47 protein-coding genes, 1 pseudogene and 1 riboswitch (2 of these 49 only partly in view) are annotated in these 57,671 nt (G+C 69.8%); of the genes and pseudogenes, 22 read left to right on the top strand and 26 right to left on the bottom strand.

All coding sequences use genetic code 11. The features are described 5' to 3' along the window. A protein-coding gene (locus H074_RS31015; RefSeq protein WP_007034034.1) for an AraC family transcriptional regulator crosses the window boundary here: on the top strand, positions 1-853 show its 3' portion. 176 nt of this gene lie to the left of the window's left edge; 853 of the gene's 1,029 nt are visible here — the last part of the coding sequence; the start codon falls outside the window, past its left edge; the stop codon is at positions 851-853. Here H074_RS31015 and H074_RS31010 read toward each other — a convergent pair. Further along, positions 780-1,445 carry a TetR/AcrR family transcriptional regulator gene (locus tag H074_RS31010; protein WP_007034033.1) on the bottom strand — a complete coding sequence of 222 codons (666 nt, stop codon included), beginning with the start codon at positions 1,443-1,445 and terminating at the stop codon, positions 780-782. The genes H074_RS31015 and H074_RS31010 overlap by 74 nt on opposite strands. 125 nt (positions 1,446-1,570) lie before the next feature. On the opposite strand from H074_RS31010, the gene H074_RS31005 reads away from it, so the two are divergent. Then, positions 1,571-1,840 (top strand): hypothetical protein, encoded by a 270-nt coding sequence (locus tag H074_RS31005; RefSeq protein ID WP_007034032.1) that lies wholly within the window; start codon positions 1,571-1,573, stop codon positions 1,838-1,840. Positions 1,841-1,872: 32 nt separating this feature from the next. On the opposite strand, the gene H074_RS31000 is transcribed toward H074_RS31005, so the two are convergent. Genes H074_RS31000 through paaI form a run of 3 tightly spaced genes read right to left on the bottom strand, consistent with a single transcriptional unit; the run spans position 1,873 to position 4,144 of the window. Continuing rightward, entirely contained in the window at positions 1,873-2,475 is a 603-nt protein-coding gene (locus tag H074_RS31000; protein ID WP_007034031.1) for a TetR/AcrR family transcriptional regulator, read from the bottom strand. Next, positions 2,472-3,758, bottom strand: coding sequence for a phenylacetate--CoA ligase PaaK (gene paaK / locus H074_RS30995; protein WP_007034030.1), 1,287 nt, complete (start codon positions 3,756-3,758; stop codon positions 2,472-2,474). The genes H074_RS31000 and paaK overlap by 4 nt, the downstream gene beginning before the upstream one ends. Beyond that, on the bottom strand, positions 3,755-4,144 hold the full coding sequence (gene paaI, locus H074_RS30990) for a hydroxyphenylacetyl-CoA thioesterase PaaI (protein WP_039923720.1): 390 nt from the start codon (positions 4,142-4,144) through the stop codon (positions 3,755-3,757). The genes paaK and paaI overlap by 4 nt, the downstream gene beginning before the upstream one ends. Before the next feature lie 202 nt (positions 4,145-4,346). Here paaI and paaZ point away from each other — a divergent pair, with 202 nt between their 5' ends. From paaZ to H074_RS30955, 7 genes are all read left to right on the top strand, one after another. Further along, positions 4,347-6,377 (top strand): phenylacetic acid degradation bifunctional protein PaaZ, encoded by a 2,031-nt coding sequence (gene paaZ, locus H074_RS30985; protein ID WP_007034028.1) that lies wholly within the window; start codon positions 4,347-4,349, stop codon positions 6,375-6,377. Beyond that, positions 6,374-7,333 (top strand): 1,2-phenylacetyl-CoA epoxidase subunit PaaA, encoded by a 960-nt coding sequence (paaA, locus tag H074_RS30980; protein WP_007034027.1) that lies wholly within the window; start codon positions 6,374-6,376, stop codon positions 7,331-7,333. The genes paaZ and paaA overlap by 4 nt, the downstream gene beginning before the upstream one ends. After that, positions 7,330-7,614, top strand: a complete 285-nt coding sequence (gene paaB / locus H074_RS30975) for a 1,2-phenylacetyl-CoA epoxidase subunit PaaB (protein ID WP_007034026.1) — start codon at positions 7,330-7,332, stop codon at positions 7,612-7,614. Before paaA ends, paaB begins: the two co-directional genes overlap by 4 nt. Position 7,615: 1 nt before the next feature. Continuing rightward, positions 7,616-8,473, top strand: a complete 858-nt coding sequence (gene paaC, locus H074_RS30970) for a 1,2-phenylacetyl-CoA epoxidase subunit PaaC (protein WP_007034025.1) — start codon at positions 7,616-7,618, stop codon at positions 8,471-8,473. Continuing rightward, entirely contained in the window at positions 8,467-8,955 is a 489-nt protein-coding gene (gene paaD / locus H074_RS30965; protein ID WP_007034024.1) for a 1,2-phenylacetyl-CoA epoxidase subunit PaaD, read from the top strand. The genes paaC and paaD overlap by 7 nt, the downstream gene beginning before the upstream one ends. After that, positions 8,955-10,025 (top strand): 1,2-phenylacetyl-CoA epoxidase subunit PaaE, encoded by a 1,071-nt coding sequence (paaE, locus tag H074_RS30960; RefSeq protein ID WP_007034023.1) that lies wholly within the window; start codon positions 8,955-8,957, stop codon positions 10,023-10,025. Before paaD ends, paaE begins: the two co-directional genes overlap by 1 nt. A 326-nt stretch (positions 10,026-10,351) precedes the next feature. Beyond that, a complete protein-coding gene (locus H074_RS30955; protein ID WP_007034022.1) occupies positions 10,352-11,440 on the top strand; it encodes a dihydrofolate reductase family protein in 1,089 nt (362 codons plus the stop codon). Between the two features lie 204 nt (positions 11,441-11,644). On the opposite strand, the gene cobN is transcribed toward H074_RS30955, so the two are convergent. The 4 genes from cobN to H074_RS30935 form a co-directional block, all read right to left on the bottom strand. Next, on the bottom strand, positions 11,645-15,226 hold the full coding sequence (gene cobN, locus H074_RS30950) for a cobaltochelatase subunit CobN (RefSeq protein ID WP_039923719.1): 3,582 nt from the start codon (positions 15,224-15,226) through the stop codon (positions 11,645-11,647). A 53-nt stretch (positions 15,227-15,279) separates the two neighbouring features. After that, a riboswitch (cobalamin riboswitch) is annotated at positions 15,280-15,352 on the bottom strand. 165 nt (positions 15,353-15,517) lie between these two features. Next, complete coding sequence (locus H074_RS30945) at positions 15,518-15,763, bottom strand: helix-turn-helix transcriptional regulator (protein ID WP_005162705.1); 246 nt, start codon at positions 15,761-15,763, stop codon at positions 15,518-15,520. A 3-nt stretch (positions 15,764-15,766) separates the two neighbouring features. Beyond that, positions 15,767-16,618: an ABC transporter permease gene (locus tag H074_RS30940; RefSeq protein WP_007034020.1), complete on the bottom strand. Its 852-nt coding sequence runs from the start codon at positions 16,616-16,618 to the stop codon at positions 15,767-15,769. Continuing rightward, positions 16,615-17,520 carry an ABC transporter ATP-binding protein gene (locus H074_RS30935; protein ID WP_039923718.1) on the bottom strand — a complete coding sequence of 302 codons (906 nt, stop codon included), beginning with the start codon at positions 17,518-17,520 and terminating at the stop codon, positions 16,615-16,617. Before H074_RS30935 ends, H074_RS30940 begins: the two co-directional genes overlap by 4 nt. A gap of 99 nt (positions 17,521-17,619) precedes the next feature. On the opposite strand from H074_RS30935, the gene H074_RS30930 reads away from it, so the two are divergent. The 4 genes from H074_RS30930 (at position 17,620) to helR (ending at position 23,315) form a co-directional block, all read left to right on the top strand. Then, entirely contained in the window at positions 17,620-18,699 is a 1,080-nt protein-coding gene (locus tag H074_RS30930; RefSeq protein ID WP_007034018.1) for a precorrin-3B synthase, read from the top strand. Then, positions 18,696-19,319, top strand: a complete 624-nt coding sequence (locus H074_RS30925; protein WP_007034017.1) for a precorrin-8X methylmutase — start codon at positions 18,696-18,698, stop codon at positions 19,317-19,319. Before H074_RS30930 ends, H074_RS30925 begins: the two co-directional genes overlap by 4 nt. Then, the gene (locus H074_RS30920; RefSeq protein ID WP_007034016.1) at positions 19,316-20,821 is read left to right on the top strand and encodes a precorrin-2 C(20)-methyltransferase; all 1,506 of its coding nucleotides are present in this window, start codon (positions 19,316-19,318) and stop codon (positions 20,819-20,821) included. Before H074_RS30925 ends, H074_RS30920 begins: the two co-directional genes overlap by 4 nt. A gap of 319 nt (positions 20,822-21,140) precedes the next feature. After that, complete coding sequence (helR, locus tag H074_RS30915) at positions 21,141-23,315, top strand: RNA polymerase recycling motor ATPase HelR (protein ID WP_007034015.1); 2,175 nt, start codon at positions 21,141-21,143, stop codon at positions 23,313-23,315. Positions 23,316-23,420: 105 nt separating this feature from the next. Here the strand turns inward: helR and H074_RS30910 are convergent, their stop codons facing one another. From H074_RS30910 to H074_RS30890, 5 genes are read right to left on the bottom strand one after another with little or no spacing between them, the layout of a single operon-like run. Then, positions 23,421-26,537, bottom strand: coding sequence for an arabinosyltransferase domain-containing protein (locus H074_RS30910; RefSeq protein ID WP_007034014.1), 3,117 nt, complete (start codon positions 26,535-26,537; stop codon positions 23,421-23,423). A gap of 33 nt (positions 26,538-26,570) precedes the next feature. After that, positions 26,571-27,314, bottom strand: coding sequence for a cobalt-precorrin-6A reductase (locus H074_RS30905; RefSeq protein WP_039923810.1), 744 nt, complete (start codon positions 27,312-27,314; stop codon positions 26,571-26,573). Then, positions 27,311-28,306 (bottom strand): Gfo/Idh/MocA family protein, encoded by a 996-nt coding sequence (locus H074_RS30900; RefSeq protein WP_007034012.1) that lies wholly within the window; start codon positions 28,304-28,306, stop codon positions 27,311-27,313. Before H074_RS30900 ends, H074_RS30905 begins: the two co-directional genes overlap by 4 nt. Beyond that, on the bottom strand, positions 28,303-29,064 hold the full coding sequence (gene cobM, locus H074_RS30895; protein ID WP_039923716.1) for a precorrin-4 C(11)-methyltransferase: 762 nt from the start codon (positions 29,062-29,064) through the stop codon (positions 28,303-28,305). The genes H074_RS30900 and cobM overlap by 4 nt, the downstream gene beginning before the upstream one ends. Beyond that, positions 29,061-30,200, bottom strand: a complete 1,140-nt coding sequence (locus H074_RS30890) for a bifunctional cobalt-precorrin-7 (C(5))-methyltransferase/cobalt-precorrin-6B (C(15))-methyltransferase (RefSeq protein ID WP_007034010.1) — start codon at positions 30,198-30,200, stop codon at positions 29,061-29,063. Before H074_RS30890 ends, cobM begins: the two co-directional genes overlap by 4 nt. 61 nt (positions 30,201-30,261) lie before the next feature. Here H074_RS30890 and H074_RS30885 point away from each other — a divergent pair, with 61 nt between their 5' ends. From H074_RS30885 to cobC, 4 genes are read left to right on the top strand one after another with little or no spacing between them, the layout of a single operon-like run. Further along, positions 30,262-32,223, top strand: coding sequence for a putative cobaltochelatase (locus H074_RS30885; protein ID WP_007034009.1), 1,962 nt, complete (start codon positions 30,262-30,264; stop codon positions 32,221-32,223). After that, positions 32,223-32,837, top strand: a complete 615-nt coding sequence (cobO, locus tag H074_RS30880) for a cob(I)yrinic acid a,c-diamide adenosyltransferase (RefSeq protein WP_007034008.1) — start codon at positions 32,223-32,225, stop codon at positions 32,835-32,837. Before H074_RS30885 ends, cobO begins: the two co-directional genes overlap by 1 nt. Beyond that, positions 32,831-34,165: a cobyrinic acid a,c-diamide synthase CobB gene (locus H074_RS30875; protein ID WP_007034007.1), complete on the top strand. Its 1,335-nt coding sequence runs from the start codon at positions 32,831-32,833 to the stop codon at positions 34,163-34,165. The genes cobO and H074_RS30875 overlap by 7 nt, the downstream gene beginning before the upstream one ends. Beyond that, positions 34,158-35,174, top strand: coding sequence for an Rv2231c family histidinol phosphate aminotransferase CobC (cobC, locus tag H074_RS30870; RefSeq protein WP_007034006.1), 1,017 nt, complete (start codon positions 34,158-34,160; stop codon positions 35,172-35,174). The genes H074_RS30875 and cobC overlap by 8 nt, the downstream gene beginning before the upstream one ends. Positions 35,175-35,357: 183 nt before the next feature. Here the strand turns inward: cobC and H074_RS30865 are convergent, their stop codons facing one another. From H074_RS30865 to H074_RS30855, 3 genes are read right to left on the bottom strand one after another with little or no spacing between them, the layout of a single operon-like run. Then, on the bottom strand, positions 35,358-36,104 hold the full coding sequence (locus tag H074_RS30865; protein ID WP_007034005.1) for an adenosylcobinamide-GDP ribazoletransferase: 747 nt from the start codon (positions 36,102-36,104) through the stop codon (positions 35,358-35,360). Then, positions 36,101-37,120 (bottom strand): nicotinate-nucleotide--dimethylbenzimidazole phosphoribosyltransferase, encoded by a 1,020-nt coding sequence (cobT, locus tag H074_RS30860; protein WP_007034004.1) that lies wholly within the window; start codon positions 37,118-37,120, stop codon positions 36,101-36,103. The genes H074_RS30865 and cobT overlap by 4 nt, the downstream gene beginning before the upstream one ends. A gap of 11 nt (positions 37,121-37,131) precedes the next feature. Continuing rightward, positions 37,132-37,737, bottom strand: coding sequence for a bifunctional adenosylcobinamide kinase/adenosylcobinamide-phosphate guanylyltransferase (locus H074_RS30855; RefSeq protein ID WP_007034003.1), 606 nt, complete (start codon positions 37,735-37,737; stop codon positions 37,132-37,134). Between the two features lie 36 nt (positions 37,738-37,773). Between H074_RS30855 and H074_RS30850 the strand changes: the two genes are divergently transcribed. Together H074_RS30850 and H074_RS30845 are read left to right on the top strand one after the other, a co-directional pair. Beyond that, a complete protein-coding gene (locus tag H074_RS30850; RefSeq protein WP_007034002.1) occupies positions 37,774-38,706 on the top strand; it encodes a cobalamin biosynthesis protein in 933 nt (310 codons plus the stop codon). Next, positions 38,703-40,163, top strand: a complete 1,461-nt coding sequence (locus H074_RS30845) for a cobyric acid synthase (protein ID WP_007034001.1) — start codon at positions 38,703-38,705, stop codon at positions 40,161-40,163. The genes H074_RS30850 and H074_RS30845 overlap by 4 nt, the downstream gene beginning before the upstream one ends. Positions 40,164-40,204: 41 nt before the next feature. Here the strand turns inward: H074_RS30845 and H074_RS30840 are convergent, their stop codons facing one another. Together H074_RS30840 and H074_RS30835 are read right to left on the bottom strand one after the other, a co-directional pair. After that, positions 40,205-40,972, bottom strand: a complete 768-nt coding sequence (locus H074_RS30840) for a CbtA family protein (protein WP_007034000.1) — start codon at positions 40,970-40,972, stop codon at positions 40,205-40,207. A 14-nt stretch (positions 40,973-40,986) separates the two neighbouring features. Then, a complete protein-coding gene (locus H074_RS30835; protein ID WP_005162643.1) occupies positions 40,987-41,193 on the bottom strand; it encodes a CbtB domain-containing protein in 207 nt (68 codons plus the stop codon). A gap of 293 nt (positions 41,194-41,486) precedes the next feature. On the opposite strand from H074_RS30835, the gene H074_RS30830 reads away from it, so the two are divergent. Beyond that, positions 41,487-42,383 (top strand): ROK family protein, encoded by an 897-nt coding sequence (locus H074_RS30830; RefSeq protein WP_007033999.1) that lies wholly within the window; start codon positions 41,487-41,489, stop codon positions 42,381-42,383. A gap of 162 nt (positions 42,384-42,545) precedes the next feature. Here H074_RS30830 and H074_RS30825 read toward each other — a convergent pair whose 3' ends face one another. The 4 genes and pseudogenes from H074_RS30825 to gltB all read right to left on the bottom strand — a co-directional run bounded on the left by H074_RS30825 (position 42,546) and on the right by gltB (position 51,305). Next, positions 42,546-43,331 carry a DeoR/GlpR family DNA-binding transcription regulator gene (locus tag H074_RS30825; RefSeq protein WP_007033998.1) on the bottom strand — a complete coding sequence of 262 codons (786 nt, stop codon included), beginning with the start codon at positions 43,329-43,331 and terminating at the stop codon, positions 42,546-42,548. A 266-nt stretch (positions 43,332-43,597) separates the two neighbouring features. Continuing rightward, positions 43,598-45,000, bottom strand: a pseudogene (locus H074_RS30820) (Dyp-type peroxidase). A 319-nt stretch (positions 45,001-45,319) separates the two neighbouring features. Continuing rightward, positions 45,320-46,771 carry a glutamate synthase subunit beta gene (locus H074_RS30815; RefSeq protein WP_007033997.1) on the bottom strand — a complete coding sequence of 484 codons (1,452 nt, stop codon included), beginning with the start codon at positions 46,769-46,771 and terminating at the stop codon, positions 45,320-45,322. Continuing rightward, on the bottom strand, positions 46,764-51,305 hold the full coding sequence (gene gltB / locus H074_RS30810; protein ID WP_007033996.1) for a glutamate synthase large subunit: 4,542 nt from the start codon (positions 51,303-51,305) through the stop codon (positions 46,764-46,766). The genes H074_RS30815 and gltB overlap by 8 nt, the downstream gene beginning before the upstream one ends. A gap of 550 nt (positions 51,306-51,855) precedes the next feature. Here gltB and H074_RS30805 point away from each other — a divergent pair. Then, positions 51,856-52,491 (top strand): YigZ family protein, encoded by a 636-nt coding sequence (locus H074_RS30805; RefSeq protein ID WP_007033995.1) that lies wholly within the window; start codon positions 51,856-51,858, stop codon positions 52,489-52,491. Here the strand turns inward: H074_RS30805 and H074_RS30800 are convergent, their stop codons facing one another. The 4 genes from H074_RS30800 to H074_RS30785 all read right to left on the bottom strand — a co-directional run bounded on the left by H074_RS30800 (position 52,492) and on the right by H074_RS30785 (position 55,481). Further along, entirely contained in the window at positions 52,492-53,067 is a 576-nt protein-coding gene (locus H074_RS30800; RefSeq protein WP_007033994.1) for a GNAT family N-acetyltransferase, read from the bottom strand. 41 nt (positions 53,068-53,108) lie between these two features. Next, on the bottom strand, positions 53,109-53,378 hold the full coding sequence (locus H074_RS30795) for a hypothetical protein (RefSeq protein ID WP_007033993.1): 270 nt from the start codon (positions 53,376-53,378) through the stop codon (positions 53,109-53,111). Between the two features lie 313 nt (positions 53,379-53,691). After that, positions 53,692-54,333, bottom strand: a complete 642-nt coding sequence (locus H074_RS30790) for a response regulator (RefSeq protein ID WP_007033992.1) — start codon at positions 54,331-54,333, stop codon at positions 53,692-53,694. Next, positions 54,303-55,481: a GAF domain-containing sensor histidine kinase gene (locus H074_RS30785; protein WP_039923808.1), complete on the bottom strand. Its 1,179-nt coding sequence runs from the start codon at positions 55,479-55,481 to the stop codon at positions 54,303-54,305. The genes H074_RS30790 and H074_RS30785 overlap by 31 nt, the downstream gene beginning before the upstream one ends. Positions 55,482-55,575: 94 nt before the next feature. Between H074_RS30785 and H074_RS30780 the strand changes: the two genes are divergently transcribed. Continuing rightward, positions 55,576-57,671 carry the 5' portion of an FAD-binding and (Fe-S)-binding domain-containing protein gene (locus tag H074_RS30780; protein WP_007033990.1) on the top strand. The gene runs 676 nt beyond the window's last position, so only the first 2,096 of its 2,772 coding nucleotides appear in the window; the start codon lies at positions 55,576-55,578; its stop codon lies beyond the right edge, outside the window.

Genomic DNA, 57,671 nt, shown 5'->3' with positions numbered 1-57,671 from the left:
GATCCGCGGGCTCGGTGGCGGGGACGACGTCGCGCTGCGGCTGAGCAGGCGATACCGCGTCAGCGCGTTCGGCATCTTCGGCTTCGCGTGCATCAGCAGCCCGACACTGGGGGACGCCATGCGCTTCGCCCTGCGGTACCTGGACCTGAGCTTCACCTTCTGCATCCCGCACGTGACCGTCGAGGCCGGACGGCTCACGCTGGCCATGGACGACAGCCGCGTGCCCGGCGACGTGGCCCACTTCCTGGTGCTGCGCGACCTCGGCGCCATCCACACCGTCATGCGCGACATCCTGCCGGGCATCTCCCTGCGCTCCTTGGCTTTCCGGCACAAGAAACCCTCCACTGTGGACGAATACGTGCGGACCTTCGGCGTGGCGCCGTCGTTCTCCGCGCCGTCGCACGTCGCCACCCTGGATCCGCTCTTCCTCGACAAACCGCTGCCGCAGGCCAACGATCAGACCGTCGCGGTCTGTGCCGCGCAATGCGAGTCGCTGGTGTCGCGGAAACGGGAACGGTCCGGGATCGCCCAGCAGGTCCGGGAAAGACTGGTGCGGCTCGGCGGGGTCGACGCGGGAATGGAGGAGGTCGCGCGGCAGCTCGCCCTCAGCCCTCGCACACTGCGAAGGAGGCTGTTCGAGGCCGGGACCGGCTACCGGGCCCTGCTCGACGAGGTCCGCCAGGCCTTGGCGGAGGAGATGCTCGACACCGGCGCGCTCAGCGTGGAGGACGTCGCACTGCGGCTGGGCTATGCCGAGGCGTCGAGTTTCATCTACGCCTTCAAGCGCTGGAAGGGGATGACGCCGGCGGCCTACGCCCGGCGGAACGCTTTGCGAGCACGGCCGGGTAGGTGACCCGCAGCAGGTGCAGGATCGAGTCGGTGAGGAAGATCCGCAGCTCCTCCCGGCCGAGCGTGCCGCGGATCAACCATTCGCGTGATGCGGCGCGCAGCATCCCGCCGTACGAACGGATCATCGCGCGGAGTTCCTCGCGACCCTCGGTGACCTCGCTCATCAACGCGGCCGCGAGCACACGGTCGGCGGCGATCTCGTCACCCTCCAGCATGATCCGCTCGATGTCCGGGTCGCGGCCCACCGCCTCCGGGCCGATCGCCGTCAGCCACGCCTGTTCGTTGCGTTCGACGACCTCGATCCAGTGCTGGACACTGATCGCGAGCCGCTCTTCGGGGGTCGTGTCGGGCAGGTTCTCGATCACCGGCGCCGGGACGATCATCATCTGCCGGACGACTTCCAGGTACAGCTCCCGCTTGCCACCGAAGTAGTGGTTGATCAGCGGCCTGGCCACCCCGGCGGCCTTCGCGATGTCCGAGGTCGAAACCGAGGCGTAAGTGCCCGCGCCGAACAGCCGCCGGGCCGCGGCCAGGATCTCGGCACGCCGGGCGGCCGGTTCGAGGCGGCGCCGCCGGATTTCCGGATCGGTGCTCATGGGCCGAGCGTAACCGTTTCACGTGACCGGCTGCCGTTACTCATTCGGAACAACCCACCGGTAACCCCTGGGGCCTTCACGGCGACGTTCGGGGCGGGGGGATCGGGTGTCATGGGTAGGGACGAATGGCGAGTGCTGAACGCGATCCGGTTCGCCGTGCCGGGCGGTGGGTCAGTGTGCGGCTGCAGCATCGTGACGTCCGGATCCAAGACGACACCGAGGAGGAAAGCGTCTCCTACGCGGGGATCGTGATCACGAGTTTCGAGAACGGTGCCGAGGTCTGCGAACGCTGGATCCCGCTCGGGGTGGATCCGTCGGAGGCCGACGACGAACAGCTCATCCAGCAGCTGCGCGACGCGCTGATCTGGCAGGCGCGGCCGCCTCGGGCCTCGTGAGTGGTAAGGACGGTTAGAACCGTCCTTACCACTCACGAGCCCTGCTGAGTCCGGAGGCCGTCGAAGGCGATCTTGCACACCGCGTCCGCCAGTTCCGTCCCGGCCGACCCACGGCGCGGCCGGTACCACTCGATCAGCGAGTTCACCATGCCGTACAGGAGCCGCGCGGTGACCGCGGGATCGATGTCGGGCCGCACGTCGCCTTCGGCTTCGGCCTGTTTCACCAGTTCCGTCACGAGCCGGTCGAACTCGCGCCGCCGCGCCAGTGCCGCGCGCTCGACCTTCGTGTTGCCGCGCACCCGCAGCAGCAGCGTCACGAACGGCAACTGGTCGACCAGCACGAGGACGCTGCCCCGCACCAGGTGTTCCAGCTTCTCGATCGCCCTGCCCTCGAAGGATTCCGTCTCGGCGGCGACGGCGAACAGGCCGTTCAGCGCGCGGTCGACGGCAAGCCGCAGCAGCTCCTCCTTGCTCGGCACGTGGTGATAGATCGCGGATTTCGTGATGCCGAGTTTGCGGGAGAGGTCCTCCATGCTGGTGCCGTCGTAGCCGCGTTCGTTGAACAGTTTGACCGCGACCTGCAGCAGCGACTCGAGGTCGTAACCGGGGCGCCCCCGGCGGGCGGGGGTGCTCAAGCGCGGTCCCGTTCGTCGAGGACGCGGCGCATCTTGCCCAGCGAACGTTCCAGCGTGTCCGGGTCGACGACCTCGACGCCGACGCTCACGCCGACCCCGTCCTTGACCCCGGCGATCAGCCGGGCGGCGGCCTCGGCGCGCTGCTCGACGGTCGCGTCCGGACGTGCCTCGACCCGGACGGTCAGGTGATCCATCCGGCCCTTCGTGGACCGGATCAGCTGGAAATGCGGCGCGAGCGCGGGGGTCACCAGCACGACTTCCTCGATCTGCGTGGGGAAGACGTTGACGCCACGCAGGATGATCATGTCATCGCTGCGGCCGGTCACCTTCTCCATCCGCCGGAACGCCGGCCGCGCTGTGCCCGGCAGCAGCCGGGTGAGGTCGCGCGTGCGGTACCGGATGATCGGCAGCGCCTGCTTGGTGAGCGAGGTGAACAGCAGTTCGCCCTCGGCGTCGGTGGGCTTTTCGGTGAACGGGTCGATCACCTCGGGGAAGAAGTGGTCCTCCCAGATGTGCAGCCCGTCCTTGGTCTCGACGCACTCCTGCGCGACGCCGGGACCCATCACCTCGGACAGGCCGTAGATGTCGACGGCGTCGATGCCGACGCGCTCCTCGATCTCCGTGCGCATCTGCTCGGTCCACGGCTCGGCGCCGAAGATGCCGACCTTGAGCGAACTGGACTGTGGGTCGATGCCCTGCCGTTCGAATTCGTCGAGCAGCGTGAGCATGTACGACGGGGTGACCATGATGATCTCGGGCTTGAAATCGGTGATGATCTGCACCTGGCGCGCGGTCATGCCGCCCGACGCCGGGATCACCGTGCAGCCGAGCTTTTCGGCGCCGTAGTGCGCGCCGAGGCCGCCGGTGAACAGGCCGTACCCATAGGCAACGTGGACCTTGTCGCCCGGCCGCCCGCCCGCGGCGCGGATCGAGCGCGCCATCACCGTCGCCCACGTGTCGATGTCTTCGGCGGTGTAGCCGACGACGGTCGGTTTCCCGGTGGTCCCGCTGGAGGCGTGGATGCGGCTGACCTGCGCCTGGGGCACGGCGAACATGCCGAACGGGTAGTTGTCGCGCAGGTCCTGTTTGGTGGTGAAGGGGAACTTCGCCAGGTCTTCCAGCGCCTTGCAGTCGTCCGGGTGGACGCCCACCTCGTCGAACTTCCGGGTGTAGAACGGCACGTTGTCGTAGGCGTGCCGTAGCGTCCACTGGAGACGCTTCAGTTGCAGCGCCTGGAGTTCGTCGATGGTCAGGTTCTCGGCTTCGTCGCTGAAGGCGCTCATCGTGATGCTTTCTGGATGGTGCGGCTGCGGCCGCGGAATTCGGCGACGACCTCCGGCCCGTCGGGGGTCTCCCGGTGCACGGTGACGTCGTAGATGCCGTTGCGGCCGTAGCGGGTCCGCTCGGTGGCGGTGGCGATGAGGTGGTCGCCGAGCTTTCCGGCGGCGACGAAGGAGATCTCGGCGCCGGAGGCGACGGTGACCGGCCCGTGGGTGTTGCAGGCGCAGGCGAACGTCGTGTCGGCGAGCAGGAAGACGTAGCCGCCGTGCGCGATGCCGTGCCCGTTGACCATCGTCTCGGTGATCCGCATGGTGGCGACGGCGTGCCCGTCGGCGGCCTCGACCAGTTCGATGCCCAGCGCGTTCGACGCGAGGTCGTCGGCGAACATCGTGTGCGCGGCGTTAGTCAAACCGAGACCACCTAGTTACTGACCGAATGGACGGTTGTTAAAGGGTGTCGCCAGTAAAGGCGCGTTTTCGGGCTGATGTCAAGGGTCCACCGCCATCAGGGGGTTTGCAAGTGCCGGGTCACGAGCTACAGTCAATTACTGAACGGACGGTCTGTTAATCCACCACGCGAAGGGTCGCCCCATGGCATTGCTGCGCAGCTACGTCTCCGGCGGATGGCACACGGCGGAAGCCGACGGAGTACCGCTGCACGACGCCTCGACCGGCGAGGAGGTCGCCCGGGTCTCGTCCGAGGGCATCGACTTCGCCGCCGCGCTGGACCACGGCCGCCGCGTCGGCGGCCCCGCGCTGCGTGAGCTGACTTTCCATCAGCGTGCCGCACTGCTGAAGGCACTGGCCTCTCACCTGCGAGAACACCGCGACGAGCTGTACGCGCTCTCGGCCAGGACGGGCGCCACCAAGGGTGACTCGATGGTCGACATCGACGGCGGCATCGGCGTCCTGTTCGCCTACTCCAGCAAGGGCAAGCGCGAACTGCCGAACGACACCGTCTACGTCGACGGCAACGTCGAGCCGCTGAGCAAGGGCGGCACCTTCGTCGCCCAGCACATCGCCGTCCCGTTGCGCGGCGTCGCCGTCCAGATCAACGCGTTCAACTTCCCGGTCTGGGGCCCGCTGGAGAAGTTCGCGCCCGCGTTCCTCGCCGGCGTGCCGAGCCTGATCAAACCCGCCAGCCAGACCGCGTACCTCACCGCGCGGCTGGTCGAGATCATCATCGACTCCGGCATCCTGCCCGAGGGCACGCTGCAGTTCGTCGCGGGCAGCGTCGGCGACCTGCTCGACCACCTGACGGCGCAGGACCTGGTCTCCTTCACCGGCTCCGCGTCGACGGCGCAGAAGTTGCGCGCGCATCCGGCGATCGTGCGCAACTCCGTCCGGTTCAACGCCGAGGCCGACTCGTTGAACCTGTCGATCCTCGGCCCGGACGCCAAACCCGGCACCACCGAATTCGACCTCTTCGTCAAGCAGCTGACCACCGAGATGACGGTCAAGGCGGGCCAGAAGTGCACCGCCATCCGTCGCGCCTTCGTGCCCGCCGACCTGCTGGACGACGTCGCCGAGGCCGCGAGCGCGCGGCTGGCGAAGACCACCATCGGCAACCCCACCGCCGAGGGCGTCCGGATGGGCGCGCTCGCGAGCCTGGAACAGCGTGAAGAGGTCCGGCGGTCGCTCAAGGCGCTGCTGGACGTCGGCACGGTCGTCTTCGGCGACCCGGAGCAGGTCGAGGTCGTCGGCGCGGACGCCGAACGCGGCGCGTTCATCTCACCCGTACTGCTGAAGGCCGACCCGGAGCGCTCGGAGCCGCACGAGGTCGAGGCATTCGGCCCGGTGTCGACGCTGCTGCCGTACACCTCCACCGAACAGGTCATCGAGCTCGCCGCGCGCGGCGGCGGCAGTCTCGTGGGCTCCGTCGTTTCCGCGGACCAGGAGTTCGTGCGCGAGGTCGTCCTCGGTGTCGCGCCGTATCACGGCCGTCTGCTGGTGCTGGACGCCGACGACGCCAAGGAGTCCACCGGCCACGGTTCGCCCATGCCGCAGCTGGTGCACGGCGGTCCCGGCCGCGCCGGTGGCGGCGAGGAGATGGGCGGCGTCCGCGGCGTGCTGCACCACATGCAGCGCACGGCCGTCCAGGGTTCGCCCGCGGTCCTGAGCACGGTCACCGGCCGCTGGGTCGCGGGTGCACCGAGGACTGAGGGTGATGTCCACCCGTTCCGGAAGTCCTTGGCGGAGTTGAAGATCGGCGACTCCGTCGTCGCCGGGCCGCGCACTGTCACCCAGGAGGACGTCGACCACTTCGCCGAGTTCACCGGCGACACCTTCTACGCCCACACCGACCCCGAGGCCGCGGCGGCGAACCCGCTGTTCGGCGGGATCGTGGCGCACGGCTACCTCGTGGTCTCGTTCGCCGCCGGTCTGTTCGTCTCGCCGGAACCCGGCCCGGTGCTGGCCAACTACGGCCTGGAGAACCTGCGGTTCCTCACCCCGGTCAAGGTGGGCGACACCCTCACGGTGACCTTGACCGCCAAGCAGATCACCCCGCGTATCGACCAGGAGTACGGCGAGGTCCGCTGGGACGCCGACGTCACCAACGCCGACGGCGACTCGGTCGCCAAGTACGACGTGCTCACCCTGGTCGCCAAGGAGCAGTCATGACGGCCACTGTGTCTGATGAAAAGCGCCCCTTCGAAGACCTCGAAAAGCACTTCGAGGAGACCATCGAGCGCGACCAGCGCATCGAGCCGCGTGACTGGGTGCCCGAGGGCTACCGCAAGACGATGATCCGGCAGATCGCGCAGCACGCGCATTCGGAGATCATCGGCATGCAGCCCGAAGGCAATTGGATCACCCGTGCGCCTTCCTTGCGGCGCAAGGCGATCCTGCTGGCCAAGGTGCAGGACGAGGCCGGGCACGGGCTGTACCTGTACTCCGCGGCCGCCACCCTCGGGGCCGACCGCGCTGATCTGACCGACAAACTGATCAACGGCAGGCAGAAGTACTCGTCGATCTTCAACTATCCGACGCTGACCTTCGCCGACGTCGGCGTGATCGGCTGGCTGGTGGACGGCGCGGCGATCTGCAACCAGGTCCCGTTGTGCCGCAGTTCGTACGGGCCGTACGCGCGCGCCATGATCCGCATCTGCAAGGAGGAGTCCTTCCACCAGCGGCAGGGCTACGAACTGCTGATGACCATGATGCGCGGCACTCCAGAGCAGCGCGAAATGGTGCAGGAGGCGGTGAACCGCTGGTGGTGGCCGTCGCTGATGATGTTCGGGCCGCCGGACGCGGACTCGCCGAACACCGCGCAGTCGATGGCGTGGAAGGTCAAACGCCACACGAACGACGAGCTTCGGCAGCGGTTCGTGGACATGTCCATCCCGCAGGCCGAGGCGCTGGGTGTCACGTTCCCGGACCCGGACTTGAAGTGGAACGCCGAACGCGGGCACTACGACTTCGGCGCGGTCGACTGGGACGAGTTCAAGAACGTGTTGAAGGGCAACGGCCCCTGCAACGCCCAGCGCATCGCGCACCGGCGGCGGGCCCAGGAAGACGGTGCGTGGGTGCGGGAAGCCGCGGCCGCCCACGCCGCCAAGAAAGGGGCTTCGGCATGAAGCACGACTGGCCGTTGTACGAGGTGTTCGTCCGGGGCAAGCGCGGGCTGAACCACGTGCACGTGGGTTCGCTGCACGCGGCGGACGACGACATGGCGCTGCACCACGCGCGGGATCTGTACACCCGCCGCAACGAGGGCGTGTCGATCTGGGTCGTGCGTGCTTCGGACATCACGGCGTCCTCGCCGGACGAGAAGGACCCGTTCTTCGCGCCCAGCGGTGACAAGGTGTACCGGCACCCGACGTTCTACGAAATCCCCGACAACGTTCCCCACATGTGACATGAGCTTCGACAACGCCTATGAGGCGATCACCGAGGAAAACGACTCCCGCTGGGCCTTCGGGACCGGGTTCGAGGATCCACTGTCCGGTGTGGACACCACTGTTCCGTCCGGTGTGGACGGAGCGAGACTCGCGGCCTACTGCCTGATGCTCGGCGACGACGCGCTGATCTTCTCGCACCGGCTGCAGGAGTGGTGCACGAACGCGCCCGAACTCGAGGACGAGGTCGCGATCGCCAACATCGCGCTCGACCTGCTCGGGCAGGCCCGGCTGCTGCTCGCCCGCGCGGGCAAGGCCGATGGCAGTGACCGGAGCGAGGACTCGTACGCCTTCTTCCGGAACGAGCAGGAGTACCGAAACGTCCGCCTCGCCGAACTCGACGGCGGGCACTTCGGGCACCTGATCGCGCGGCTGCTGGTGTTCTCGATCTGGCGGCTCGCCCTGCTCCAGCGTTTGCGGACGAGCGTCGATCCGGTGCTGGCGGCCATCGCGGACAAGGGCGTCAAGGAAGTCGCCTACCACCGCGACTACGCCGCCCAGTGGGCCGTGCGCCTCGGCGACGGCACTGAACTGTCCCACTCGCGGATGCAGGAAGGGCTGGACGCGGTCTGGCCGTACGTGGACGAGTTGTTCGCGGCGCACGAGGCCGAATTCGTCGAGTCGCCCTCGCTGCGGCCGGAGTTCGACGCGATCCTCGACCAGGTGCTGGCCGTCGCGAAGCTGACGCGCCCCGAAATCGGTGCCATCGCCGGGGTTTCCGGCCGGATGGGCCGCGACGGCGTGCACACCGAGCGGATGGGCTACCTGCTGGCGACCCTGCAGAGCGTCGCCAGGGAGCACCCGGACGCGACATGGTGACCGCGTACGCCGTGGCGGCCACTGTCACCGACCCGGAACTGCCGATGCTCACCCTCGCCGACCTCGGCGTATTGCGTGAGGTGTCCGAAGAGGAGGGCCGGGTGGTCGTCGCGATCACCCCGACCTACACCGGCTGCCCGGCGATGGACACCATGCGCGACGACCTCGTGCACGCGCTGACCGGCGCGGGCTACGGCGAGGTCGAAGTCCGCACGGTGCTCCAGCCCGCTTGGTCCACGGACTGGATCACCGAGGACGGCAAACGGAAACTGGCCGAGGCCGGTATCGCGCCGCCGGGGGCGGCGCCGCGGCGGACCGGCCCGATCCCGCTCACGTTGAGCCCGCCGGTGTCGTCGGTCCGCTGCCCCCGTTGTGGTTCCGCGGACACCGAAGAGCAGTCCCGGTTCAGCGCGACGGCGTGCAAGGCCCTGCGCCGCTGCCGGTTCTGCCTCGAACCGTTCGAACACGTCAAGGAGATCTAGTGACAGCGACCCTGCGCCGCACGGGTTTCCACACCCTGAAGGTGTCCGACGTCCAGCGCCTGTGCGACGACGCCGTCGCCGTGACCTTCGACGTCCCCGAAGACCTGGCGGACACCTTTCGCTTCCAGCCGGGCCAGTCGCTGACCCTGCGCCGCGACGTCGACGGCCGCGACGAACGCCGCTCGTACTCGATCTGCGCGCCCGCCGGCGCGGCGCCGCGGGTCGGCGTCCGGGAGGTGCCGGGCGGGCTGTTCTCCTCGTGGCTCGTGCGCGACGTGAAACCCGGCGACGAGATCGAGGTCGCGCCGCCCGCCGGGAATTTCAGCCCAGACCTGGAAGCCGCCGGACACCACGTGCTGATCGCGGCCGGATCCGGCATCACGCCGGTGCTGTCGATCGCGTCCTCGCTGCTCCGCGACTCCGACGCGACGGTGACCGTGCTCTACGGCAACCGCCGCACGGACACCGTCATGTTCGCCGACGACCTCGCGGACCTCAAGGACCGTTACCCCGCGCGGCTCGAACTCGTCCACGTGCTCTCCCGTGAACCGCGTGAGGCCGAATTGTTCACCGGACGGCTCGACGTGGAGAAACTGCGGCGCCTGTGCACCGTGCTGATCCCGGTCGAAGACGTCGCGCACTGGTGGCTGTGCGGGCCGTTCGAGATGGTGACCGGCGCGCAGGGACTGCTTCGCTCGCTGGACGTCCCCGACGAGCGGGTCCACCAGGAACTGTTCTATGTGGACACTCCGCCGGAGCCGGTGCACCACGTCGACCCCGCCGTCGTGGGCTCGTCCAGCGAGGTCACGCTGGTCCTCGACGGCCGGTCGACGACGATGACGTTGTCTCGCGGCTCCTCGCTGCTCGACGGCGCCCAGAAGTATCGCCCGGACCTGCCGTTCGCCTGCAAGGGCGGGGTGTGCGGGACCTGCCGGGCGAAGATCTGCGACGGCAAGGTGGACATGCGGCGCAACTTCGCGCTGGAGAAGGCCGAGGTCGACGCCGGTTTCGTGCTCACCTGCCAGTCCGTGCCGGTGTCCGACGCGGTGACGGTGGACTTCGACGCCTAGATCCTCGTGAGTGGTAAGGACGGTTCTATTGAGGGGTAAGGCGAAGGTGGCGTGCCGGGCGAGGTGTGAGCTTTCCCTGCCTCGGACGATGAGCGGGTCTCGAGCGCCTCGCCCGGGACGCTCACCGTCTCGAACGTGACGCTCGGGACTCACGCCCATGGCCGCCGATACGGCACGCGTGAGGCAAGCGGCGTCGCGAAAGCCACTTTCGGGACATCAGACGTCTCGAAAGTGGCTTTCGCGGCACCCAGCAGCCCACGTATCACGACACATTTGTCTTACCCTCAATAACCGTCCTTACCACTCACGAGGGGCATACTGGCGGCGTGACCGAACGCCCCCACATCCTGTTGTCCGCAGCGGTCTCGCTGGACGGATACCTCGACGACGCGAGCGACACCCGGCTGGTGCTGTCGAACGAGGAAGACTGGGCCCGGGTGGACGGTCTGCGCGCCGCGTCGGACGCGATCCTCGTCGGCGCGAACACCGTGCGCGCGGACGATCCCCGCTTGCTGGTCCGCTCGCCGGAGCTGGTCGCCGAACGGGTCGCGGCAGGTCGCCCGGAGCAGCCGGTCAAGGTCACCCTCACGCGGAGCGGGTCACTCGATCCGGCGGCGCGGTTCTTCACTGCCGGAGACGCCGAGAAGCTGGTCTACGCGCCACCCGGCGTCGTGACGGGAGTGAAGGCGACCATCGTCGAGACGGCTGATCTACGCGCGATACTGGCCGACCTCCACAGGCGGGGCGTCCGGCGGCTGATGGTCGAAGGCGGGGGCGCGATCCACACTCAGTTCCTCACCGAAGGCCTGGTCGATGAACTCCACCTGGCCATCGCGCCGTTCTTCGTCGGTGACTCGCGCGCGCCGCGTTTCGTCGGCCCAGGAGCTTTCCCGCGTGGGCTGACACTGGTCGAAAGCACTCGGCTGGGTGATATAGCCGTACTCGAGTACCACGCGATACCGGAACCGTCCGATGTGGACATCCTGCGACTGCGCGAGGCCATCGCACTGGCCGAGAACTGCCCGCCGCGCACTTTCCGCGTCGGCGCGGTGATCACCTCCGCCGACGGCGAAGTGATCTCCACCGGTTACTCGGGCGACGGCGATCCCGCCAACCACGCCGAAGAGGCCGCGCTCGCCAAGCTCGAACCGGGGGACCCGAGGCTGGCGGAGGCGACGATGTACACGTCGCTGGAGCCGTGCAGCTCGCGGACGTCACATCCGCGCAGCTGTACCCGGCTCATCCTCGACGCCGGCATCCCGCGCGTCGTTTTCGCCTGGCGCGAGCCGTCGGTGTTCGTCGACTGCGTCGGCGCCGAGACACTGGAGGCGGCCGGACGCCGGGTGATCGAGGTACCAGCCCTCGCCGCCGACGTCCGCCGCGCGAACACCCACCTCCCGGGTGTTCACCCCTGAACCACTACTTGCAGGCGTCGCAGCAACCGCAGCCCAGACCGGTGCACGCCGAGCAGCAACCGTGGCGAAGCACGACCTTCAACAGACGCTTGATCATGGCTGTCCTTCCGATCCTTGACGTCCCACCGCCCTTGTCACGCTAAGTTCTGCGCATATGACAGTGGTACCGCCGGGAGTGCCATGGCGCTGCTCCAGCGGGTGATGTCAGGATTCGAGGTCCCCCTCCAGCGATAGGTAGACCTCGCGCAGCTGAGCCAAAAGGTCTGCGTCCGGTTCCGCCCAGAGCCCCCGATCGGCCGCCTCGTTCAGGCGCTCGATGATGCCGCGCAACGCCCACGGGTTGGCCTGGCGCAGGAACTCCTGGTTGACCTCGTCGAGCACATAGGACTCGGTGAGCTTCTCGTACATCCAGTCGCCGACCACCCCGGCGGTCGCGTCGAAACCGAAGAGGTAGTCGACCGTCGCCGCCAGTTCGAAGGCGCCCTTGTAGCCGTGCTTGCGCATCGCCGCCAGCCAGCGCGGGTTGACCACGCGGGCCCGGAAGACACGGGCGGTCTCCTCGCCGAGGGTGCGGGTGCGGACCGCGTCCGGGGTGGTGCTGTCGCCGACATAGGACGCGGGCGCGGTACCGGTCAGCGCGCGGACCGTCGCGATCATTCCGCCGTGGTACTGGAAGTAGTCGTCGGAGTCGGCGATGTCGTGCTCACGGGTGTCGGTGTTCTTGGCCGCGACCACGATCCGCTTGTACGAGTTCTCCATGTCCTCGCGCGCCGGCCTGCCGTCGAGGTCGCGTCCGTAGGCGAACCCGCCCCAGACCGCGTAGACCTCGGCGAGATCCTTGTCGTCGCGCCAGTTCCCGGAATCCATCAGCGGCAGCAGGCCCGCGCCGTACGCGCCGGGCTTGGAGCCGAAGATCCTCGTGGTGGCCCGGCGTTCGTCACCGTGCGCGGCCAGATCCGCGCGGGTGTGGGCGCGGACGAAGTTCTGTTCGTCCGGTTCGTCGAGGCCCGCCACGAGGCGCACCGCGTCGTCCATCAGGCTGATCACGTGTGGGAAGGCGTCGCGGAAGAAACCGCTGATCCGCACGGTGACGTCGATGCGCGGACGGCCGAGTTCGGCGAGCGGGATCGCCTCGATGCCGGTGACCCGCCGCGATGCTTCGTCCCAGACCGGCTGGACACCCAGCAGTGCGAGGACTTCCGCGGCGTCGTCGCCCGACGTGCGCATGGCCGACGTGCCCCAGACGGAGAGGCCCACCGAACGCGGCCAGTCGCCGGTGTCCTCTTTATAGCGACGGAGAAGCGAGTCCGCGAGAGCCTGCCCGGTCTCCCAGGCGAGGCGGCTCGGGATGGCCTTCGGGTCGACGGTGTAGAAGTTGCGGCCCGTCGGCAGCACGTTGATCAGGCCGCGCAGGGGAGAACCGCTGGGGCCCGCGGGGATGTAGCCGCCGTCGAGCGCGTGGAGCACGGCGTCGATCTCGGCGCCGGTGCCCGCGAGGCGCGGCACGATCTCGGTGGCGGCGAAGGTCAGCACTCGGGCGACCTCCTGGTGTTCCGGCACCTCGGCGACGACCTCGGCGACGGCGGCGGGGGACCAGTCCCTGGCCTCCATCGCCTCGACGAGCGACCGGGCCGTCTGCTCGATGGCGTCCACTTCGGACAGCGGTGTGTCGCTGTTCTCCTTCAGCCCCAACGCGGAACGCAGGCCGGGGACCGCGCCCTGTTTGCCGCCCCACATCTGCTGGGCACGCAGCATCGCCAGCACGAGGTTGATCCGTGCCTCGCCTTCCGGCGCGGCTCCGAGGATGTGCAGGCCGTCGCGGATCTGGGCGTCCTTGACCTCGCACAGCCAGCCGTCGATGTGCAGCAGGAAGTCGTCGAACTCCGCGTCGTGCGGTCGTTCCTCGACACCGAGGTCGTGGTCCAGTTTCGCGGCCTGGATCAGCGTCCAGATCTGCGCACGGACCGCGGGCAGCTTCGCCGGGTCCATCGCGGCGATGTTCGCGTGCTCGTCCAGGAGTTGTTCCAGGCGGGCCATGTCGCCGTAGCTCTCGGCGCGTGCCATCGGCGGGATCAGGTGGTCGACGATCGTGGCGTGCGCGCGCCGTTTCGCCTGCGCGCCTTCACCGGGGTCGTTGATCAGGAACGGGTAGATCAGCGGCAGATTGCCCAGGACGGCGTCCGGCGCGCACGAGTCCGAGAGACCGGCGGTCTTGCCGGGCAGCCATTCCAGCGAACCGTGTTTGCCGAGGTGGACGACGGCGTGCGCACCGAATTCCTCCTCCAGCCAGCGGTACGCGGCCAGGTAGTGATGGCTCGGCGGGAGGTCCGGGTTGTGGTAGATCGCCACCGGGTTTTCGCCGAACCCGCGCGGCGGCTGGATCATCAGGATGACGTTGCCGGACCGCAGGGACGCCAGGACGATGTCTCCGTTGTCGACGTAGAGCTCCCCGGGCGCGGGGCCCCAGTGCTCCTCCATGCCCTCGCGCAGTTCCGGCGGCAGTTCGGCGAACCACTCGCGGTACTTGCCGGCGGGGACGCGGATCGGGTTGCCGGACAGCTGCTCCTCGGTCAGCCACTCCGGATCCTGGCCGCCCGCGGCGATGAGCGCGTGGATCAGGGCGTCGCCGTCCGGCTGGTCGGTGCCGGTGGGCTCGACGCCGGGGAACGGGTCTTCACCCAGGTCGTAGCCCTGGTCGCGCATGCGGCGCAGCAGTTCGATCGCGGACGCGGGGGTGTCGAGGCCGACGGCGTTGCCGACGCGGGAGTGCTTCGTCGGGTACGCGGACAGCATCAGCGCGACGCGGCGCTCCGGCGGCGGAGTGTGGCGGAGGCGGGCGTGGGCGAGCGCGATCTTGGCGACGCGGGACGCGCGCTCGGCGTCCGGCACGTACTTGGGGAGACCGTCGTCGTCGATCTCCTTGAACGAGAACGGGACGGTGATGAGACGGCCGTCGAACTCGGGGACCGCCATCTGGTTGCCCGCGTCGAGCGGGGAGAGCCCGTCGTCGTTCGCGGCCCAGGTCTCGCGGTCGCTGGTGAGGCAGAGCGCCTGCAGGATCGGGATGTCGAGCGCGGCCATCTCGGCGACGTCCCACGCCTCGTCGTCACCGCCCGCGCCGACCTCGGAGGGCCGGGTGCCGCCGGCGGCCAGCACGGTGACCAGGAGCGCGTCCGCCTTGGCCAGCTCGGCCATCATCTCCGGCTCGCGGGTGCGCAGGGACGCGCAGTGGATCGGCAGCGCGCGGCCCCCGGCGTCCTCGACGGCGTCGGAGAGGGCGTGGACGAACTCGGTGTTGCCGGACAGGTGATGCGCCCGGTAGTAGAGGATCGCGACGACCGGACCCTCGGTGGTCTTCGGCTCGCGCTCCAGGACACCCCACAGCGGCTGCACGGCGGGCGGCTCGAAGCCGTCACCCGTGAGCAGGAGCGTGTCGCTCAGGAAACGGTGCAGCTGGGTGAGGTTGGCCGGACCGCCCTGCGCGAGGTAGGCGTGTGCCTCCGCCGCCGTGCCCGCCGGGACGGTGGACAGCTTCATGAGCTGCGCGTCCGGCGTCTGCTCGCCGCCGAGGACCACCACGTGCGCGCCGCTCGCGCGGACCGTGTCGAGTCCCTCCTGCCAGCTGCGCTCGGACCCGAGGATCCGCACGACGACGATCTGGACGCCGTCGAGCAGGGCGGGCAACTCGGCCAGATCGAGGCGGGCCGGGTTCGCCAGCCGGTAGTCGGCCTCGCCGGCGCGGGCGCTGAGCAGGTCGGTGTCCGAAGTGGACAGAAGCAGGATCACGGCAGTCCTCACTCGGGGTGTCCGCGCCCCGGGTCGTGCGGTCGCGACGGCCGGAGTTCCTGGCTTCCCTCCCTTGCCCGGAGGGTGACAGTGGCGGGACCGCCCCGGACTCTCACCGGGTTCCTCCACCTGCCGACGCGTGGGTCGGAGTTCACTCTCCGGTGCGGTCCGGCGGGAGTCAAGGTGATGTGTTCGTCAAGTGGCGGCGATGGGTGTTTCCGCTGGATTCACCCTCGGTATCGCGCCACGGCACCCCGCAATCAGGTGACTGATTGCGGGGTCCCGGCAGGCTCACGCCGACCGCTCCGACGAGGAGTCGCCGATCCGCGGGAAAGGGGCGGTGGAGAAGATGATCTCCACCGCCACCTCGAAGAACTCCGCGATCCGCAGCGCGAGGTAGAGGCTCGGGCTGTACTCGCCGCGTTCGAGGTAGCCGATGGTCTGGTAGTGCACGCCCAGCGCATCGGCGAGTTCGCGGCGGGAGATGCCCCGCTCCGCCCGTAACATCGCGATCCGGTTGTAAACGACCTCGCTCATGAGCTAGCCAATTCGCTGCATCGCCTTTTCCCGTCGTGCCGCCACCGAGGACCCGGACTCGCGCCGCGCCATGCGCCGCAGGACGACCGGGGCCAGCGTCAATCCGATCACGGCCCAGACGGCCAGCACGCCGAGGGTCTCCCAAGGCCGCCAGGACTGCCCGATCTCGATTATCACCGTCGAGTCCGGCAGGAGCGCCGACCGCATGCCGAGGCCGAGCCAGTACATCGGGAACACCTGCGCGATGTACTGCAGCCATTCCGGCAGCGCGGTGATCGGGTAGAAGATCCCCGAGATCGCGCCGAGTCCCAGCGTGGGCAGCATGATCAGCCCGATGCTGCGCGCGTTCGCGGTCAGCGAGCCGAAGATCGCGCCGATCGGCATGGTGGCGACCAGGCCGAGCGCCAGCACCCACAGCAGGCCCAGCCACGACGTCAGCCCGCCGGGCGCGATGCCGTCGAACAGGAACAGGCTGGGGATCAGGACCAGCAGGAGCCCGACGATCCCGCTGAACGACACCGTGACGACCTTGCCGACGAGGTAGCCGACCATGCCGTTCGGAGTCGCCTTGGCGCGCAGGAGCGTGCCGTCTTCGCGTTCGACGGAGAGGATGCCCGCCATCCCGAGCATGCCGCTGAACACGATCCCCGCGCCCAGCACGCTCGGCACGGTGGCGGCGCCGAGCGAGAACTCCGTTCCCGGCAGTTTCGAGTCGCGCATGAAGAACATGACGACCACGAAGATCAGCGGGAAGATGAGACCGTTGAACAGGTCTTCACGGTTGGTCATCATCTGGCGGCTTTCGATCCAGCCGCGTTGGACGCCCAGCCGGACACTGCGCCGAATCGCGTTCATCGCGCGCCCACCCCCTCGAGAGCTTCGGCCTTGCGGACCAGGGTCATGTACGTGTCTTCGAGCGACGCCCGCCGGACCTCCAGGTCGCCGACGGCGTCCCCGTGCTGTTTGAACAGTTCGTGCACGTACTTCGTCGATTCGGTCGTGGAGTGCACGAACCGCCGGCCGTCCAGCGTCCAGCGCACCTCGGCCTCGCCGGCGATCTGCCTGCTCAGCGCGTCGGCCGAACCGTCGGCGACGATCCGACCGTGGTTCAGGATCAGGATCCGGTCGGCCAGTTTCTCGGCCTCGTCGAGGTCGTGTGTGGTCAGCAGGATCGTCGTGTCGTCGTCATCGGTCAGGCGGTGCACGAGTTCGTGGAACTCGCGCCGCGCCTCCGGGTCCAGTCCGGCGGTCGGCTCGTCGAGGAACAGCAGTTCCGGGCGGCCGACGATGCCGATCGCGACGTCGAGACGGCGCCGCTGCCCGCCCGACAGCATCCGGACCTTCTTGTCCGCGTGCTCGGTCAGGCCGACCGCGGCGACCAGCTCGTCCGGATTCCACGGCCGCTTGATGCGATCCGTGGAGTACGGCGCGTAGTAGCCGCCCAGGTGCTCCAGCAGCTCACGCACCCGCCATTTCGCGTGGTCACGCCAGGCCTGGAGGACGACCCCCAGCCGCGCCCTCCAGTTCTCGTCGGCGTGCGCCGGGTCGACGCCGAGCACGCTGACCTCGCCTTCCGAGCGCATCCGGAAGCCTTCGAGGATCTCGATCGTCGTGGTCTTGCCCGCCCCGTTCGGGCCCAGCAGGCAGATCACCTCGCCGCGGTGCGCGGTGAAGTCGACGCCGTGGAGGACGTCGTTCGTCCCGTACCGCATCCGGAGATCTTTGACGGAGATCATCACGTCCAGTGGATCTCTCATTTGGTCACCCCCATCTCAGTGATGCGATCTAATGTAGCATACCTACTACATTAGATCCGACAATTACTCTCTCCGAAACGGGCCATCTACAGTGAGCGCATGTCCACGAGCGCACGTGTCCGAGCCGACGCGTGCCCTGGTGTTTTCGCCACGCACGACGCCGCCGACGGTCCGCTCGCCCGGGTCCGGCTGCCCGGCGGCGCCATCACCGCGGCTCAGCTCGGAGCGCTCGCGGACGCCGCCGACGACCTCGGTGACGGCGCCCTCCACCTGACCTCCCGCGGCAACGTCCAGCTGCGCGGCGTCACCCGTCCCGGTCTCGCGGGCAGGCTCGCCGCGGCCGGGCTCCTGCCCTCGCCGTCGCACGAACGCGTCCGCAACATCCTCGCCTCGCCGCTCAGCGACACCGCGCGAAAGCTCGCCTCGGCACTCGACAAGGCCCTGTGCGCCGCCCCTGAGCTGGCCGAACTCCCGGGACGCTTCCTTTTCGCCCTCGACGGCGGCCAAGGCGACGTCGCAGGTGAGGGCGCCGACGTCTGCTGGCGCGACGGCGCGGTGTTGCTCGCAGGCGAAGACACCGGCTTGCGCGTCACCGCCGGGCACGCTGTCGAAACCCTGCTGTCGGTAGCGCGCGCGTTTCTCCGTACGAGGGGAACGGCCTGGCGGGTCAGTGAACTCGCCGACACCGAACCGCTGCTCAAGGGCATCGCAGGAAACCGAGTCGAGCCGGAGACCTTCGCGACGAGGCCCGGTCTTCCGATCGGACCGATCGGGGAAGCGATCGGGATCGCCCCGGTCTTCGGCAGGCTCACCTCGGCTCAGGCGCGCAAGATCGCGAAGGCCGGGAACGCCGTGGTCACCCCTTGGCGGTCGATCCTGGTGCTCGGCGCCCTGGAAGCGGACACGGGGCTGATCACCGATCCGGGTGCGCCGTCGCTCGGGATCAGTGCCTGCATCGGACATCCGGGCTGCGCGAAGTCGCTCGCCGACGTGCGGGCCGACGCGGCGCGCGTCGGCCGGACCCCGAGGGTCCATTTCGCCGGCTGTGCGCGGCGATGCGGAAAGCCCGCGCGCGAGCACGTCGACGTGCTCGCGACGAAGGACGGTTATCTGGTCGACGGGGCGTTCGTCCCGGTCGGCGAGCTGGCGAGGACGTTGGCGGAGAAGGGAACACAGTGATCGACTACATCCGGGACGGGGCCGAGATCTACCGGCATTCGTTCGCCACCATCCGTGAGGAGGCGGATCTCGCGATCCTCCCCGACGACGTCGCGGTGCTGGCCGTGCGGATGATCCACGCCTGCGGGATGGTCGACCTGGTCGACGATCTCCGCTACAGCCTGGACGTCGTGGAATCCGGCCGCGCCGCGCTCGAAGCGGGCGCGCCGATCCTGTGCGACGCGAACATGATCGCCTCCGGGGTGACCCGCAAACGTTTGCCTGCCGCCAACGAGGTGCTGTGCACGCTGTCCGATCCGAAGGTGCCGGGGCTGGCCGAGCGGATGGGCACCACCCGGTCCGCGGCCGCGCTGGAGCTGTGGCGCGACAAGCTGCCCGGTTCCGTCGTGGCGATCGGCAACGCACCCACCGCGCTTTTCCGCCTGCTGGAACTGCTCGACGAGGGGGTCGGTGCCCCGGCGGCGATCATCGGTGTCCCGGTGGGCTTCATCGGCGCCGCCGAGTCCAAAGCGGAGCTCGCGAAGCGGGCACCCGCCCCGTACCTGGTGGTGCACGGACGCCGCGGCGGCAGCGCGATGGCCGTCGCCGCGATCAACGCGATGGCGAGTGAGGTCGAATGAGCGGGCTCGGGAAACTCTGGGGTGTCGGGCTCGGACCCGGCGACCCGGAACTGATGACGGTCAAGGCCGCCCGGCTGATCGGCGAGGCCGAAGTCATCGCGTATCACAGCGCGCGGCACGGCCGGAGCATCGCGCGTTCGGTCGCCGAGCCGTACCTGCGGGAAGGCCAGATCGAGGAGAAGCTGGTCTACCCGGTCACCACCGAGACCACCGACCATCCCGGCGGCTACGAAGGCGCCATCGCCGACTTCTACGAGCTGAGCGCGAAACGGCTCGCCGAACACCTCGACGCCGGACGCGACGTGGTCGTGCTCTGCGAAGGCGACCCGTTCTTCTACGGCTCCTACATGTACATGCACGAACGCCTCGCCGACCGCTACGAGGCGACTGTGGTGCCGGGCGTGACTTCGGTCAGCGCGGCGTCCTCGGTGCTCGGCCGTCCGCTGGTGCAGCGCGACGAGGTCCTCACCATCCTGCCCGGCACGCTGCCCGCGCCGGAACTCGCGCGTCGCCTGGCCGACACGCAGGCCGCGGCGGTGCTCAAACTCGGCCGCACGTTCGGCAACGTCCGTGAAGCGCTGGCCGAAGCCGGAAAGCTGGACGACGCCTTCTACGTCGAGCGTGCGACCTGGCAGGCGCAGCGCGTCGAGCCGTTCGCCGACGTCGATCCGGATTCGGTGCCGTACTTCTCGCTGGCGCTGCTGCCCAGCCCGGCCTACGCGTCCCGGCTCGCCGACGAACCCGAAGTCTCCCGGGAGCGGGAAACGCACACCGGCGGTGAAGTCGTGGTCGTCGGCCTCGGCCCGGCGGGTCCTGGCTGGCTGACCCCCGAAGCGACCGAGGAACTGGCCGCGGCGGAGCACATCGTCGGCTACGGCCCGTACGTCGCGCGGGTGCCGCAGCGCGCGGGTCAGCAGCGGCACGCGTCGGGCAACCGCGTCGAGGCCGAACGCGCCGTCGAAGCGCTGGAACTCGCCGCGAACGGTGCCAAGGTCGCGGTGGTCTCCTCCGGTGATCCCGGCGTGTTCGCGATGGCGTCCGCGGTGCTGGAGCAGGTCGCCGCCGGACACGGCGCGGGCATACGGGTGCGGATCGTGCCGGGCGTGACCGCGGCGCAGGCGGCCGCGTCCCGCGTCGGCGCGCCGCTGGGCCACGACTACTGCGTGCTTTCGCTGTCCGACCGGCTCAAGCCGTGGGAGATCATCGAACGACGGCTGGACGCGGCGGGCGCCGCGGATCTCGTGCTCGCGCTGTACAACCCGGCGTCCCGCACGCGGACCACGCAGCTCGCGCAGGCCCGCGACGTCCTGCTCCGGCACCGCGCGCCGGAGACCCCGGTGGTCGTCGCCCGCGACGTCGGCGGACCCGAGGAGGACATCCGCGTGGTCACCCTCGGCACGCTGGAGCCGTCGGAAGTGGACATGCGCTGCCTGCTGATCATCGGCTCGTCGAAGACCCGCGCCGAGAACGGCGTCGTCTGGACGCCGCGCACCTACGAGTGACGCCCAAGCCCGGCATTCCGGGCTTGGGCGCGGCGGACCGTGGTGGGGCTCGTGAGTGGTAAGGACGGTTCTAACCGTCCTTACCACTCACGAGGCTCGCCGCGGGCAGACGGACACGGATCGCGTGGGCGAGGAGATCTGCGGACTGGCGACGCCGAGGATCATCAGGGAAGAGTGGGAGAGGTACTTTCCGGGGCTCGAATACGCATGAGCAACTCTCTCCGTAATAAACATATAGCGCATGGGGGGACTTGCCACAAGACCCCGGTGATGCCTCAGACTCACTCGCCGTAGCCGAAACCTGGCGAAATGGGAGTCTGTGTCAACTCAGGGTCATGAAGAAGAGCTCCGGTCCGAACGCGAATACGTCGCCGGGCTCTACACGCGCCTGGACGCCGAACGCGCCCGGGTGAAGGGGGAGTTCCAGGCCGCGCTGGGGGGAACCGGCGGGACGGCCATGGAACGCGACGTCGAGGTGCGCGCGCTGGCCAGGGAGTCGCGGCGGCTGGACGTCGTGGACAACGGCCTGTGCTTCGGCAGGCTTGACAGTCTCGCGGGGGAGACCTCCTATATCGGCCGCATCGGGCTCTTTGACGAGGAGAACGACTACGAACCGGTGCTGCTCGACTGGCGGGCGCCTGCGGCGCGCCCGTTCTACACCGCGACCGCGGCGACGCCGGAAAAGATGCGCCGTCGCCGCCAGTTCCACACGCACGGGCGTGAGGTGCTCGGCTTCACCGACGAGGTGTTCGGCCGCCCCGGCGGCGACGCGGAGGGTGACGCGGCGCTGCTCGCGGCCGTCAACGCGCCGCGGGGCGAGGGGATGCGCGACATCGTCGCGACGATCCAGGCCGAGCAGGACGAGATCATCCGGCACGAGCATCCCGGTGTGCTGGTGATCGAGGGCGGGCCGGGCACCGGGAAGACCGTGGTGGCGCTGCATCGCGTCGCCTACCTGCTCTACACCCAGCGCGAGCGGATGGAACGCCACGGCGTGCTCGTGGTGGGGCCGAACCCTGCGTTCCTCCACCACATCGGCCGGGTCCTGCCGTCACTGGGCGAGACCGACGTGGTGTTCATGACCACCGGCGACTTCGTCCCCGGCAAGCACGTCACCGCCGAGGACGGCTCCGAAGCGACGCGGCTCAAGGGTTCGCTGAAGATGCTGGACGTCCTCAAGGCCGCCGTCGCCGACCGTCAGCGGCTGCCGGAGGAGCCGGTGCTGATCGACCTGGCCGACGTCACCGTCCGGATCGACGCCGAGACCGCGGAATGGGCCAGGGACGAGGCTCGCAAGAGCGGTCTGCCGCACAACGAGGCGCGCGGGACGTTCACCGACATCGTCACCTACGTCCTGACCGAGCGGGCCATCGCGCGGATCGGCCGCGGCTGGCTCAGCCGGGACGACCGCGACGAATGGGAGCGGCTGCGGAAGGACCTGCTCAAGGAACTGGCGGAGAGCGAGACGTTCACCGCCGCGCTCGACGCGCTCTGGCCGATCTTGACGCCCGAGAGCCTGCTGGGGTCGCTCCTTTCCTCTTCGGAGCGGCTTCGCGCGGCGGGGGCGGACCAGGCGTTGCTGCGCGCCGACGGGGAAGCCTGGACGGTGTCGGACATGCCGCTGCTCGACGAACTCGTCGACCTGCTCGGCCGCGACAAAGCGGCGGACCAGGCCGCGGAAAAGGCACTCGCGCGGGAGAAGAAGGCCGAGGCCGAGTACGCCGAAGGTGTGCTCGACACGATGAAACTCGACCGCGAGGAGATGGACGAGGACGTCATGCTCTCGGCGGAGAACCTGCTCTTCGCCGACGAACTCGCCGACCGGTTCGTCGAGCACGACACCCGTAGCCTCGTCGAGCGTGCCTCCGCGGACCGGGACTGGACGTACCGGCACGTCGTGGTCGACGAGGCACAGGAACTGTCCGAAATGGACTGGCGGGTGCTGATGCGGCGCTGTCCCAACCGGTCGTTCACCGTCGTCGGCGATCTGGCGCAGCGCCGGTCCGAGGCCGGGGCGCGGTCGTGGGACGCGATGCTGGAGCCGTACGTACCGGGCCGCTGGGTCTACCGGTCGCTGACCGTGAACTACCGCACCCCGGCGGAGATCATGGCCGTCGCCGCCTCGGTGCTCGCCGAGTTCGCGCCGGACGTCCGTGCGCCGGAGTCGGTCCGTTCCAACGGTGTCCGGCCTTGGGCGCGAAAGGTCACCGAGGACTCCCTGGCAGGCGCCATCGAGGAGTTCGTCAAGGACGAAGCCGGGCGTGAAGGCACCAGCGTCGTGATCGGGCCGCCCGGGATGCCGGGCACGGTGCCCGCGTCGGAGACGAAGGGGCTCGAGTTCGACGCCGTTCTCGTCGTGGACCCGGAGCGGATCCTGGCCGACGGGCCGCGCGGTGCGGCTGAGCTCTACGTGGCGCTCACGCGCGCTACACAGCGGCTCGGGGTGCTGCACGAGGGCCCGCTGCCGACCGCGCTGGCAGGCCTGAACCCGTAACTCGCGTGATCAGGCACCGCATTCGCGTGGTTGGAGGCGGAACTCACGAGTTCCGCCTCCAATCACGCGAGTTACGGGTTCAGACACGCGAGTGACGAGTTGTCCCTAGCGCGTCGGGTCCTTGCCGTTCGGCTGCCGCGGTCCCGGACCCGGCGACCACCAGCCGGGGACGACCTTCTCGCCGTGGACGATCGTCGGCGCGATCCCCTCGGTGAACGGTTCGACCTGCAGCAGCTGGCCCCACGACTGGCTCGGCTGGCCGATCAGGTAGCTGGGCACCTCGGGTTCGGCCGCGACCTCTTCGAGCCAGCCGATCGGACCGCCGTTGGTGCTGGACGCCCAGTTCGCCTCGTCGGCGACGGCGCCGGCGGTGATCCGGTAGTCGGGCATCTTCGAGATGCCGTCGTGCGAGGTCACCGGCTGCACGCACGGGTAGACGAACGACGCGGGCCAGTCGACGTACACCTGCTTGTCCGCGATCTTCTCGGTCAGCGTGGTGAACGTCGGCACGCGGGGCGCGGACGCGGCGATCCAGCCGTCCTCGGTGAGGTCGTTGTCGACGATGTTGATCCGCACGGACGTCGTCTCGGCGGGGAGGTCGCGCAGGTTGATCCGGGTGTCGTTCCAGCCGTTGGTCCCGGCGCCCGGCGGCAGCACGAACTGGCTGCGGACGACCTTCACGCCTTCGCTGGTGTTCACGCCGTAGTCGAGGCTGACCGACGTCGGCCGCCGGGCCGCGCCCGCGGTGGCGACCACGATCTGGCCGTCGGCGGGCTTTTCGGCGAGGGCGTACCAGTCGCTGCGCAGCCGCCCGGCCCGCGTTTCGGGGTCGAGGAAGCTGCTCCACATCGGGACTTCGTCGGGTTTGAAGCCGTGCGGGGGTTCGGCCAACGGGTCCTTGTCGTCGATCGCGCGGGTGTGGAATCCGGTCTGCACGCGGCCGTTGTCCTGCTCCGGATCGGGCAGCGGCGGGGTCTGCCCGGCGGGCGGCTCCTCCTTCTTCACCGGCACCGTCCGCTGTTCGGGCTGGGCCCGCAGGATGCTGGTCGCGGCGTCCCGTTCCACCATCACGTGATCGGAGAGGTTGCAGCTCTTGCCGAACAGGTGCCCGAAGTTCGCGGCGCCGAGGCTGTAGGAACCCTGCTGGTTGTGGATCGCCCACGCCATGCTGACGAACTCGCCCGTGGCCATCAGACCGCAGACGGCCACCAGTGAGAGCGAACCGAGCCGCAGCGATCGGCTCCGGCCTTCCTGCGGTCCCGCCTGCAATCCCGGCCGGTGCGCGCGGACGTTCTCCACGAACGCGTAGATCCCGGAGATCGCGGCCGCGACGAGCAGGATCGTCGACAGCGGGATCCCGCCGATCGACGGCGCCACGGCGGTCCACTGCACGCCGAGTTTCGAAACGAACCAGTACGAGTTGGGCCCGGTCGCGGCCAGCGCGCCGACCACGAGCAGCCCGGCGAGGAACGCCGCCCGGTTCCGCCTCGACCTCAGCACCGTCGAACTGGTCGCCAGCGCGGTCAGCGCCGCCATGGCCGCGCCGACCGCGGCGAACGCGCCGAAGTGGTGCGTCCACTTGGTCGGGGTCAGCGCCAGCAGCAGGAAGAACAGCGCGACGGTGCCGATCAGGCGGCGGCTGGGGCCGAGCGCGGCGCCGGGGATCCGGCCGCGGCGCAGCAGCACCACCAGGCAGGTCCCGGTGCACAGCAGCACCAGCAGCACGGGGAACCGGCGTGGCACGGAGCCGTCCGGCAGGCTTTCGAAGAGCAGCTGATAGCGCGCGAGTTCTTGGAACCACGACAGGTTCGGGCCGACCAGGGTGCGGATCCGGGTCGCCTCCTGCACGGTGGCGAAGGTCTGGTCGGCGAACACCACGACCAGCACCAGCAACCCCGCGGCCAGCACCGGCGCGAGCACCGGCAGCCAGCCGTTCTCGGCGCGCTGGCGGACCAGTTTGAACAGCGGGCGCGCGGCGACCAGGAACGGCGCGACCGCGATCAGCCCGGTCGGCGTCGCGGCCAGGGTGAACCCGGCGGCGGTGAGCCCGAGGCACAACGGCAGCAGACGGCGGGTCACCAGCGCGCGCTCGACGGCGCAGATCGCCAGCAGCGAGCCCAGCGCGGCGACCGGTTCCGGCCGGACACCGTTGTTGAACGGCATCCACCAGACCAGGAACACCGCGGCGGCGGCCCAGCCCGCCGCGCGGCTCATCCGGACCTGGGTGCCCAGTCGCGGCATGACCTCGCGGCTGATCAGCAGCCAGCTCAGCACGCCGAGCAGGAACGACGGGAGCCGGATCCACGGCGGCACCGTGCTGACGTGCGCCATCAGCTGATACACGTGGTAGAACCAGCCGAACGGCGCCTCGGCGACGCCGAACCAGCGGTGATAGTTCGTGAGGTAGCCGGTCTCCTCGGCCACTCTCGACATCGTGAGGATGTAGCCGTCGTCCGAGGTGACCGGGCCGATGAAGACCCACGCGCCGAGCGCGATGATCACCGTCGCGTCGCGGGCGGTCAGCCGCCACCAGCCGACCGGCGCCCAGCGGGGCGCGCGGCGGGCGAACCCGGAGTCCATCCGCCACACCGCGATCAGGCAGCCGATGAACGACAGCGCCGCGATGACGCCGACGATCCACTTCAGCACGGTCGGCGAGGTCTGGTAGCGGGTGTCCGGGACGACCGAGACGTGCAAGCCGGCGATCGGGTCCTTGCCCGCGTTGATCGACGAGTAGATCCCGACCAGCCGCGGCCGGACGTCGCCCTCGGCGTGGAACACCACGGTCTCGGCGACGGTCAGCGTCATCTGGTTCGCGTCCGCACGGAGCTTGACGTCGCAGTTGTGCTGTGACATTGACTGAGGAGGCAGCGGCTGCTGCACGATCTGCTGACCCTGGCTGGAGGCGAGCAGCACGCCGTTGTCGATGCGCAGCTGCAGGCCGACGCCCTTGCCCGCGCGCGGGTCGGTGCGGCCGTCGGGCACGGTGGAGAACAACAGCGCCTGGCCCTGCGAACGCGCGTCCAGCGACCGGACGGTCGTGCACGGCAGGTCGACACGCAGGTCCTGCGCCCAATACCCGGTCAAGGGCGCGTTGACGGAGCGGGTGTCGCCGCCCGTTGGCCAGACGACCTCCGCTGTGTCCTGCACCACCGGCAGGAAGGGGAAAGCCAATGCGCACAAGGCGGACAGCAACCCCAGCGTGACAGCGATCAGACGCATCGGCGCAACGCTAACGGGTCTGGTCCGAACGGCTTACGCAGGGCTGCCCTTCGTCTCGCGGCCGATCCAGGTTATAGCGCCCTGAACTGTCGTTACGCTGGCCGTTTCCGGCCGTCGCGGCCGCCGGACGACGACCACCGGAAGACCGAGCTCGCGGGCCGCGGTGAGCTTCGCGGCGGTCATCGCGCCACCGCTGTCCTTGGTGACGAGGACCTCGACGCCGTGCCGCTCCATGAGCGCGCGTTCCTTCTCCACCGTGTACGGCCCGCGGTCGAGCAGGACTTCGTGACGGCGGGGGAGCGGCGCCTCGGGCGGGTCGACGCAGCGGATCAGGAACCAGAGGCCGAGCCCGGCGAAGGCGCCGAGTCCTTGACGTCCGCTGGTGAGGAACACGCGTTCGCCGAGTGCCGGGAGCAGCCGCGCGGCGTGGCCGAGGTCGTCGGCCCAGTGCCAGGTGTCGCCAGGCTGTTCGGTCCAGCCGGGCCTGGCGAGCCTGAGCAGCGGCGTGCCCGTCGCGCGGGCGGCTTCCGCCGCGTTGGCGCCGATGCGTTCGGCGAAGGGATGCGTGGCGTCGATCACCGCGTCGATGTCGTTCTCGGTCAGCCAGCGCGCGAGACCTTCCGGGCCGCCGAAGCCGCCGACGCGGACTTCGCCGTCGGGCAGCTTCGGGCGCGCGACGCGGCCCGCGAGCGACGACACGACGTGCTCGCCGCGCGCCACCAGTTCCTTCGCGAGCTCGCGTGCTTCGCCGGTGCCGCCCAGGATCAGCAGCGTCATCGGGCCACGGCCGCGCGCCACCGTTCGAGCGTGCGCAGGTTCGCGAGCGTCTCGGCCCAGGTGAGTTCGGGCGCTTGCCGGTCGTCGAGATGCGTGGCGACGTGGTCGGCTTCGCGAGCGAAGAGTCCTTGAGTCGCCTCGACTTCGATCACCTCGGACTCGCCGCCTTCCGGCGTGAGGACGATCTGCGAGGTCTTCGGCCTGCGCATTTCGTGGATCCACGCCGGCTTCGGCACGTACAGCTGCCCTTCCGATCCGTACACGCGGATGTGATCGTCCTGAGTCAGCTGGAAACCGCAGGCCAGTTGCGCGAGGATCCCGCCCGGCAGCCGCAGCAGCCCGAACGCGACCTCGTCGACGCCGTTCTCGTCGAGCCTCGCCATCCCGAGCACTTCTTCGGGCTCGACGACGTCCTGTCCGGTCGCCGCCTGCGAGACCAGCCGCGCGAGTGACGTGCAGTAACAGCCGACGTCGAAGATCCCGCCGCCGCCCAGCGCGGGATCGGTGAGCCGGGGGACGGCAAAGTTGTAGCTGAAGGCGACGTCCACGGCGCGGACCTCGCCGATGGCACCGCAGGAGATCAGCTCGGCCAGTCGCCGGATCTGCGGATGCAGCCGGTACATGAACGCCTCCATGAGGAAGACGTCGTTGGCGCGGGCGGCTTCGATGACCTTCTCGGCCTCGGCGACGGACATCGTGAGCGGCTTCTCGCACAGGATGTGCTTGCCCGCTTCGGCCGCGCGGATCGCCCATTCGCCGTGCAGCGGGTGCGGCGTCGAGATGTAGATCGCGTCGACGTCCGGATCGGCGAGCAGGTCTTCGTAGGCGCCGTAGCATTTCGGGATCTCGAAGCGGCTCGCGAACTCGGCCGCCCGGTCACCGGACCGCGCGGCGACGGCTTCGAGGACACCGTGCTTGCTTTCTTCGACACCCGCCGCGAACTCGGCGGCGATCGTCCCGGCGGCCAGCAGGCCCCAGCGCAGACTCTTCACAAGGACTCCGGTTGATTGGCGCGATCACGGGTGGCCGAGTAGAGAAAGCTATCGGGAAATCCTTCAGCCGCGAGGACTTCTCCGACGAAGATCATCGCCGCGCGGCTGATCCCGGCCTCGCGGGACTGGGCGGCGATGGTGCCGAGGGTGCCGCGGAGCACCCGCTCACCCGGCTGACTCGCCAGCGCGACGACCGCCGCCGGACTGTCCTTTGTATAAAAGGGCAGCAATTCGTCGACTACTTGCTCGATGCGGTTGATCGCCAGATGCAGCGCGAGTGTGGTGCCGGTGCGCGCGAAGTTCGCCAGCGTTTCCCCCGGCGGCATGGCCGTGGACCGGGCTTGGGCGCGGGTGATGACCAGGCTCTGGCCGACCTCCGGCACGGTCAGTTCGCGGTTGAGCAGCGCGGCGGCGGCGGCGAACGCGGGCACGCCCGGCGTGACGTCGTAGGGAACGCCGGCCGCGTCGAGACGGCGCATCTGCTCGGCGACCGCGCTGTAGATCGACGGATCGCCCGAGCACAGCCGTGCGATCTCGTGGCCCTTCTCGTGGGCCTCGACCATGCGCGCGACGATCGCGGGCAGGTCGAGGTTCGCGGTGTCGATGAGCGTCGCGTCGTCCGGGCAGTACGCCAAGAGCGCTGTCGGCGTCATGCTGCCGGGGTACAGGCAGGTTTCGCAGCGGCCGAGCAGGTCACGGCCCCGGACGGTGATGAGGTCGGCCGCGCCGGGACCGGCTCCGATGAAGTGCACTGTCAAGGTTTGCTCCATTGGGTCACGGCTCGCGCCGGGGTCCAGCCGGTGAACCCGCCCAGCGGCGCCGCCTGTTCGACGCCGACGCGGATCAGCTCCCCGCCGTGTTCGCCGTACGCGCGGGCGAGGGCTTGTTCGGATTCGAGGGTCACGCCGTGCGCGACGATCCGTGCGCCGGTCGCCAGGCAGGCGTCCAGGACACCGGGCACGGTCAGCCCGCCGCCGACGAAGATCGCGTGCGGCCTGGCCAGTCCTTCGAGTGCTTCGGGCGCCGCCCCGATCACCACGTCGAGTTCCGGGACGCCGAGCGCGTGCGCGTTCCGGGTGATCCGGGCGGCTCGCTCCGGGAGGCGTTCGATCGCGATCGCCCGGTTCAGCGGATGCACGCGGGACCACTCGATCCCGACGCTGCCCGCTCCAGCGCCGACGTCCCACAGCAGTTCGCCCGGCGACGGAGCGAGCCTGGCCAGCGCGGACGCGCGGAGGTCGCGTTTGGTGAGCTGGCCGGCGTGCTCGAAGGCGTCGTCCGGCAGGCCGGTCAGCGGCAGCGCCGGGCCGTCGGCCTCGATGGCGAACACGGTCAGCGAGCCGGGGCCGACACGTTCGTCGGGGCCGCCGAGGTCGGACAGCGCGGTGACGCGGCTCTTGCCGTAGCCGCGGGCTTTGAGCAGGCCGAGCAGGTCTTCGGCGTTCGCGCCGAGGACGAGGATCCTCCGCCCCGGTGCGAGCGCGCGGCTCACCCGCGCGATCGCGCGGCCGACGACCGTGACCACCTCGGTCTCCTCGGCCGACCAGCCGAGCCTCGCGCGGGCGAGCGTCACCGACGACAGCGCGGGCAGGACCTCGACGTCGTAGCCGCGCTGGATCAGCGTCGTGCCGATGCCGGACAACAGCGGATCGCCGCTGGCCAGCACGCAGACACGGCCTTCCCGCTCGGCGAGGAAGTCGTCCAGGCCGGGAAGGAGCGGGCTCGGCCAGGGCGCGGTTTTCATCCCGGCCGGCAGGTACGCGAGCTGACGCGGCGAGCCCACGACCACGTCGGCGTTCAACACCGCTTCCCTGGCCTGCGAGGACAGACCGGGCCAGCCGTCGGTCCCGATCCCGACGACCGTCAGGGGTGATTTTTCGCGCACGCTCGTCACGTTAGATGACGGATTTCCTGTGCGATGATCGGCCGGACGTCGTCGAGGATGAGGGAGAGCTGTGAAGCCGTACCCGTTCACCGCCGTTGTGGGGATGCCGGATCTGCGCCTGGCGCTGGTGCTTTCCTCCATCTCGCCCGCCGTCGGCGGGGTGCTCGTGCGCGGCGAGAAGGGCACGGCGAAATCCACGATGGTGCGCGCGCTGGCCGGCCTGCTGCCCGGCGTCGACGTCGTGGACGCGTGCCGGTTCTCCTGCGATCCCGTCGAACCCGATCCGGCCTGCCCGGACGGCCCGCACGCCGAAGGCCCGCCCGCCCACCGCCGTCCAGCGCGGCTGGTGGAACTGCCGGTCGGCGCGGCCGAAGACCGCGTGATCGGCTCGCTGAACCTGGAACGCGCGCTCGCCGACGGCGTCACCGACTTCCAGCCCGGTCTGCTCGCGGCCGCGCATCGCGGACTGCTGTACGTGGACGAGGTCAACCTCCTGCACGACCACCTGGTCGACACGCTGCTCGACGCCGCCGCCATGGGACGTGCGACGGTCGAACGCGAGGGCGTCTCGGTATCGCACGCCGCCCGGTTCGTCCTGATCGGCACGATGAACCCGGAGGAAGGCGAACTGCGGCCGCAGTTGCTGGACCGCTTCGGGCTCACCGTCGAGGTCGCGTCCAGCCGGGATCCCGAACTGCGGGTCGAGGTCGTCCGGCGGCGGCTCGCCTACGAAGCGGATCCCGACGGTTTCGCCGGCCAGTACGCCGCGGCCGACGCCGAACTCGCCGCGGACATCGAGGCGGCGCAACGGCTTCTGCCGTCGGTCAAACTGCCGGACGACGCGCTGCGGCAGATCGCCGAGGTCTGTGCCTCCTTCGAGGTCGACGGCATGCGCGCGGACATCGTGACCGCGCGGACCGCGGTCGCGCACGCCGCCTGGGCCGGGCGGACCGAGGTGACCACCGAGGACGTCCGGGTCGCGGCCCGGCTCGCGCTGCCGCACCGTCGTCGCCGGAATCCCTTCGACGCGCCCGGGATCTCCGAAGAGCAGTTGGAGCAGGCGCTGCAGGACGCCGAGCCCGAAGGACCCGGTCCTGACGATGACGGCCCAGGCTCGGGCACCCCGCCTCCTTCCTCGGAAGGCGACACGTCGTCGTCGGAGGGCGGCCAAGAGCCTTCGGGTGGCGGCCAGAGCGGTGGTGACCAGAAGCCTGTCGGTGCCGGTGAAGCCTTCCGTGCCAGGCGTTTCGAGGTGAAAGGCACCGGTGAGGGCGCCGCCGGGCGACGGTCCAGGGCGATCACCGACAACGGCCGGACCATCGGCGTCCAGCCCGCCGGGACCAAGGACGGGCATCCGCATCTGCTCGCGACCGTGCGCGCGGCCGCGCCGCATCAGCGGTCTCGCGGCCGCAGCGGCGCCGGACTCGTGGTGCGGCCCCAGGACCTGCGGTTCGCGCGGCGGGAAGGGCGCGAGGGCAACCTGGTGCTGTTCTGCGTCGACGCGTCCGGCTCGATGGGCGCACGTCAGCGGATGCGCGAGGTCAAGACCGCCGTGCTGTCGTTGCTGCTCGACGCCTACCAGCGTCGCGACAAGGTGGGCCTGGTGACCTTCCGCGCCTCCGGCGCCGAACTCGCGCTTCCGCCGACCATCAGCGTCGACGCCGCCGCGTCCCGTTTGGACGGTCTCGCAACTGGTGGCAGGACACCACTGGCGGAGGGACTCCTTGAAGCGGCTCGGGTCCTGCGGATCGAAGCGGTCCGTGATCCGTTGCGGCGTCCGCTGCTCGTCGTCGTCACCGACGGCCGCGCGACCAGCGGCGCCGACGCCGTCCAGCGCGCGCGGCAGGCGGCCGGGCTGCTGGCCGGAAACGTCACCTCGATCGTGATGGACTGCGAGAGCGGGAAGATGCGCCTCGGGCTCGCCGCCGAACTGGCGGAACACCTCGGCGCCGAACACGTCCCGGTCGCCGAGGTCGCCGCGGACACCTTGGCCGGTGCCGTCCGTACACGTATCTCCGGGAGGGCCGCGTAATGCCACAGGGCAAACCGGAAACGGTGCCGAACGACGGGCTCACCACCCGTCAGCGCCGCAACCGCCCGCTGCTCGCCGTGCACACCGGCGAGATGAAGGGCAAGTCCACGGCCGCGTTCGGGATGGCGTTGCGCGCGTGGAACCAGGGCTGGTCGATCGGCGTGTTCCAGTTCGTCAAGTCGGCGAAGTGGCGCGTCGGCGAGGAAGCCGCGTTCCGCGCGCTCGGCAAGCTGCACGAGGAGACCGGTCAGGGCGGACCGGTCGAATGGCACAAGATGGGCGAAGGCTGGAGCTGGGCGCGCAAGTCCGGCTCCGAAGAGGACCACGCCGCCAACGCCCGTGAGGGCTGGGCCGAGATCAAACGCCGTCTCGCCGCCGAGACCCACGACTTCTACGTGCTCGACGAGTTCAGCTATCTGCTCAAATGGGGCTGGCTCGAAGTGGACGACGTCGTCTCGGCGCTGAGCGGACGTCCCGGTCACCAGCATGTGGTGATCACCGGCCGGTACGCGCCGCCGGAGCTGATCGACGCGGCGGATCTGGTCACCGAGATGACCAAGGTGAAGCACCCGATGGACGCCGGGCAAAAAGGCCAGCGAGGCATCGAATGGTGAATCGCGTGGTCATCGCCGCGCCCGGCTCCGGGCACGGCAAGACCACGATCGCCGCGGGCGTGATGGCGGCGTTGCGGGCGCGGGGGCTGAAGGTGTCCGGGCACAAGGTCGGCCCCGACTTCATCGACCCGAGCTACCACGCCCTCGCCACCGGACGGCCCCCGCGCAACCTCGACCCGTTCCTCCAAGGCGAGGACCGGCTGATCCCGTTGCTGCGGCACGGTTCCGCCGGTGCCGACATCGCGGTCATCGAAGGCGTGATGGGCCTGTTCGACGGGGCTCTCGGCACCGAGGGGTACGCCTCGACGGCGCACGTCGCGCGGCTGCTGGACGCGCCGGTGGTGCTCGTGGTGGACGCCTCGGCCGCGTCGCGCAGTGTCGCCGCGACCGTCCTGGGGTTCGCGCAGTACGACACCCGCGTCCGGCTCGCCGGCGTCATTCTCAACAAACTGGGCTCGCAGCGGCACGCGGACGAGATCGTCACCGCGCTGGAAGCGACCGGCGTCCCGCTGCTGGGCACGTTGTACCGCAACGAAGAGATCCACGCGCCCAGCCGTCACCTCGGGCTGGTCCCGGCGGCGGAACGGGCGAGCGAGTCGGAACGGCTGCTGCCGGAACTGGCCGCCTGGATCAGTGAGGGAGTGGACCTCGGCGCCGTCGTACAGGTCGCCCGATCCGCTTCCCGGCTTTCGGGGGAGCCTTGGCGGCCTCCGCTCGGTCATGACGGGCGGCGTTCGATCGTCGCCGCCGCGGCCGGCCCGGCGTTCACCTTCCGCTACACCGAGGCCGTCGAACTGCTCGCCGCCGCCGGTGTCGACGTCGTCGAGATGGATCCCTTGCAGGACAAGGAACTTCCCGAGGGCTGCGCCGGGCTGTACTTCGGCGGCGGCTTCCCCGAGGTGCACGCCGAAGAACTGTCGGCGAACGTCCCGCTGCGGACGGCGGTCGCGCGGGCCGTCGGCGACGGAATGCCCGTCGTGGCGGAATGCGCGGGACTGCTGTACCTGTGCCAGGACATCGACGGGGCACCGATGACCGGCGTCCTCGACGCCTCGGCCACCATGACGAAACGCGGGAAACTCGGCTACCGCAAGGCTTTCTCGCCCGCCGACACCGTGCTGACCGTCGCCGGGCAACGCGTCACCGGTCACGAATTCCACCGCACGGTCATCGAACCCGGCAGCGGCCCGACACCGGCCTGGGGCTGGGACCGCAGACCCGACGGCTTCGCGTCGGCGTCACTGCACGCTTCCTACCTGCACGTCCACTGGGCGGGCTATCCCGAACTCGCCGAGCGGTTCGCCGCCGCGGTGCGCGCCCATGGCTGACTACGACCTCTGGCATCACGGCGATCGCGAAGTCGGCGAAGGACTCGTCGACCTCGCGGTCAACGTCCGCCTCCCGGCGCCGCCCGCTTGGCTGCGCGCCGAGCTGGCGGCGGCCTTGGCCGACCTGGCCGCCTATCCGGACGTCACCGCCGCCACGGCCGCGGTCGCCGCCCGGCACTCGTTGCCCGAGTCCCAGGTCTTGGTGACCTCCGGCGCGGCCGAGGCCTTCACGTTGCTGGCCACGGCGTTGCGGCCGTCCCACGCGGTTGTCGTGCACCCGCAGTTCACCGAACCCGAAGCCGCTTTGCGTGCGGCCGGTCATCCCGTGCACCGGGTGTTGTCGTCGCCCGACGACGGATTCCGGCTGGGCGATGTCCCGGAGGAGGCGGACCTGGTCTTCGTCGGGAACCCCACGAACCCGACTTCCGTGCTGCACCCGGCCGCGGACCTGATCGCGCTGGGGCGTCCCGGTCGCCTGGTCGTCGTCGACGAGGCCTTCCTCGACGCCGTCCCCGGCGAGACCGAAAGCGTTGCGGGACAACCTGGTTTCGTCGTCCTTCGCAGTCTGACGAAGACCTGGGGGATCGCCGGACTGCGCGCCGGATACGTCCTGGCGGACGAGTCCGTTGTGGACAGTCTGCGCGCGGTCCAGCCCCCGTGGTCGGTGTCGACACTCGCCGCCGTCGCCGTGGTGGCGTGCTGCCGTCCGGCCGCCCTGGAGGAAGCCGAAAAGCTGGCGGTGGCGGCTGAAGCGGATCGGGAGTACCTGGTTTCGGGCCTGGCCGCGATGGGCGTCGAGGTGCTGGGGGAACCTCGGGGACCTTTCGTGCTCGTGCGGCTTCCCGGCGCCGACAGCGTCCGGGAACGGTTGCGGGAGAACGGCTTCGCCGTCCGCCGTGGGGACACCTTCCCGGGGCTGGATACGCGGTACCTGCGGATCGCCGTCCGGGATCGGGAAACTGTGGACCGATTCCTGGCCGCCCTGGCAGCTGTGCTGCAGTCTCCTTGAGAAGCGCCGCGAAGTCGGCATGCAACGAAGGCGTGACTCACGTGCTCAGACACGGAACTCACGTGCTCAGGAACGGAACTCACGTGACTGGATGCCGCACTCGAAGGTGCGCCCTCCGCACACGCGAATCACGTCTCTGAGCTCGCGAGATCCGTCTCTGAGCACGCGAGTCACGGGCAGCCCTCAGAACGACAAAGCCAGCAAGACCCCCGCGACGGCGACCTCGACACAGCCGCCGAGCACGTCACCGGTGACCCCGCCCAGCCGTTGGACACACCGTGCCAGCAGCGCCGACGCGGCCAGATACCCCAGCGTCACCGCGAGCAGCCCTCGCCACCACGGAAACACCAGCGCCGCCGCGCCCGCGAGCACGGCGAACACCACCGCCGCCGTCCACACCGGGACCGAACCGGCGACGGTCGCGCCCAGCCCTTCCGGCCGTGCCGAGGGGACGCCGCGCGCACAGCACAGCGAGAGCACCCCGCGTCCGGCGATGACCGCCGCCGCGGCCGCCGCGATCCCGTGCCCGGCCGAGATCGCCCCGGCCAGCGCGCCGGCCTGCACGAGCAGCACCAGCACCAGGGTCGCGATCCCGGTCGGCCCGGAATCCCCGCGCCGCATGACCTCCAGCGCCCGCGCGCGGTCGTACGAAGCGCCGAGCCCGTCGGCCGTGTCGGCGAGCCCGTCCAGATGAAGCCCGCGACTGCCCAGCGCCACCACGCCCAACGCGAGCGCGGCCGAGGCGAAAGCGGGCAGGCCGGCCAACTCACCGAGAAAGACGATCATCGAGGCGGCGGCAGCGAGCGGTACGACGGCGAGCGGGGCGAGAACCATCGCGCCGCCCGCCACCCGCCGGTCGATCAGTCCCGGCGCCGGCACCCTGACGGTGGTCAAGGTGCCGACGGCCATCCTCAACGCGTCGGCGATCAAGCCAGATCCGCCAGTAGGCCCATGTCCGCGAGGACCGCCCGCGCCGCCCTCAGCGTCGGGACCGCCTGCACGGCGCCGCTGCCCTCGCCGAGCCTCAGCCCGAGGTCGAGGATCGGCTCAAGCCCGAGTGCCTTCAACGCGTACGCCTGCGACGGCTCGGTCGACCGGTGCCCGGCCAGCCACCACTGTTCGGCGCCCGGCGCGATCTCGCGGGCGACGAGCGCCGCGGCCCCGGAGAACACGCCGTCGAGCAGCACCGGAACCCCACGGACCGCGGCCTGCACGAGAAAGCCCGCCGTCGCGGCGAGACAAGCGCTGCCGAGCGCGGTCAGCACCGCGAAGGGATCCTTCACCGCTCCGGCCCTGGCCAACGCGGCCTCGACGACCGCGACCTTCCGCGCGCGCCCGTCCTCGTCGATCCCGGTGCCCGTGCCGACGACCTCTTCCGCCACCAGGCCGAGCACCGAGGCGACCACGGCCGCGCAGATCGTCGTGTTGCCGATCCCCATGTCGCCCGGGATGAGCAGATCCGCGCCGCCGTCGATCTCCTCGTCCGCGATCGCCAGCCCGTGCTCGAACGCCGTCCGCGCCTCGCCCTCGGCGAGCGCGTCTTCGACGTCGATCGCGCCGGAACCCCGCCGGACCTTGTGCGCGGTGACCTCGGCGGGCACGTCCGCGCCGTCCCAGTCCACCGCGATGTCCAGCACCCGCACCTTCGCCCCGGCGAGCCCGGCCAGCACGCTGACACCGCTCTTCCCGGCGAGGAACACCCGGACCATCGCCGCGGTGACCTCACGCGGATACGCCGACATACCGGAAACCCCGTGGTCACCGGCGAAGACGACCACGCGGACGTCGTCGAGCGGCCGCGGTGGCACGACGCCGTGCGCCGCGCTGAGCCAGGCGGCCAGGTCTTCGAGCCGTCCGAGTGAACCCAGCGGCTTGACCAGGCCGTCCAGTCTGGTGCGCGCGGCGGCTTCGGCGGCGGCGTCCGGGGTGGGGATGGCGAAAGGCATCGGCAGGCTCCCTAGGGCAGATCGAGCATCCGTCCGGCGACGACCAGCACGGTCCGGTCGGACACGGCGGAGACCCGGTTGTTCAGCGCGCCCAGCACATCACGGAACACGCGTCCGGACACCGTCGCGGGCACCACACCGCTGCCGACCTCGTTGCTGACCGCGATCACCGGTACGTCGGCTTGCGCCCACGCCGCCAGGAAGTCCTCCAGCCGGTCGTCGAGCCGCCGTTCCCAGCCCTTGCGCTGCTCCCAGGCGCCGACCTCGTCGAGCACCCGGCCGATCCAGGTGCCGAGGCAGTCGATGAGCAGCGGATGCGTCGCCGTGCGCAGGACGGTGGCCAGGTCGGTGGTCTCGACCGTCTTCCAGTTGGCGGGCCGTCGCGCGCGGTGCGCGGCCACCCGGGCGGCCCATTCGGGATCTTCGGCGCTCGGCGGAAGTCCGGGCGCGATGTAGGTCAGGTGCGGGTGGCGGGACGCGAGGCCCTCGGCGTGGTGTGACTTCCCAGAGCGGACGCCGCCCAGTATCAGCACCTTGCCATCGTCGCGCGAATAGCGGCGAAGTGCCCGTGCGAGGGTCTCGAGAACCCCCGCGAGGCGATGCGTCAGCTTGGTCATACCCCGCATTCTCGTGCACGCGCTACGGTTCGCCACGTGCCACTCCGACAAGCCGCCACCGCAGCCGGACTCGTTACCGGTTACGTCGCCGACGCCGTGTTCGGAGATCCACGGAGGAGGCACCCGGTCGCGGGCTTCGGCCATGCCGCGCGAGCCCTCGAACAGCGGGTTTACGCCGATTCGAAGGCGCGGGGCGCGGCGTACACCGCGGTCTGCGCGGGCACCGTCACCGGATTGGGGGTCGCGGCCCAGTTCTTGACCCGGAAGCGTCCTTTCGCGAGGTTCGCGCTCACCGCGGCGTCCACTTGGGTGGTTCTGGGCGGCAAGGGGCTCGCGGCCGAGGGCACCCACATGGCCCGGTTGCTCGACGACGGCGACCTGCCCGGCGCGCGGCGGCGGCTTTCGCATCTGTGCGCCCGCGACGCCACCGGCCTCGACACCGGACAACTCGCGCGCGCGACCACCGAGTCCATCGCCGAGAACACCTCGGACGCCGTCGTCGCGCCGCTGCTGTGGGGCGCGGTCGCCGGAATCCCCGGTCTGCTGGGTTATCGCGCGCTCAACACGCTCGACGCGATGGTCGGCTACCGATCGCCGAAGTACGCCGACTTCGGCTGGGCCTCGGCGAGGACGGACGACCTGGTGAATCTGGTGCCGTCCCGCGTCGGCGCCGCACTCACCGTGGCTTCGGCGCCGCTGGCGGGCGGATTCGCCAAAGCCGCGTTCCGGATCTGGCGCCGCGACGGAAAGCACCATCCGAGCCCCAACGCGGGCCAGGTCGAGGCCGCTTTCGCCGGCGCGCTCGGGATCAGGCTGGGCGGGACGAACAGCTACGACGGACGCACCGAACGCCGCGGCGTCCTCGGCGACGGCCGCGAGCCGGAACCGGTGGACGTGCGCCGCGCGGTCCGGCTGTCGAGAGTGGTCGGTCTCGCCGCGCTCGCCGTCGCGGTGGCGGTCACGCGGTGAGCGGCCTGCTCGTCGCGGGGACGACGTCGGACGCCGGCAAGAGCCTGGTCACCGCCGCGTTGTGCCGATGGCTCGCGCGCCGGGGCGTGCGGGTCGCACCGTTCAAGTCCCAGAACATGTCGAACAACTCGATGGTCTGCGCGGACGGCGCCGAGATCGGCCGCGCGCAATGGCTGCAGGCGCGGGCCGCCCGCGTCGAACCCGAAGCCGCGATGAACCCGGTACTGCTGAAACCCGGGAGCGATCGCCGCAGCCACGTCGTCGCGCTCGGGAAACCGTTCGGCACGCTGGAAGCGGGGGAGTACGCGACGGGCCGGGCCGGGCTCGCCGAGATCGCCTTCGACACCTTCGCCTCGCTGCGAAGGCGCTTCGACGTCGTGCTGTGCGAAGGCGCGGGTAGCCCGGCCGAGATCAACCTGCGCGAAGGCGATTACGTCAACATGGGGCTGGCTCGGCGCTTCGGCCTGCCCGTGGTCGTCGTCGGCGACATCGACCGCGGCGGTGTCATGGCCGCGATGTTCGGCACCCTCGCCCTGCTGTCCGCCGAAGACCAGGCGCTGGTTTCGGGCTGGCTGGTCAACAAGTTCCGCGGTGACGTGGGCCTGCTGCGGCCGGGACTGGAGACGCTGGAGAAGCTCACCGGCCGCGAGGTCTTCGGCGTGCTGCCCTGGCTCGACCAGGTGTGGATCGACTCGGAGGACGCGCTGGCCGCCGCGGGCTGGGGCGCTTCGGGCGGGTCTCTGCGGATCGCCGTCGTGCGGTTCCCCCGCGCCTCCAACGCGACCGACGTCGACGCGCTCGCCGCCGAGCCCGGGGTCTCGGTCGCGCTGACCGCCGATCCGGACACGGTCCTTTCCGCCGACGTGGTGATCCTGCCGGGTTCCCGCGCGACCGTGGACGACCTGGCGTGGCTGCGTGCGCGCGGCCTGGCGGACGCCGTGCGCAACCGGGCCGGAGCAGGGCGTCCGGTACTGGGGATCTGCGGCGGCTACCAGATGCTGGCCGCCGAGATCGAGGACGACGTCGAATCCGGCGCGGGAACGGTCCCCGGTCTCGGTCTGCTGCCGACGCGCGTCTCGTTCGGTGTGGACAAGGTGCTGGCCCGCCCGTCGGGGGAATGGCGCGGACAACCCGTGGAGGCGTACGAAATCCACCACGGCACCGTGACGGCCACCGGCCCCGCCGAGTCCTTTTTGGATGGATACCGGCACGGCGCGGTGTGGGGCACGATGTGGCACGGAGCCTTCGAGAACGACGGCTTCCGCCGCGCCTGGCTGGGTGAGGTGGCGGACTGGTCACCGGCCGACGGCGCGCCCGGATTCGGCGCGCTCCGGGAGAGCATGCTGGAACGGCTCGCCGACGCCGTCGAGGACCACGTCGACACCGCCCGGCTGCTGCGCCTGATCGAGGACGGTGCCGACAGCGGTCTGCCCTTCGTGCCGCCTGGGGTCTCGTGAGTGGTTAGGACGGTTAGAACCGTCCTAACCACTCACGAGACCTACGCGGTCTTGCCCACCAGGTCCTTCTGGGCCACGGCCTTCTCGGCCAGCGCCCCGAAGACCAGGCCGAGCGCGGTCCAGAGCACCACCTGCGTGCCGACCGAGGCCAGCCGGAAGGTCCACAGTGTGGAACCGGGGAACCCGTCGGGAACCTCGTCGATCGACGGCAACAGCGCCGCCGCCACCGCGATCAGCACGACATACCCACCCGCGGCGATCAGGCCGCCGCGCCAGGCGCCGAGCCTGTCGGCCAGCTTCCGGCCGAACGCGGCGGCGAGGATGCCGATCAGCAGCGAAAGCGCGACGAAACCGAAGTACAGGGAAGTCCGGCTCCCGATCGTGCCCGCCTGCCCGACCGCGGGGGGATTCGCCGGGTACTTCAAGAACGGCACCAGGAACACGACCACGAAGGCGCCGCCGGCGAGGAGCGCCGACGTCACCCGCGGCCGGAGGGTGCCGAGCCGTCCGTAGACGAAGGCGAACGCGAGCGAGTACAGCCCACCGACGGCGACCCCGTACAGGCCGACGCCGGTCAGCAGGCCCACGGTGCTCTGCACGCCACGCGTGACGAGCTCTTCTTCCTCCGCCCCGGCGTCGGCGGGGGCGTGTTCGTGGGCACCCGGAGCACTGTGCGAATGCGCGGCGGTGCCTTCGAGACCGATGGCGGTCTCGACCGAAGGCTCACCGAAGAAGTACGCGAAGAGCGTCGCCAGGACACCGGCGACCAGGCCCGCGAGCATGCCGCGGACCAGCAAGGTCCTCATCATGGGGCGCGTGCCGCCTAGTGGCAGGGGAAGGCCAGCAGGTGCCGGCCGTCGTGGACGAACTCGTGGACGTACGAGTTCGCGAACACCGACACCGCGCCCTGCTCGGCGCTGATGAAGTACAGCGTGATCAGCGAAAGGAGGATGACGAGCACCGCCCAGGGCAGGATCTCGCGGACGGGGATCCGGACGGGGACGGGTACAGCGGCTACCGCTTCGGACATGGCGGTGGGACCTCCTCGGGCTAGCGCGGCCTCTTCAGGGGTGACACGACGGCTCCGGGTCTGGCTTCCCCGATGGCTCGGGGTCACAGTGGCGCGACCGCGCGGAATCTCACCGCGTTCCGGGTGCCGTCGTCTGGCCGGTCGAGCGTAGGTCGCCGCGAAGCGTCCGGTCAATGTGATCGAACCCAATCGGCGCAGGCTCGTTACGCCGGAAGGCCCGCGCGTCCGCCCCTGCCTGGAATCCCTGCCGTCCGCGGCGGGACGCATGCCAAAATCCAGCCATGACACCTACGGTGGCGGCACTCGATGTCGGCGGAACGTCCATCAAGGCGGCCCTGTACGACGCGGACCTGAAGGACCTCGCCAGCCTGCGCGAGCCGACGGCGCGCGGGGCGGACGGCGAGGCGCTCGCGGACCAGGTCGCGCGGATCGTGGAAACGCTGGGCAAGCAGGCGGGGACCGGCACGCCGGATGCCGTCGGCGTCGTCATCCCGGGCATCGTCGACGACGTCGAGCGGGTGGCCCGGTTCTCGGCGAACCTCGACTTCCGGAACGTGCCGTTCGGCGAAATGCTCGACAGCAGGCTGGGGCTGCCGTTCGCGTTCGGGCACGACGTCCGGGCGGGCGGGCTCGCGGAATTCCGCGTCGGCGCGGGCAAGGGCTGCACCGACGCGGCCTTCATCCCGGTCGGCACCGGGATCGCGGCCGCGCTCCAGCTCGACGGGAAGCTGTACGCCGCGGGCGGGCAAGGCGGCGAAATCGGGCATATCGACGTCGGGCACCGGCTGCCGTGCGGCTGCGGCGCGACAGGATGCCTCGAGGCGATCTCCTCCGCGTCGGCCATCGCCCGCCGCTACAGCGAGCACACCGGGCGGCCCGCCGAAGGCGCCGAGCAGGTGGTCGACGCCGCCCGGCACGGTGACGAGGCCGCGATCTCCGTGGTCACCGACGCGCTCGAGGGACTCGGCCACGGCATCAAGACCTTGGTCACCCTGCTCGCGCCCGAGGTCGTCGTCCTCGGTGGCGGACTGTTCACCGCCGGCGACTACGTCCTCGAGCCGGTGCGGGCCTGGCTGGCGGCGAACCTGCAGTTCCAGCGGATGCCCGAACTGCGGATCGCGCAGCTCGGCGACGAGGCGGGCAGGCTCGGTGCGGCCCTGCTGGGGCTGGACCGGCTCAGTGTCCGTTGACGAACCCGCGACCGCGATCGTCGTCGGCAGGACGCTGTCTGGTCGTCCTCGTCGCGGATGCGGCCAGGGCGTCCTGCCACCGCGATAGCGGGGCCTTCGGCCGGGGCGGGTTCGTGCGCGTCCGGTCACTTCTCCGGACACACCTCAGCTCCGCCACGTGGCTCAAGCCTTGACCACCCGCACGCCTTCCTCCTCGAAGGCGTGCACCCGCTCGGGATCCGCGCGGCCGTCGGTGACGAGAACGTCGACGTCGGCCGTCGCGCAGATCTTCGCGAAAGCGTGACCGCCGAGCTTCCCGCTGTCGGCGAGCACGACGACCTGCCGGGCACGGGCCGCCATCAGCCGGTTCGTACTCGCGTCACCCTCGTGGTGCGCCTGCGCGCCGTGCACCGGATCGAAGGCGTCCACCCCGAGGAACACCAGATCCAGCGAGATCTGGTCGAGGAACAGATGCGACAGCGGTCCGGACAGGTCGAACGACTGCTGTCGCGCGACCCCGCCGGTCACCACGATCTTGATATTGGGCCGCACGGCGAGTTCGTGGGCGATGTTGAGCGCGTTCGTCACGACGGTGAGCGACGGTCCACCGGTCGGTTCGCCCATGTCCGGCCGGGTCGCCAGCGCGCGGCCCACTTCGGTGCTCGTGGTGCCGCCGTTGAGGCCGACCACCATGCCCGGATCGACCATTCTGGCCGCGGCGGCGGAAATCCGTTGCTGTTCCGGCGCGTTCCGCGCCGCCTTGTGCCGCAACGGAAGGTCGTAGGCGATGTTGCTCGCGACGGCCCCGCCGCGGGTGCGGACCACGAGATTGCGGCCCGCCAGGTGATCGAGGTCCCGGCGGATCGTCGCGGGGGAGACACCGAGTTCGTCCGCCGAGACCTCGACCTCGACTTTTTCCCGCACTCCCACCATGTCCAATAAAGCCGTCAGCCGTTCATGCCGGTTCATCCGAGCTCCCTCCCCGAAGCGCGATGTCGCTTACCGCACCGGACAAAGTACTACGCGTCGCGATACGGGCGGAAAGAAGCGGCGGGTTTGGGACGCCGGGGAGAAAGGACGAAGAGAACGGGCGCCGGCCACCCCCAGTGTGACCGGCGCCCGTCCGTGGCCGGTACGCCCAGGACCGGCCCGTTTCGCAGGCTATCTCCACCGGCTCCGGACTGATATCCGCTTTACGCCCATTCAGGTGACGTTTAGCGGATAACGCCACTCGATCAGCCCTTGCCGCCGAGTCCGCGCAGGAAGGCGAGTGACGGCATGAAGAAGTAGTCGCCGCCCTTCAGTGTCACCGCCTGCGGGATCGGATCCGCGGTCACGGTCCGCGTGCCCGCCCATTCCGTGGGGTAGACCGATTCCGGGCGCGGGCCCTGACCGATGACCGGGTCGAGACCCGGAGGCTTGGCCCCGTCGGGCGGGATCGGGAACCCCGGGTTGTTCGCCCAGATCGCCTGGGTGAACTCGAACTGGTTGCCCAGCACCGAATTGAACGCCATGAACAGCAGTCCGACGCCGCCGCTGGGCCGGGCCGACGGCGGCAGGTCGGCGTTCGGATCGTCGGCTCGTTCGCCGTAGGGCACGCCCCGCCGCGCCATCAGGTGCAGGCGTTCCCGCGGGGGTTCTTCCGCGCCGCCGCTGCCCCGCGGGTTCGTCTTCCGGATGTGGGCCTGGAAGGGGCATTTGGCGCCGGCGGCGTCACTTCCGTAGTCGAAGTTGTTCGGTACCGGACTTTCCGCGCCCTCTTCCCGTTGCGCGGTCAGCGGTGTGCCGTCTTCGAAGCGGCCGACGATCATCGCTCCCGCACGTTCCCGGTCTTCGCCGACGAGACCCAGTTGATCCGCCAGAGTCTCCTCCGACTGTTTGAATCGCCGCACATTCTGTTCCAATTTACGGAAAACGAAGTAGCTGCCGAAATGCACTTCGGGATCAGGAGCAGCGTGATCCGGGACGAGCACCTGGTTCAGCGGAGCGGTCGGATCCCAGACACTGATCCCGTCCGTTTCCGTCTTTTCCGTGTGGATGTCCTCGACCAGGAAAAGCGGCTGACTCCGGCCGTCGACGTAGCCGAAATGCTCGATCCCCTCGCCGTTGGCGTTCACCCGGCCGAATCGGCGACGACGGAAACGGCCGGCGGAATCAGCGCGAGAACCGCGTTCCGGCGTGCGGTCATCGGAGCGTCCGCGCCGTCACCGATGATGACGACGGCGTGGATCTCGTCGTGGTATCCACTGTCGAACGTGGACCGAGGCGGGTCGTTCAGCTTCTCGCGGGTCTCTTGCGAGCGCATACCCAGCCGGAAGGATTCGTCTTGCGGCACATCGATTTTCAGGAACCGGTAGCCGGCCGAGGTCAGTCCGGTGCCGACGTAGGGTGACCCCTTCACCCCTTCGGTCTTGAAGCGCTCGACCTCCTCCAGGTGCGTCTTCGCCGACTTCATCAGCGGGACGAGCGACGCGAGGAACTTCATCGCGCTCGTGGCCTCCGAGAAGCGGAGGAACAGTGCGGAAAAGTGGTCGCGAGCGTGGGCTTTGAGGATGTTCGGCTGTAGTTCTTCGAGCATCTTCGCGGCGTCGCCGGTCGCGGTCTTCCATTCCAAGGGCATGGTCAGATCGACGGACATGTCAAGGAACCCCCTCCTTGGGAACCCCGTCCGGCGGCCCGGCAGGTCTTGCCGGTCCCCGCCGCCGCACAGGTCTTACTCCTTGATACAACCGATACCGAAAGCTCGCTGCCATCACCCGCAAGTACACTCTTTCGGCGGTTCTTTCACCCTAAAGAACCAATGCTGCGATTACGCCACGCAATTCGTCACCTGCTTGCGGTGGTCGCATCGCAACCGACGACCACCGCGACCGCGACCCCCGTCGAGTACATGAAGGCCCCTTCCTTGCGCCAGGCGCAAGGAAGGAGGCCTTCATGTGCTGAAAGCGACGAGAGGGCTAGGTGAGGGGCCGGTCGGTCGGGGCGATCGGGGCGGGCAGGACGTCCCGTCCGGTCAGGAACGCGTCCACCCCGGCCGCGGCGGAGCGGCCTTCGGCGATCGCCCACACGATGAGCGACTGGCCGCGGCCCATGTCGCCCGCCACGAACACGTTGTCGACGCTGGTCTTGAAGGACTTGTCGCGGGCGACGTTGCCGCGCTGGTCCAGCTCGACGTCGAGCGCCTCCAGCAGGCCTTCGCGTTCCGGGCCGACGAAGCCCATCGCGAGCAGCACCAGCTGGGCGGGCAGTTCGCGTTCGGTGCCGGGCACCGGGACGAACTTGCCGCCCTCGTTGCGGACCTCGACCAGCTTCAGTGCCCGCACCCGGCCATCGGCGTCAGCGAGGAACTCCTGGGTGTTGACCGAGTACAGCCGCTCGCCACCCTCCTCGTGCGCGGACGAGACGCGGTAGATCATCGGGTACGTCGGCCACGGGTGCGCGTCGGACCGCGACAGCGGCGGCTTCGGCATGATCTCCAGCTGCGTCACCGACTTCGCGCCCTGACGGTGCGAGGTCCCGACACAGTCCGCGCCGGTGTCGCCACCGCCGATGACGACGACGTCGAGGCCCTCGGCGCTGATCGGCGAGACATCGAGTTCGCCGGCGGCGACCCGGTTGGCGTGCGGCAGGAACTCCATCGCCTGGTGAATGCCCCGATGCTCACGGCCGGTGATCGGCAGATCGCGCCACGCGGTCGCGCCGCCGGCGAGGACCACGGCGTCGTAGGACGACTTCAGTTCCTCGACGGTGACGTCGACGCCGACGTTCACCGAAGTCCGGAACTCCGTGCCCTCGGCCCGCATCTGGTCGAGGCGCCGGTCGAGCCGGTGCTTCTCCATCTTGAACTCGGGGATGCCGTAGCGCAGCAGCCCGCCGATCTTGTCGGCCCGCTCGAAGACCACGACACTGTGGCCCGCGCGCGTGAGCTGCTGCGCCGCGGCGAGTCCCGACGGGCCGGACCCGACCACCGCCACCTTCTTGCCGGTCTCGACGACCGGCATCTGCGGCGTGACCCAGCCTTCTTCGAAGGCCCGGTCGATGATCGAGATCTCGACCCGCTTGATGGTGACGGGATCGTCGTTGATCCCGAGCACACACGCCGTCTCGCACGGCGCCGGGCAGAGGGTCCCGGTGAACTCCGGGAAATTGTTGGTCGCGTGCAGCCGCTCGGCCGCGTCGCGCCAATCGTCACGCCAGGTCAAGGAGTTCCACTCGGGAATGAGGTTCCCGAGCGGGCAGCCCTGGTGACAGAACGGGATACCGCAGTCCATGCAGCGCCCGGCCTGCTTCTGCAGCTTCGACGTCGCGAAGTCCTCGTACACCTCGCGCCAGTCCATCAGGCGCAGGTCGACGGGACGGCTCTTGGGCGTCTCGCGAGTGGTGGTCAGAAAGCCCTTGGGGTCAGCCATGTGCGGCCTCCATGATCGCCTCGTTCACGTCGCGCCCGTCGCGCTCGGCTTCCGCCTGAGCCGCGAGCACTCGCTTGTAGTCCTTCGGCATGACCTTGCCGAACCGGTCGACGGCGGCGTCCCAGTCGGCGAGCAGCGCACGCGCGACCGCGGACTCCGTTTCGTCGTAATGCTTTTCGAGCGCCTCGCGCAGGAAGTCCACATCGGACGAATCCAGCGGGTCGACGTCGACCATGTCCGGGTTGACCCGGTGCACGGGCAGGTCCAGCACATAGGACACGCCGCCCGACATACCGGCCGCGAAGTTGCGGCCCACACCGCCGAGCACGACGACGCGGCCGCCGGTCATGTATTCGCAGCCGTGGTCGCCGACGCCTTCGACGACGGCCAGCGCGCCGGAGTTGCGCACGCAGAACCGCTCGCCGACCTTGCCGCGGATGAAGATCTCGCCGCTGGTCGCGCCGTAGCCGATCACGTTGCCCGCGATGATGTGCTCTTCGGCGTTGTACCGCGCCACCTTCGGCGGCCGGACGATGAGCCGCCCGCCGGACAGGCCCTTGCCGACGTAGTCGTTGCCGTCGCCGTAGAGCCGCAGCGTGATGCCCTTGGGCACGAAGGCGCCGAACGACTGACCGGCGGTGCCGGTGAAGGTCACGTCGATCGTGTTGTCCGGCAGGCCTTCGCCACCCCACCGCTTGGTGAGCTCGTGGCCGAGCATGGTGCCGACGGTCCGGTTCACGTTGCGGACCGGCAGCTCCAGCCGCACCTTGTCACCGGACGACAGCGCGCCCTCGGCCAGCTGGATCAGCGTGTTGTCGAGCGCCTTCTCCAGCCCGTGATCCTGCACGGTCTGCTGGTGACGCAGGCCGGCGGGAGCGCTGTCGGGCACGTGGAAGATCGGCGTCAGGTCGAGACCGGCGGCCTTCCAGTGGTCGATCGCCTTGCGCTTGTCGAGCATCTCCGCGTGGCCGACGGCCTCGGCGATGGACCGGAAACCCAGCTCCGCCAGGTACTCCCGGACCTCCTGCGCGATGAACTCGAAGAAGTTCACCACGTACTCGGCCTTGCCGCTGAACTTCTCGCGCAGCTTGGGGTTCTGCGTCGCGACGCCGACCGGGCAGGTGTCGAGGTGGCACACCCGCATCATGATGCAGCCGGACACCACCAGCGGCGCGGTCGCGAAACCGAACTCCTCGGCACCGAGCAGCGCGGCGATGACGACGTCGCGGCCGGTCTTGAGCTGACCGTCGGTCTGCACGACGATCCGGTCACGCAGCCGGTTGGCCAGCAACGTCTGCTGCGTCTCGGCGAGCCCGAGTTCCCACGGGCCGCCCGCGTGCTTGATCGACGACAGCGGGGAAGCGCCCGTGCCGCCGTCGTGCCCGGAGATGAGCACGACGTCCGCGTGCGCCTTGGAGACACCGGCCGCGACCGTGCCGACGCCGACCTCGGACACGAGCTTCACGTGGATGCGCGCGGCCGGGTTGGCGTTCTTGAGGTCGTGGATCAGCTGCGCCAGATCCTCGATCGAGTAGATGTCGTGGTGCGGCGGCGGGGAGATGAGCCCGACCCCCGGCGTGGAGTGCCGCGTCTTCGCGATCCACGGGTACACCTTCGCGCCGGGCAGCTGGCCACCCTCGCCGGGCTTCGCGCCCTGCGCCATCTTGATCTGGATGTCGTCGGCGTTGACCAGGTACTCGCTCGTGACACCGAACCGGCCGCTGGCGACCTGCTTGACCGCGCTGCGGCGCTCGGGATCGTAGAGCCGTTCCGGATCCTCGCCGCCCTCACCGGTGTTCGATTTGCCGCCGAGGCGGTTCATCGCGATGGCCAGGGTTTCGTGCATCTCCGCCGAAATCGACCCGTAGGAGATCGCGCCGGTGGCGAACCGCTTGACGATCTCGGAGACCGGCTCGACCTCCTCGATCGGCACCGCGGGCCGCCGGCCGATCTTGAAGTCGAACAGCCCGCGCAGCGTGTACAGCTTCTGCGCCTGGTCGTCGACCGACTTCGTGTACTCCTTGAAGACCTCGTACTTGCCGGCCCGGGTGGAGTGCTGGAGCTTGAACACCGTCTGCGGGTTGAACAGATGCGGCTCGCCCTCGCGGCGCCACTGGTAGTCCGCGCCGGTCTCCAGTTCGCGGTGGTTCGCGCGGAACCCGTCGCGCGGGAACGCCCGGCGGTGCCGTTCGGCGACCTCCAGCGCGAGCGTGTCGAAGCCGACGCCGCCGAGCCGGGAAGTGGTGCCGGTGAAACAGTTCTGGATGACCTCGTCGCCGAGCCCGACCGCTTCGAAGATCTGCGCGCCGGTGTAGGAGGCCACTGTGGACACTCCCATCTTCGACATCGTCTTGCGGACGCCCTTGCCCAGCGCCTTGATCAGGTTCGCGGTCGCCTGCTTGGCGGTGACGCCGGGGATCAGGCCCTGGTCGGCCATCTCCTCGACGGTCGCCATCGCCAGGTACGGGTTCACCGCCGCGACGCCGTAGCCGATCAGCAACGCGATGTGGTGCACCTCGCGCGCGTCGCCTGCCTCGACGATGAGACCGACCTGCGTGCGGGTCTTCTCGCGCACCAGGTGGTGGTGCACCGCGCCGGTGAGCAGGAGCGACGGGATGGCCGCGTGGTCTTCGTCGATCCCGCGGTCGGAGAGCACGATCAGCCGCGCGCCGTCGGCGATGGCCGCGGACACCTCGGCGCGGATCTCGTCGAGCCGCCGCACGAGCGCCTCGCCGCCGCCGTGGACGTCGTAGGTGCCGTGCACGGTGACCGCCTGGAACTCCGGCAGGTCGCCGTCGTCGTTGACGTGCACCAGCTTCGCGAACTCGTCGTTGTCCAGCACCGGGAACGGCAGCACGATCCGGCGGCACGACTTGGCGTCGGCGCTCAGCAGGTTCGGCTCGGCGCCCAGCTGGGTGCCCAGCGAGGTGACCAGTTCCTCGCGGATCGCGTCCAGCGGCGGGTTGGTCACCTGGGCGAAGAGCTGGATGAAGTAGTCGAAGATCAGCCGCGGACGGCTGGACAGCGACGCGATGGGGGAGTCGTTGCCCATCGAGCCGATCGGTTCCGCGCCGGTGCGGGCCATCGGTTCGAGCAGGACGTCGAGTTCCTCTTCGGTGTAGCCGAAGGCCTGCTGGCGGCGCACGAGCGCGGCGTGCGGCGGGATCTCGCGCTCACGTTCGGGAAGTCCTTCGAGCGGGAGCAGGCCGTCCTCGACCCATTCGTCGTACGGGTGCTCGGTGGCGAGCCGGTCCTTGATCTCCTCGTCCTCGACGATCCGGCCGGCCTCGGTGTCCACGAGGAACATGCGGCCGGGCTCCAACCGTCCTTTCCGGACGATCGTGGACTGCTCCAGCTCCAGCACGCCGACCTCGCTGGCGAGGACGACGAGGCCGTCTTCGGTGACCCAGTACCGGGCCGGGCGCAGGCCGTTGCGGTCGAGCACCGCGCCGATCTGGGTGCCGTCGGTGAAGGAGACCAGCGCGGGGCCGTCCCACGGTTCCATCAGCGTCGAGTGGAACTCGTAGAACGCGCGGCGCGCGGGGTCCATCTCCTGATGGTTCTCCCAGGCCTCCGGGATCATCATCAGCACCGCGTGCGGCAGCGGCCGTCCGCCGAGGTGGAGCAGCTCCAGCACCTCGTCGAAGGATGCCGAGTCGCTCGCGCCCCGGGTGATGATCGGGTAGATCCGCTTGAGATCGCCGGGGATCAGGTCGGATTCGAGCAGCGCCTCGCGCGCGTCCATCCAGTTCCGGTTGCCGCGCAGGGTGTTGATCTCGCCGTTGTGGGCGACGTACCGGTACGGGTGCGCCAGCGGCCACGACGGGAAGGTGTTGGTGGAGAAGCGGGAGTGCACCAGGCCGATGGCGCTGGTGACGCGCTCGTCGGTGAGGTCGGCGAAGAACTTCTCGACCTGCGGCTCGGTGAGCATTCCTTTGTAGACGATGGTCCGCGAGGACAGGCTCGGGAAGTAGACGTCGTCCTCGGCGAGCTCGTGCTCGGCGCGTTTGCGCACCACGAAGGCGGTGCGTTCCAGGGCGAGGCCGGACAGGTTCTCCTGCCGCCCGGCCAGGAACAGCTGGCTGAAATGCGGCATGGTCTCGGCCGCGCCGGTGCCGACGTGTTCGGTGTGGACCGGAAGGTCACGCCAGCCGAGCACGCGCATGCCCTCTTCGGCGGCGACGCGCTCGATGGTCGTCATCGCCCGGCCACGAGCGTTTTCGTCCTGCGGAAGGAAAGCCGTGCCGACGGCGTAGGCGCCGGGCTCGGGAAGGTCGAAGTCGACGACCTCGCGATAGAACTCGTCGGGAACCTGGATGAGGATGCCGGCGCCGTCGCCGGTCTCCGGGTCGGCGCCGCGGGCTCCGCGATGTTCGAGGTTCCGCAGCGCGATCAGTGCTTTGGCGACGATGCCGTGATCGCGTTTACCGGAGAGGTCGGCGACGAAGGCGACACCGCAGGCGTCGTGTTCGAACTCCGGGTCGTACAGGCCTTCGGGGGCCTTGCTGCCCTTGTAGCTGGCATGGTGGGTCACGGCTGGCCGCCTCCCAAGGCGTCGGCGCGACCGGTACCACTCCGTTCGGGTGGTTCGGAGGTGAACCGGTTAACGAAGTGGTCCTGGACCGCGATGGTCAGTCGAGAGGGAACGATCCCGCCCGCGGAAACGGGGGCAGGCCTCGTAGAGCCGCACTGCACTGGGCGGCCGATGCGCATATCGGTACTGCTGTCACGTGGGTGCCGCCTGGCCGCTGTGGTGGGTGGCTGACGGGTACACGTGTTACTCCCGGGTTCGCCGGTCTTATGACGATAGTGTGAAATCGCTGTTATCGACATACGTCGCTTGGTCGGGGTGGGAAATGCCACGCGGGCGTTGACTTCAAACATCATCTGCCCACTGGCTGGAATGACGTGTCCACTGAGTGGAGCATCAGCGCGCTGAACTGCACAAACGCTAGCGCGCATCGTCCGATGGTGTGACCTGGGTCGCGCAGTCGAGTGCGTTTCGCCGATGTCGCGGTGACCTGAGGTGACCGTCGAATCGCCCGAACGGCAGAGTCACTTGCCCGGTTTGAGAGGCTTGGCCGATGGCGGATCGTTATCTCACCGTGGCGGGCACCGGGGTCCACGAGATCGAAATCCGGCGGTCGCGCTTCCTCTGCGTGCTCGCCCCGGTGGCCTCGGAAGAGGCCGCCCGTGAGGTGATCGCCGCCCGGAAGAAGGCCGATCCGGCGGCCCGGCACCACTGTCACGCGTTCGTGCTGGGCGCCGACGGACGCACCCAGCGGTCTAGTGACGACGGCGAGCCCGCGGGCACGGCGGGCATCCCGATGCTGGAGGTGCTCCGCCGCCGGGAGCTGACCGACACCGTCGCGGTGGTGACCCGGTACTTCGGCGGGGTCCTGCTCGGGGCCGGCGGCCTGATCCGCGCGTACGGGCAAGCCGTTTCGGAGGCCGTCGACGTCATCGGGGTGCGGGAGTACCGGCGGCTACGGCTGGTGGAGGTCGTCGTCGACTACGACCGGGCCGGACGGCTGGAGAACGACATCCGCTCGTCGCCGTACCTGCTGCACGCGACGCGGTTCGAGGACGTCGCGCACTTCGACGTCGGACTCGCGCCGGACCAGGGGGACGCGTTCCACTCCTGGCTGGCGGATCTGACCGGCGGGGCAGCCCTCACCACCGAAACCGGCGAAACCTGGCTCCCCACCTCCCGCAATTAGTCACCTACTTGCGGGGGAGGGGCGGGCTAGCCACTCTGTCAGGGTGATGGCGTACTCGACCTCGCCCTCCTCCGTGCCGGGGATCGGGTTGTCGAAGTGCTCGTGATAGGTCCGGACGTGGCGCATCCCGATCTTCTCCATGACCCGCCGGGACCCCCGGTTCACCGCCATGGTCGCCGCCCAGATCCGCCGGGCCCCGAATTCGGTGAACCCCTTCTCCAGGAGCGCGAGCGAACCTTCGGTCGCATAACCGTTGCCCCATGACGACCGGTTCAGCCGATAACCCAGTTCGGGATCGTCCGTGTGATGCCCGCGCAGCGGGCGGAAATGGAACCACCCCAGGAAATCCCCGCTCGTTTTCTCGATCGCCGCCCAGAACCCGTAACCGGGGAAACGCTCGTAGTAACCGAGAAAAGCGGGAAGGTCGTGGTTTTCGATCTCCGCCCTGTCGGCGGGCTCGCCCCCATTGAGGTACCGCATGACTTCGGGATCGTCGTAGAGCGCGAACAGGTGGTCGACGTCGGCGTCGGTGAACTGCCGCAGCAGGAGCCGCTCGGTCTCCAGAAAGACACGCATCGGCGAAGCGTGGCGCCGAGGGGACGCCCTGGCAACCCGTTTTACGCGGCCACTTCGGCGGTGGCGAGGCCGCCCAGCGCCACCACTCCGGCCTCGGTGAGCAGGGCGGGAACGCGTTCGCCCCACCGGCCGCCCCTGGCGGGCGCGACCAGGCCGAGGTGGGCGAGGCGATGCGCGGTGTGCTGGTCGCAGCAGGCGAGGCCGTCGACGAACAGGTCCGGCTCGCAGCTGCAGCTGATCTCGGCGTGGCCCTCGGCCACGGCTCTCAGGGTGGCCCGCTCACGATGATTCAGGTCCGTCCGGACGTCCATGGCGCGCCTCCTTTCTGTTCCGCTCTGAACAGTGAAACCCATACCCCCGACAGTTTCCGTCTTCCACGATGCGAAGTCCCGGATTTCGGGCGTACTGAAGGGTGGTGTGTCGGGTATTTCAGGGTGGACCTAGGGGTTGTCACCGGGTATTCGGCGCGGAAGCGGTTCCGGCTCGGTCTTGCGCAGCCGCCGGAAAATGATCGAACTCCGAAGCCGATGATCTTCTTGCGCTTCGCCAAACGATCCACGAGGAACACGTTGCGATAGTTCGACGTCCGACTACCGCAAGTAGGTGACCAATTGCGGGGCAGGGTCAGAGGAGACCGGCTTCGGAGGCCTTCCCGATGGCTTCGACGCGGTTCCGCGCGCCGAGTTTGTGTAAAGCGGACTGCAGGTAGGTCTTCACCGTGTTCCGCGCCAGCCCGGTCGATGCCGCGATCTCCGGATTCGTCTGCCCCTGCGCGGCCAGCCGCAGGACCTCGTACTCACGCCGCGTCAAGCCGCTGCGGGCCAGCGCGTCGGACCGACGGCCGTCGTCGGGGAAGATACGCGGGTCGACGACGCGTTCACCCTTGATCACCTGTCGCAACGCCGCCACCAGATCCGTCCCGGCGACGTCCTTGAGCAGGCAGCCGTGTGCCCCGGAGTCCAGCGCGGCCCGCACGCCCTGATGGTCGCCGTGCGCGGTGAACACCACTATTCGCCCGGCCGGGTGCACCCGCCGGAGTTCGGCGATGACCTCGGGCGCGAGCATGTCCGGCAGCCGCAGGTCCAGCAGGATCAGCGCCGGCTTCAGCTCACCCGCCCGCCGGATCGCGGACCGGCCGGTCTCGGCCGAGCCGACCACGGTCATCGCCGGGTCGTAGCGCAGCAGCAGGCTCACCCCGTCGCGGACCACCGGATGGTCGTCCACGACGAGAACCGTCACCGGCGACGGCACGGTTCCGGCACCCATGCGCGCAGCGTGCATCCGTCTTCTTCGTCGCGGACCAGGCTGACCCGGCCGCCGAGCCGCGCGGCGCGTTCGGCCAGCGCACGCAGTCCCATCCCGGTCCCGGGCTCGGGCTCCTCGGCGTCTTCGGTGCGATGACCGGTCCCGTCGTCGGCGACGGCCACCTGCACGCCGTCTTCGCTGGGCAGCAGGCTGACCACGACGGACAGCGCGTCGGCGTGTTTCTCCACGTTGAGCAGGCCCTCCCGGACGGCCGCCACCAGCAGGCCGGTGCGTTCGGCGTCGAGCCGAGGCACCGGGGCGAGCTGGACGAACCGCGCCGGGACGCCGCAGCGGGTCTGGAACGAGCGGCAATGCTCGGCCAGTTCCACCGGCAGCGCGCGTTCCGGGCTCGACTCCGACAACGCCAGCAGCGACTCGCGCAACGCCCTGGACGCGGCCGACACGTCGCCCTCCAGTCGCCGCAGCCGCGATTCGAGCGCCGGGTTGTCGCTGATGTCCTCGTGCAGGTTCCGGACCTGGACGCCGATGGAGAACAGCAGCGCGCCGACCGAATCGTGCAGCGCGCTCTGCATCCGGAGCCGTTCGGCGGACAGCGCGGTCTCACGGTCGGACTCGGCGACCGACGCCAGTTTCAGCGCCCTGCCGGCTTCGGTGGCGATGTCTTCGAGGGACTGGACCGCGTCGTCGCCGAAGTCGCGGCGCTCGCGCATGGCGGCGTAAGCGATGGCGACGGTCTCGGTCCCGCTGACTATCGGGACGGCGATCATCGCGGCGAGGCCCTCGCCGCGCACCTGCGCGTCGAACTGGTGGGTGATGCTCGGCGAGCTGACGTAGTCGTTGACCCGCACTGGCCTGCCCAGCGCGAGCACCCGCCCGCCGATGCCCTGGCCGATCGGCACGGCGAGGTCCTGCAGCGCGTCGGTGCGCGTGCCCGACATCCAGCGGATCACCGCCTGTTCGGGCCCGGTCAGCTCGGCGACGAAGCCGGAATGCGTGCCGATCGACTCGCGGATCAGCCGCGCGGTGCCGTTGAGCGCCGCGACCCGGTCGAGGGTGGCGAGCAGCTCTTCGCGCTCGCGAAGAAGCCCGCCGAGCACCGCGCTGTGCTCGGCGGCGAGGTCTTCAGCGGCGTGCCGTCTCGCCGTCACGCGCTCACGATCGCACACCGGACGTGGTTTCCGACACACCCGCCCGGAGAGGTTCGCCGATGCGTTCTCGCCCGCGGTTGTCTTGAATGGACCCGTGGAGATCCTCGACGACGCCGCGACACTGGCGCTGTACACGACCGATGCCTCCAACTACCGGCACGTGCCGAAGGGTGTGGTGCTGCCGCGGAGCGTCGACGAGGTGATCGCGGCCGTCGCCGCCTGCCGTGAGGCCGGGCTCCCGGTGATCGCCCGCGGCGGCGGCACCAGCGTCGCCGGTAACTCGTGCGGGCCGGGCGTCGTGATCGACACCTCGCGGCACCTCGGCGGCGTCCTCGACCTCGACCCGGCGGCGCGCACGGCGAGGGTCGCCCCAGGAACCGTCCTCGACGACCTCCAGCGGCTCGCCGCGCCGCACGGGCTCCGGTTCGGCCCCGACCCGTCGACGCATTCACGGTGCACGATCGGCGGGATGATCGGCAACAACGCCTGCGGATCGCATTCGGTCGCTTGGGGCCGCACGGTCGACGTCGTCCGCGAGCTGGACGTGCTGCTCTACGACGGCACCCGGCTGACCGTCGGGCCGACCTCGCCGTCCGAAGTGGACGCGCGGGCGGCCGAACCGGGCACCGAAGGCCGGGTCTTCTCGGAGTTACGCGCCCTCGTCCACGACAACCTGGCGTTGCTGCGCACCGAACTGTCCTCCTTCAGCAGGCGGGTGTCCGGGTACGGGCTGGAACACCTGTTGCCGGAGAACGGTTTCGACGTCGCCAAGGCACTGGTCGGCAGCGAAGGCACCTGCGTCACCGTGCTGGCGGCGACGGTCTCCCTCGCCGAGGTGCCGGAGCGCAAGGTGCTCGCGGTGCTCGGATTCGAGTCCGACATCGCCGCGGCCGACGCCGTCCCGCGGATCCTGCCGTGGTCGCCGCTGACCGTCGAGGGCGTCGACGCGGACCTGGTCGCCTTGCTGGAGCCGGGCCGCGCCGACGGGCTTCCGCCGGGCGGTGCCTGGTTGTTCGTCGAAATGGCCGACCCGGACCAGGCGCGCGGGCTGATCGCCGGACTCCGCGGCATGCTCACCGGATCCGCGCTGCTCGACGACGCGGCGGCGCAGAAGCGGCTGTGGCGGATCCGGGAGGAGGGTGCCGGTCTCGCGACCCGGCTGGCCGGGGGTGAGGAAGCCTGGCCCGGCTGGGAGGACGCGGCCGTCCCGCCCGCGCGATTAGGTGCCTACTTGCGGGAGTTCAAGGAGCTGATGCGCGCGCACGGGCGCAAGAGCGTCGTCTACGGCCATTACGGCGAGGGCTGCCTGCACCTGCGGCTGGACTTCGATCTGCTGTCGCCGCAAGGGGTCGCCGGGTTCCGGTCGTTCCTCGAAGAGGCGGCGGACCTGGTCGCCGCGCACGGTGGTTCGCTGTCCGGGGAACACGGCGACGGCCAGGCCCGCTCGGAACTGCTGTCCCGGATGTACAGCCCCGAAATGCTTACGCTTTTCGCGCGGTTCAAGAGAATCTTCGATCCGGCGGGCATGATGAACCCCGGCATCCTGGTGAATCCCAGGCCGGTCGACGCCGATCTCCGCGTGCGCCGCGCGCCGCTGGACCTCGAAGACGTCACGGCTCTCGCGTATCCGGAGGATCGGGGCAGTTTCGGGCAGGCGATGCGGCGCTGCGTGGGCGTCGGGAAATGCCGCGACACCACCGGACCGGGCGTTATGTGCCCGAGTTACCGCGCCACGCGCGAGGAGAAGCACTCGACGCGGGGTCGCGCGCATCTGCTCGCCGAAATGGTGAACGGTGAACTGATCACCGACGGCTGGCGCTCGGAGGAGGTCGCCGAGGCGCTGGACCTCTGCCTGTCGTGCAAAGGTTGCCTGTCCGATTGCCCGGTCGATGTCGACATGGCGACCTACAAGGCGGAATTCCTGCACCAGCACCACAAGGGGCGGCTGCGCCCGGCGTCGCACTATTCGATGGGCTGGCTTCCGGTGTGGCTGCGCGCGGCCTCGCTGGCGCCCCGGCTGGCGAACACGATGTCGCGCCGGTTCTCCGGTCTGCTGAAGAAGTTCGGCGGGATCGCGCCGGAGCGGGACCTGCCGACGTTCGCCAGGGCGCCGTTCACGCGACGCCGCGGCGATCTCAAGCGCTGGGCGACCGGCTCCCGGCCTGTGGTGCTGTGGCCCGACTCCTTCAA

This window comes from Amycolatopsis decaplanina DSM 44594, from assembly GCF_000342005.1.
GTDB classification, from domain to species: domain Bacteria; phylum Actinomycetota; class Actinomycetes; order Mycobacteriales; family Pseudonocardiaceae; genus Amycolatopsis; species Amycolatopsis decaplanina.
Note: the sequence above shows the minus strand (reverse complement) of the source record. Positions and strands in the feature narration are given on the sequence as shown.

Excerpts from the sequence above, each read along its gene's own strand:
- H074_RS31010 (WP_007034033.1), bottom strand. The coding sequence starts at position 1,445 with ATGAGCACCGATCCGGAAATCCGGCGGCGCCGCCTCGAACCGGCCGCC.
- H074_RS31005 (WP_007034032.1), top strand. The coding sequence starts at position 1,571 with ATGGCGAGTGCTGAACGCGATCCGGTTCGCCGTGCCGGGCGGTGGGTC.
- paaK (WP_007034030.1), bottom strand. The coding sequence starts at position 3,758 with ATGAGCGCCTTCAGCGACGAAGCCGAGAACCTGACCATCGACGAACTC.
- paaI (WP_039923720.1), bottom strand. The coding sequence starts at position 4,144 with ATGTTCGCCGACGACCTCGCGTCGAACGCGCTGGGCATCGAACTGGTC.
- paaZ (WP_007034028.1), top strand. The coding sequence starts at position 4,347 with ATGGCATTGCTGCGCAGCTACGTCTCCGGCGGATGGCACACGGCGGAA.
- paaA (WP_007034027.1), top strand. The coding sequence starts at position 6,374 with ATGACGGCCACTGTGTCTGATGAAAAGCGCCCCTTCGAAGACCTCGAA.
- paaB (WP_007034026.1), top strand. The coding sequence starts at position 7,330 with ATGAAGCACGACTGGCCGTTGTACGAGGTGTTCGTCCGGGGCAAGCGC.
- paaC (WP_007034025.1), top strand. The coding sequence starts at position 7,616 with ATGAGCTTCGACAACGCCTATGAGGCGATCACCGAGGAAAACGACTCC.
- paaD (WP_007034024.1), top strand. The coding sequence starts at position 8,467 with ATGGTGACCGCGTACGCCGTGGCGGCCACTGTCACCGACCCGGAACTG.
- H074_RS30945 (WP_005162705.1), bottom strand. The coding sequence starts at position 15,763 with ATGAGCGAGGTCGTTTACAACCGGATCGCGATGTTACGGGCGGAGCGG.
- H074_RS30940 (WP_007034020.1), bottom strand. The coding sequence starts at position 16,618 with ATGAACGCGATTCGGCGCAGTGTCCGGCTGGGCGTCCAACGCGGCTGG.
- H074_RS30935 (WP_039923718.1), bottom strand. The coding sequence starts at position 17,520 with ATGAGAGATCCACTGGACGTGATGATCTCCGTCAAAGATCTCCGGATG.
- H074_RS30930 (WP_007034018.1), top strand. The coding sequence starts at position 17,620 with ATGTCCACGAGCGCACGTGTCCGAGCCGACGCGTGCCCTGGTGTTTTC.
- H074_RS30920 (WP_007034016.1), top strand. The coding sequence starts at position 19,316 with ATGAGCGGGCTCGGGAAACTCTGGGGTGTCGGGCTCGGACCCGGCGAC.
- H074_RS30910 (WP_007034014.1), bottom strand. The coding sequence starts at position 26,537 with ATGCGTCTGATCGCTGTCACGCTGGGGTTGCTGTCCGCCTTGTGCGCA.
- H074_RS30905 (WP_039923810.1), bottom strand. The coding sequence starts at position 27,314 with ATGACGCTGCTGATCCTGGGCGGCACCGGCGAAGCACGCGAGCTCGCG.
- cobO (WP_007034008.1), top strand. The coding sequence starts at position 32,223 with ATGCCACAGGGCAAACCGGAAACGGTGCCGAACGACGGGCTCACCACC.
- H074_RS30875 (WP_007034007.1), top strand. The coding sequence starts at position 32,831 with ATGGTGAATCGCGTGGTCATCGCCGCGCCCGGCTCCGGGCACGGCAAG.
- cobC (WP_007034006.1), top strand. The coding sequence starts at position 34,158 with ATGGCTGACTACGACCTCTGGCATCACGGCGATCGCGAAGTCGGCGAA.
- cobT (WP_007034004.1), bottom strand. The coding sequence starts at position 37,120 with ATGCCTTTCGCCATCCCCACCCCGGACGCCGCCGCCGAAGCCGCCGCG.
- H074_RS30855 (WP_007034003.1), bottom strand. The coding sequence starts at position 37,737 with ATGACCAAGCTGACGCATCGCCTCGCGGGGGTTCTCGAGACCCTCGCA.
- H074_RS30840 (WP_007034000.1), bottom strand. The coding sequence starts at position 40,972 with ATGATGAGGACCTTGCTGGTCCGCGGCATGCTCGCGGGCCTGGTCGCC.
- H074_RS30835 (WP_005162643.1), bottom strand. The coding sequence starts at position 41,193 with ATGTCCGAAGCGGTAGCCGCTGTACCCGTCCCCGTCCGGATCCCCGTC.
- H074_RS30825 (WP_007033998.1), bottom strand. The coding sequence starts at position 43,331 with ATGAACCGGCATGAACGGCTGACGGCTTTATTGGACATGGTGGGAGTG.
- H074_RS30815 (WP_007033997.1), bottom strand. The coding sequence starts at position 46,771 with ATGGCTGACCCCAAGGGCTTTCTGACCACCACTCGCGAGACGCCCAAG.
- H074_RS30805 (WP_007033995.1), top strand. The coding sequence starts at position 51,856 with ATGGCGGATCGTTATCTCACCGTGGCGGGCACCGGGGTCCACGAGATC.
- H074_RS30800 (WP_007033994.1), bottom strand. The coding sequence starts at position 53,067 with ATGCGTGTCTTTCTGGAGACCGAGCGGCTCCTGCTGCGGCAGTTCACC.
- H074_RS30795 (WP_007033993.1), bottom strand. The coding sequence starts at position 53,378 with ATGGACGTCCGGACGGACCTGAATCATCGTGAGCGGGCCACCCTGAGA.
- H074_RS30790 (WP_007033992.1), bottom strand. The coding sequence starts at position 54,333 with ATGGGTGCCGGAACCGTGCCGTCGCCGGTGACGGTTCTCGTCGTGGAC.